We start from the raw sequence: 41,537 nt of genomic DNA on the forward strand, positions 1-41,537 counted from the left end.
TTGGTAATACTCTCTAGCGCATCTGTTAAGATCGCGACAGAAGAGGTGATATACCAAGCGGCAAATTTAATTAGAAAGAGAAGAATAGCGACTAGGAGAATAATTTTTTGAAAATTATAATTCGCGCGATCATCTTGATTCATCATAAGAGAACCTCAGGTTGATGGGAAATTGTATCCATTAATATGGTAATAATTATGCGTTAAAATAAGAAATTAAAGAATAAATAGTTGATAAAATAAGAAGTTGTTATCTACAAAGATAGCTCTATATAAAGATTGCTCCATATAGATCTCCACATTAATATTTTTAGATTACTCTGCTGTAGACAACTTGATCAACAAAGTCTCCGCAAAGGTTTTTCGTGTGACGCAGAACTCCTTCTTTTTCCATACCAATTTTCTCCATTACACGTCCTGAAGCCCCATTTTCCGCTGCATATTTAGCCCAAAGACGCTCAACTTTTAAGGTATTAAAAGCAAAATCTAACAGTTTTTGAGCGGCTTCAGGTGCATAGCCTTTACCCCAATATTTTTTATTAATGGCATACGCAAGCTCAGCTGATTTTTCGCCTTCATTCACACGAAGATCACAGGTACCAATCATTTTGCCATTCTCTTTGAGTTCTATTGCAAAGTTCCCTAAAGGACTACTCATAAATAGATTGGCAATGATCCACTCAGTCTCTTCAATAGTTTTATGTGTAGGAAAGGTGTGTTTTGTATTCTCAGGGTCGCTGGCGTATTCAAAAAGATCGGCAGCATCATCGAGGGTAATAGGGCGAAGAATAAGGCGCTCAGTTTCTAGAACACGATGTTTAGCAAGTTGATAGAACATAAAAAACCTCTTTCAATAGGTGAAATAATAGGGCAAACCATAATTAGAAAATTGATATCCTATTTTAAAAAGCGAAATCCACTTTTAAAGTTAATTCTTTCAAAGCTAATTCATGAAAGCTAATCAATTGAAAATAAATAGGTATCAGTTATTTTTATGATTTTAAAATGATAATTGTGGCGCCTATTCTAGCATCTTTCAGCATTATGGATCTATCTCATTGAGATGTTCTATAAATTTAAACTGTAGTTAATTTCAGTACAGAAATACGACTTAGAAAAGATCGGTGTAAATCTCCATCTCCTGATGAATCTGGGGTAATACTGTCTATAATTTATTCAATTTAAAAATAATTTTAAAACTGTACTGCTTTTTTGATGAAAACTGTACCTGTTAGTTGATATAGGTCATTGTTAGAGTAAGCTCCTCGAATAGTTTTGTCCCATTAGGAGCTCTAAATGTTTGGAATTGAAGCGCTTGATCTTGCGCGTATACAGTTTGCTTTTACGGTCTCTTTTCATATCATCTTCCCGGCAATTACGATTGGACTCGCAGCTTATCTTGCGACCATTCATCTCTGCTGGTATGTAACAGGGAAAGAGAAGTACAGAAATATCTACTATTTCTGGAGTAAAATTTTTGCAGTCAACTTCGGTATGGGGGTTGTCTCTGGTGTTGTAATGGCGTTCCAATTTGGAACACACTGGAGTGAATTCTCTCGCTTTGCCGGCGGTATTACTGGTCCATTATTAACCTATGAAGTGATTACCGCTTTCTTCTTAGAAGCGGGTTTCTTAGGTGTGATGTTATTTGGTGAGAAACGGGTAAGTCGCGGTGTTCACTTGATGTCAAGTTTCCTCGTGGCATTAGGAACATTTTTCTCAATGTTCTGGATTCTCTCATCAAATAGCTGGATGCAAACGCCAGCGGGTTACGAAATTATTGATAATCGCGTAGTTCCAACAGATTGGTGGGCGGTGGTCTTTAACCCTTCATTTATCTATCGATTATTGCATATGGGCTTTGCTGTATTTGTCACAACAGCCTTGATGGTTGGTGCAGTGGGTGCTTGGCATCTTCGCAAGGGAGACCGTGCACCTGAGTTCAAAAAAATGTTCTCTATGTCGATTTGGTTCTTGGTATTAACGATTCCTGTACAGCTCTTTCTAGGAGACTTACATGGTTTAAATACGCTTAAATATCAACCTACAAAGGTTGCGGCAATTGAGGCACATTGGCGTAATGAGGGCGATGAGCCAACACCACTTGTTCTCGTTGCTTGGCCTGATATGGAAGCAGAAGAGAATAAATATGCAATCGAAATTCCAGTTTTAGGAAGCCTAATTTTAACGCATACCTTAACAGAACAAGTGCCGGCATTAACCGATGTACCTAAAGCGGATCGTCCGAATGTACCACTTGTATTCTGGTCATTTAGAATCATGGTGGGGTTAGGTTGTTTAATGTTATTAGCCGGTGTGATTAGCCTTTATCAAAGAGCAAAAGGGACTTTCTATACCAGCAAACCTTGGCTAACTTTTATGGTGTATATGGGGCCAGCGGGATTACTCGCGATTTTAGCAGGATGGTTTGTTACAGAGGCAGGGCGTCAACCTTGGGTTGTAGAAGGATTATTACGCACTGCGGATGCTGTATCGCCGCATACCAATTTACATATGAGCATTAGCTTAGTGAGCTTTGTGGTTGTGTACTGTTTAATCTTTGTGACAGGTTATTACTACATGATTCGCTTGATGCGTAAAGGCATTGATCCGAATGGTGGTCATCACAGCAAAAAATCAGTTACAGAAGGAGATAAATAATGACTTTTGATCTTTCATTTATTTGGGCAGTGATTATCCTCGTTGGTGTAACTGTCTACATTATTGCCGATGGCTTCGATTTAGGTGTTGGGATTTTACTCCCCTTTGTTAAAGATGAAGCATCTAGAGATGAGTTTATCGATACTATTTCTCCGGTTTGGGATGGTAACGAAACTTGGTTAGTGTTGGGTGGTGCGGCATTAATGGGCGCATTCCCGGTTGCTTACTCGGTTATTTTAGATGCTTTTATGTTGCCGATTATCATTATGCTTTTTGCCCTAATTTTACGGGGCGTTGCATTTGAGTTTCGTGTCCATTCTCCAAGTGGTCATAAGGGTCTCTGGACTGTTGCATTTGTCGTAGGTTCTTATGTGACAACCTTTATGCAAGGGATGATGGCCGGTGCTTTCTTGGAAGGCTTTAGCGTAAGTAATGTGGATTCTGTCATTCGCTTTGTCGGTAAGGGTACAGATTGGATCTCTCCATTCTCGATCTTAACAGGTTTGAGTTTAGTAGTGATGTTTGCCTTGTTAGCGAACTTCTGGGGCGCAATGAAAGGGCATGATACGCTTAGATTACAATTAGAGAGCAAATATAAAGGGATTATTTATCTCTTCTTATTGGTACTAGTAGCGATCTTTGTTGCGATGAGTTTCTCAGGTCGTCTTGCGCCGGCATTAGTAGGTACAAGACTTTATCTTGTGGCGGGCAGTATGATTATCATTGCATTAATTGTGATCCTATTACTCTTCAAATCAATGGGAAATGGGGCGCGTTTCTGCTTAACAATGCTCTCTGTTGTCTGTGGGATGATTGGTTATGTATCACTATTCTTCCCCTATATCATTCCACCAAGCATTACGCTTGAAATGGCTGCTTCCGCCGGATCTAGTCAGATGTTCGGTTTAGTAGGTACATTAATTTTCTTGCCTATTATTATTGCTTATCTACTTTGGACGTACTATGTATTCCGAGGAAAAGTATCAGAAGGCGATGGTTATTAATTCATAATGATCATTGAATGATAGATATTAAAGGGGAAGTATTCATAATTGTGAGTATTTCCCCTTCATCTCATTCAGTAAGGTTTATTCAGTTAGGGTAATCAACCCGTAATTACACGATTCAGCATCAAGCGATTAGTCGATGTGTGAATGATAATAAGGAGAACAGATATGCCAGTAGACAATGTCCCCGATAACACAACGCATTCAACCTCTAAATTAAAACAATTTGGTTGGTTGATTCTACTTTGGGGCGGTAGTGTTGTATCATTATTGATCGTTGTGATGATTATTCGTTTCTTTATGACGATGGCTGGGCTCAAAAGCTAAGGGAATTGCCTAGAATTCACTTTTGTAATTCTTTGAAATAATGGGCATTCTAAAGTGGTAAAATCGGATCTAGCGCAAATAGTGCGCAAGTAAAAATATAGTGTTGACAGAAAGTATGATAACCTATAAAATCCTCATCAGTTCTTAGGACATATAGCTCAGTTGGTTAGAGCACAACACTCATAATGTTGGGGTCGCTAGTTCGAATCTAGCTATGTCCACCAAGTAAAATACGAAAGCCCGCTTAATAGCGGGCTTTTTGTTTGTTTGAAACTTGTTTGGCGAAATTTCTGGCGAGATTCATTTATTCTCTTAATCCCTTTTCATAATCCCCACTTTTAATTTCCACATACTATCTTTCTTCTGTGATTGAGAGGAATGTAGCTATGTATTTCAAAATTGAAGAGATCCCGCAAAAAGTGACCATGAGTAAACGTGCCGAGATAAAGGCTGTTTTAAAGTCTTTTGGGGCAAAATTATGGCCTAAAACGGCTCAGCAAGAACGATGGTTTGTGGTCTGTTTAGTGCTCGCTATCCTTATGATGAATTTTGGGTACGATTGGGTAAAAATAGGGATTAATCAACGAATCATCACGCAATCAAAAGAACGGCTTTCTGAACTGCAACAACAGCAGAATGATCTTGATGGAGCCCTTGTTCCTTTCCAGACAGTATTAACTCGAGATTTTATTCAGTCCCATTGGGCGAATATGTTGGCCTTTGATCGGCTATTACAAATGTGGGTAGAGAATCAGATTTCCCTGCAAATTTTAGCGATTAGTAAAACCGAGGATGATGTGTCGTGGCGGATAGAGGGGAGAATAAGGCAATATCAAGATTTGATAAAGCTTGAAATGATTGCCGGTGAGTTAGGTTTTCAGAGTGAAGTGATATGGCAAAATCCTCGTACAACAAAAAGGGATGAAAAGACTCCTAATGGGCAAGATATTACGTTGTGGATTACGCCGATTGGTTCACCCATTAATCTACACATTCTCTCCAATGACACTTTTAACATTACGGCAGGATAGTGATGCGTGCTAGTTGGCAAGCTTTACGGGCTTTTTTACAGCAAGATTTACGAGATTATCGGCTCAAAGATTACGATGCGTTACCGGCAAAAGCCCGTTGGTTGTTGCTAGGGAGTGCTTCTATTCTTTTTTTATTTGTAGTGATTATGGGTTGGCGTGTTGTATGGCTTCATGATTGGCAAAGTGCTCAGTATGCGGAAAAAGCCGATTTATCTCGACAAATTGAATTATTGGACCTAAAAAATGGGCAGTATCAAACGTTTTTAACAGAAGAGAGAATGCAAGAGGTGAATCTTGTGATGGAGCAGATGGTACTAGATGAGGAGGTTAACCGCGATATCCTCAATGAAATTATGGGGGAGATGACATCCTTTACTGGCGAAGTTCGGCAGTTTTCCCCTAAGTTAGAATCTTTAATAAATCGAACAAATTCAGATGAAAGAGGTGGTTATCGGACAGGCATTCAACGGAAATCGCAAGCTAGACAAGCCGCTACTTCTTCAATCCCTTATTACCTCTCATGGTTGTGGGATAATTTAGGGGCTAAATCACAAGCAGAACGGAATTTATTAGACAGCGCATTTGAGCGGTTAAACCTGACATTTGATCTTTGTGGTAATCACGAGGATCTGTATCGTTTACTTTATCAACTGAGCCATATATCCCATTACGTAATGTATGTGGAATCTCTGCAATGGCAGGGCAATGATTATTCTCAGAAATTATGTAGTAGCGCCTATAGCGGACATTTACAAGCAAACTTACATTTTTATGATTTGTTACAACTGTCGGATTATGTACCGGCATTATTGCAAGATTCTACTATTGAGTTACCTAGGGATATTGCTCAGGTGTCGTTAAGTTGGGCAAATAGGGAAAAGATGAGCGAGAAGATTAACGAGAAGATGAAAGAGATTTCTCAATCACTAGCGCAATCTCAAAGTGCTCAGCAGGATTCTTTAACTACAGGTTCTCGTATTCACCACTTATTTCTGACTCCGGCAGTTGCGCTAGGAGCGACTCAGATGGAGGGTCGCGAAACTTTGATTTGGAAAGTGGGCGACAATTACCAAGGGTATCGTTTAATGGGGCTCTTTGTTCGAGGTGGAAAACGTTACGCTATTATTGCGCCGGAACGAAAGTTACACGATTCGCAGATTATTACAGAAGGAATGTTTGGCCTTGTCACGATTGATCTTCCTGCAAGACAAGTCATTCTTAATCCTATAAATAAGGAAGAAAATTGATCGTAACGAATATTGATAGATGAATAGAGGGATAGAGGGAACAGGTGTTCTGAATCAGATTACTCTGCTAAGAAGCGTATCGATACCGTATTGATGATGTGCTGTTGACACATTGATCACAAAAAAATATTACATATCAAAGAGAGAGATAAGAGATGGTGCATTTTATCTTACCCTTATGGGTCATTTTACTTGTATTAGGTTTATCAATAGAGACTGTACGATTAAAGCAGAAACAGTTTATAACAAGATTATTGTCTATCTCTCTCTTAACATTGCCGGTTGTGGTTTGGGCTCAATCTGAGGATCTTCCGGCATTGCAACTAGAGAGTCGATCGCAGAATGAGTCGATAGTAAACCCAGAGCTTAAAATCCCTCAAAATCAATTGCAGACGGATAACGCCGGCAGGATGAGTCTAACATTTCATAATGTCAGTCTTTCCTATCTTCTCAACCTATTAGCGCAAGAGAGTGGGCGAAATATTATGGTGCATCCATCGGCGGAGCAGAATATTACTTTAAGTCTTGATCAGATGACGCTTGATGAGATCTTAGAAGCTATTTTACTCTACGCAAATTTGCGAAAATATCAGAAAGGAGATCTGCTCTTTATTATGAATGAGCCAGAATATGAGCGCCTTGCACAAGGAGGATTACGTACAGAAGTGATTACTTTACATTACGCGGAAGCAGAAGAGCTATTGCCGGTATTGGAAAGTCATCTCTTTGATGGTGGCGTGCCTAAAAGTTACCAAGGATCTATTGGGGCAGATCATCGTTTAAATCAGTTAGTGATTACAGATCAAGCCGGTAAGTTAGAGAAGATGAAGCGAGTCATTCAAGCGCTTGATCGCCCCGCGAAGCAGGTAGAGATTTCCGCTTATATCGTTGCGGCTTTTGATGATTTTGCTAAAGAGCTTGGGGTCAATTGGGGGCTAAATTATGCCAAAGGGGATTATTCGATAGGCGGTAATATTACCAATGGGGGGAATTTTGGCGGAAATGTAGGTTCATTAACCTCATTAGGTGTAAAAGATCCCAATTTCTCAATGGCCTATATGATTTTAGGGAAGGGGTTAAATTTAGGATTAGAATTATCGGCAATGCAATCGGAAGGGCGGGGCGAGATTATTTCTAATCCCATTGTGCTAACGACGAGTCGAAAACCTGCTTATATCAAGCAAGGTGCAGAAGTAGCCTATTCTACAAGCTCTAATGAGGGGACGAATACTGAGTTTAAAGAAGCGGTAATGGAGCTCAACGTCAAACCACATATTACGCCGACAGGGAAAATCTTAATCGATATTTTTATCTCAAAAGATGAGATTATAGGCTATGAAAGTAAAGGAGAGCCGATTATTGGTAAAAAAGAGCTGAAAACACAAGCAACTGTCGGGCATGGAGAAACGGTGGTGTTAGGGGGAATTTATGAATATGAAAATGTGACCGGTGTTGAATCGGTACCTTTTTTAAGTGGATTGCCCTTTATTGGTAATATGTTTAAAAAAGAGACGAGTCGCCGGCGAAAAGCAGAGCTCTTGATATTTATTAGCCCCAAAATTGTTGATACACTGATGCCCTAAAATCAGATCAATCTGATTTTAAATTCATTTATTCATAAATATTCATCAATATACGATCAATTGATGATATAGATTCAACTATATCAATTTTATTGTTGTATATTGTGTAATAATGATAATAGATGATAGTCGATTATAATAATAATGATATTGTGGGGATGACTAGAATAATATGTGTGAGTGTAATATCTACTTAATAGGGCCGATGGGTTCGGGTAAATCAACAATAGGGAAGCTATTAGCACAAACATTAGGATATGAGTTTGTGGATAGTGATCATCATGTTGAAGCGAGTACGGGGGTTAATATCCCTTATATTTTTGAAATGGAAGGGGAAGAGGGGTTTCGCGAGCGAGAAAGTCGGGCAATCGAAGAGCTCTGTAGTAAAGAGAAGATTGTATTAGCAACTGGTGGGGGAGCGGTACTTCGCCTTGAAAATCGTCAGAAACTGAGTGAAAATAGCCTTGTATTCTATCTTAATGTATCCCCTGAAACACAGTTTGAGCGAGTGCGCTTTGATCAACAGCGCCCGCTTTTAAAACAGGAAGACCCACAGTCGGTATTACAACAATTGTATGATCTGCGAGATCCTCTTTACAGAGAGATTGCAGATTATATAATTTATTCGGACAATATCCCCCCGAAGATAGTCGTTGGTGGTATTATAGAGAGCATTCTTGAGAAAAAAACAGCGCACCCAGAATGGTTGATAGGAAATAGCAAATGAAGAGTTTAACCGTTGATTTAGCAGATCGTTCATACAATATCGATATTGATCGTAATCTTTTGGCATCTATTCGTTTTGCAGAAGAATTTCCCTATGAACAACGCCTAGTATTAACTAATACAACCATTTATGCGCTTCATTCAGATCGCATTCTCTCTTTAGTGGATGGTGATCGTGATCGGGTTGTGATTATCGAGGATGGTGAGCGCTATAAAAATCTGCAATCCTTTGCCGAAGTTCATACACGATTATTAGAATTAGAATTTAATCGTAAATCCCTTTTAATTGCCTTTGGTGGCGGTGTTATTGGCGATTTAGCAGGGTTTGTTGCGAGCACTTATCAGCGCGGAATCGATTTTGTACAAATTCCCACAACTTTATTAGCGCAAGTGGATAGTTCAGTAGGCGGTAAAACGGCGGTCAATCATCCGCTTGGTAAGAATATGATTGGAACCTTTTATCAACCTAAAAGAGTGCTGATTGATCTTTCGTTACTCAAAACGTTGCCACAACGGGAGTATATCAGCGGGTTAGCTGAAGTGCTGAAGTATGGTTTTATTCAGGATGCAGATTTCCTAGAATGGATGCGATTACATTATGAAGAGATTTTAGGAAAAGAGAGTGAAACGCTTGCAGAGATGATCCATCGTTCCTGCTCTTACAAAAAAGGGATTGTCGATCAAGATGAACGGGAATCTGGTATTCGAGCAACTTTAAATCTGGGGCATACTTTTGGGCATGCGATTGAAAAATTGATGAAGTATCAAGGGATATTACATGGCGAAGCCGTTGCAATTGGGATTAATATGGCAGGTTATCTCTCTTGTCGCATGGGATTGATTGATAAGAAAGATCAGCTCTATATCACGTCGCTACTTCACCTTTTTGGTCTACCTTGTGAAGCCCCTGTCGCATTTGATACCCAGGCATTTTTAAATGCGATGCGCTTAGATAAGAAAAATACCACAAATAAAATTCGGTTTGTCTTATTTGAATCAGTGGGTAAAGCAGTCATTACGGATGATATTCCGGAAGCTTATATTATTGAAGCAATAGAATTTGGTACACCATAGATGCGTAAATTAGAGCTTTTGCATAATCTTCCTTGGCTTCCATTAGGACCTACTGAAGAGATTTTGCAGAAAATTGAATATCACATTAGTTCCAATAGAGGAGATTTTTACTCTGTCTTTGGCCCTTCAGGTTGTGGTAAAACACGCTTTATGATGGAGCTAGCTGAACGTCTACAGCAACATGACCATATTGTTGCGCGTAGTATTACCGCTTGTGATAAGGGTTTTTATCGACAAATCTCAGATATTCTAGGTTGTAGTGAAGATGAGCAGGAGATCCTTGCGCGGTTAGAGGAAGTGCCGCCAACAGGGTTGAAGATGGTGCTATTAGTGGATGGTGCTGATTGCCTCTCAAATGAGGAGTTGGCTTTTCTCTATCGCACCAAAGAGCGTATTAACCGTATTAATCGACATCCTGATCTTGTACTTGTGCTCTTTATGGATCTCAATAATCAAGATATCTTCTCTAAAGAGATTTTGCGTCATTCTAATAGTTATACGTTAGGGCCTGTGAACTTAATGCAGGTACGAGATCTATTGACGCATGTTTATCAATATTATGGTAAAACCCATGATTACTCTATGGCTAAATTGCGCCAATTGCACGCATTTTCATATGGTTATCCGGGGCGCGTTGTGCGATTGATTGCGCCTGATTTTGAGCCGTATTTTAAGATTAAGCGCCGGCATATTATCACGATTATTGCGCTGATTTTGCTACTTGTTGTGACAATTTTTGGTATCCGTAATCAAAATGAATTGTTAGAAGTACTAGGTTTTGATGATCTATTGCCACCGCCTATTACTATGGCTGAAACAGGGCGTTCGGCACTGACCCCTTATTATGAACAAGTGGCGATCGAAGCTTTCGAGAGAGCTGAAAATCGCGATGATGATCGTTATAGTGGCATCATCATTATCCAGAGTGGATCTATGGAAAATTCTGGTACTTCTAATAGTGATGCCTCTTCGAATGAGATTGTAAAATAGCTCTAATATCCTGAATATTGATAGTGTTTTTAATTGATTACCGTAGTGATCTTAGGGCAATGAGGTTTACTGCAGAATATTAGCGCTATTTATGCTGAAGTTATATATTTTAATCCTTATTCTTAGTAATATTATCCATATTGTTATTATCGCGTTGACGCACCAGGATTTAAAAGATTTAAAAATATTGAGAAACGTGGGCGTTTAGTGTATTTAACCTATAGATAGTGCGTTATCTCACAAATTTATTAAGGAATAGTATGGTTTTACTTCGTTTACAAGATATCTCTCTCTCTTATGGCGCAAGACCTCTACTGAAAGAGGTTAATTTTGCTATTTCTAAAGGAGAGCGCGTCTGTTTAGTCGGACGAAATGGAGAGGGGAAATCATCGCTTCTTCGAGTGGTTGCTAAGGAAGTTGTGCCGGATGATGGTGAGATTATCCATAATAGTGATCTTAAAATTGCGAAATTAAATCAAGAAATTCCTGAAAATTTAAATGAAACTGTTTACGAAGTTGTGACCAGCGGCTTGAGTAATGTCGGTGAGAAATTACAGCAATATCATCAGTTAATTGAAGCAGGTGAAAATGTTGATTTAGATGCTCTAGGGCGTTTACAACAAGAGTTAGATCGTCTGAATGCTTGGACAATTGATCAGCGGATTTCAGAGATTTTGACCCGTTTAGAGTTAGATGGTGAAAAACAGATGTCAGCATTATCGGGCGGTTGGATTCGTCGAGTGCTGCTTGCGAAAGTATTGGTGAGTGATCCTGATCTTATTTTGCTTGATGAGCCGACTAATCACCTTGATATTGAGATGATTGAATGGCTTGAGAAGATGTTGATCGAACTCTATCAAGGTGCGCTTCTCTTTGTATCTCATGATCGTCACTTCTTAGATAAAATTGCCACGAAGATTATTGAGTTAGATCGTGGTCATCTAACAGAATACCCTGGTTCATATAGCGATTATCAGAAGTTTAAAGCGATTGAGCTACATAATGAAGAGATGGAACGTGCACTTTTTGATAAAAAACTCGCTGAGGAAGAAGTGTGGATCCGTCAAGGAATCAAAGCGCGCAGAACGCGTAATGAAGGGCGTGTACGTGCTTTAAAGGCGATGCGTGAAGAGCGAAAAGAGCGCTTAGATCGTCAAGGAAAGGCTACTTTACATCATGAAGAAGCGAAAAAGTCGGGTAAGCGGGTGATATTAGCGGAAGATGTTTATCTCACATTAGGCAAAAAAACGCTCATTAAAAATTTCAACTTTACCTTAATGCGTGGCGATAAAGTCGGGATTATTGGACCAAATGGTGCGGGTAAATCGACGTTAGTGAAGCTTTTGTTAGGCGATATTATTCCTGATAGCGGGCTTGTTGAGCAAGGAACCCAATTAGAGATCGCTTACTTTGATCAATTACGAGCAAAATTGGATCTTGATGCGACAGTGGTTGATAACGTGGGTGAAGGTAGTGATTTTATCGAAATTAATGGTAAAAAACGCCATGTGATCAGTTGGTTACAAGACTTTATGTTTACGCCGGAGCGAGCTCGTAGTCCTGTAAACTCGCTTTCAGGGGGGGAGCGTAATCGTCTATTATTAGCGAAGCTTTTTGCAAAACCATTTAACTTTCTTGTGATGGATGAGCCGACGAATGATCTTGATATTGAGACATTAGAATTACTCGAAGAGTTAGTCGCGAATTATGATGGCACTCTGTTACTTATTTCCCATGATCGTGCATTTTTAGATAGCGTTGTGACTTCTGTTCTGGTGTTTGAGGGCGAAGGACGTATTGAGGAGTATATTGGCGGTTACAGTGACTGGCAAGCGCGTGTTATCGCACAAGAAAAAGCACAACAAGCGAAAGAGAAGGAAGCGAAAGGCAAAGGAAATGATGGAAAGCGTGTTGAGGAGCATAAAAATTCACCTCAATCATCAAAGTCAAATAACGCTAATATAGATAATACAGCGAGCCAGACGAATAATATAAAAGCATCAGCAGGGAAAGCAAAGCGTAAATTAAGTTATAAAGAGACGCGAGAGCTTGAATCTTTACCCAATGAGATTGCAGAGATAGAACAAACTATTGAAGAATTAGAGAAATTAGTGCAATCTAATTCTTTTTATCAAGAAAATCATCAATTTCAGACTGAAAAGCTCACAGAACTAGCAACACAAAATCAGCTTCTTGAGCAAAAGTATGAACGTTGGTTAGAACTTGAAAATAATGAATAGAATTTTTCACGAAAAAGGGTATCATTGACCTCTATTCTTCTAGGAGAAAGATTAAAATGAAAAAAATGAAATATTTCCTGCTGTTAACAATGGTTTCGCTCTTAGCAGTAGGGTGCTCTAAGTTCTCATTACATCGTGTCGATGTATATCAAGGTAACTATATTGAAGCACAACGTCTTGAGAATCTGAAACCTGGAATGAGCAAGGCAGATGTTCAGCTCTTATTAGGTACGCCGTTAGTACGTGATGTGTATGACCCTTCTACTTGGTATTACACGTTTTACCATTCAAATTCAGAGGGCGACATTAAACAGCTACAAAGACTTCGCTTGCATTTTGATCAAAATGGTAAATATCTCTATTATGATGGTGACATCACCCCTGAACAATATTCAGCGGTAGATGCTGACGCTGTTCAAGAAGGTTAATTTGATCCTACATTAGCAATATGATTTATCTGATAAAGTAAGACTATAATGTCGCTTTATGAGATAGATCATTTTTTATGAATAGTGATTGTCGGATATGAGTAGTATTCGACAGGGCTAGATATAACGGAGGATCCCCATAAGTCATGCAACATTTAAAGATATTGTTAGCTTCTCGTTCACCTCGAAGAAGAGAATTATTGACCCAGTTAGGGCTTCATTATCAAGTGATCGATGTTGAAGTCGATGAGTCGATTGTGCAACCGATATTACCAGAAGTCTATGCAAAAGAGATCTCTGAGAAGAAAGCATTGATGGCGCTAGCGAATAGTGAGATTTGTGTCAGTGAGCGGGAGATTCTACTTACCGCAGATACAACATTAAGTGTCGATGGTGAGATTATTGGGAAGCCTAAAGATCTTCAAGATTATTTGCAGATGATGAAAAAACTCTCTAATAGAACTCACCAGGTTTTTACCGCTTTAACATTGGTAGGGAAAGTGGATGGGGAAGAGAAATTTGTCACTATGTTGAGCGAAACAGCGGTACAATTCTCACTATTGCCGGAACAATTTGTGCGAGCGTATTGGCAGAGCGGGGAACCCGCAGATAAGGCAGGTGGCTATGCAATTCAAGGAAAGATGGCAGGCTATATTCAATCGATTAAAGGAAGCTATTCAGGCGTGATGGGATTACCACTCTTTGAACTGAGGGAAGCTTTAGAAGTATTTGATCATTATATTTAGGGCAATAAATTTCTCTCAAATATACTGAATATCCCCTTAATATATGAGATATTTAGTCATTCAGATTGAGTATGTAACGTAAATTATAGAGTACGAATATTGAATTCCATATTGGACGATAAATTGAATAAAATGGATAGTATGAAGCCAGATAGTAAAACAACACTTTCAGATACGCAGGATGCGAATGATTGTGCGCAAATGCTAGATACAACTCTCGGCAATGAGTCGATTATTGCCGATCAATCAGCGCCGACAATCAATTTGAATGAACCGGAAATATCTGACGAATCTATTACAACGGAATCTTTTAACAAGGATGATGCTGAGCATTTAGCCCCTTCTCAAGCTGAGAGTAGAAATACTCGACATCTCTACAACGATGTAACTTTTGAACCTGAACATTTAGATGCATCGAGTGCTTTAGAATTCTCTATCGAAGATGCAACGCAAGAAACATCGCCTGCAGAAAGGACAGCGGAACAATTTACGGTAACGGACGATCAGGAATTGTTGCAAAAGGCTATTGATACCATTCCGGCAATGCATGCGGAGCCTAAGTTAATGACTGAACAAGAGGATGTTCGTAGAGAACCTCAGTTACGGGAGACTCAAAGCTTTTCAGAAGATCATTTTTCAGCAGTGGCAGATCAAGTCGCGGTGCCGGCGGAACCTTTGGCGATGCTCGGAGATTCTGTAGAAAATCCGACTCAAGGTGGAGAAGAAGAGAATGAAGTGACCGCACAGGATAAGCCACCGGTCAAAAAACAGAGAGGGAGTAAATTAGGTATGGGCTGGTTTCAAGGATTTAGTCTATTTGTAGCATTTTTAATATTTAGTGCTTTAGCAGTATTTGCTTATTTTATGTTAGGCGATAAACCGTTGTATGAAGGTGATGTGCCGAAATATGTTGTGATTGGAAACGAAGATTCTGGCGCGATGGCAGCATTAAATCCTGCTATTCCTGAAGAGGTTCGTCAGCAATATATTTATGTACCTAAAGTGACGAGAACAGAAGATCTAGAGATTTTACAAGAGCGCCCAGTATTAGATACAACTCAAGATGCAAAAGTCACTAAAGTCGAGTTAGCGAGTAATACAGATGGCTCGGAAGAAGTTGTAGTGAGTGAAGAGAGTGTTGAGACGAATAGTGGTAGTGTAGGTTTAGAACTTTTATCTGTAGATCATAATGCCGCAGGGCTTTCGGCAGAAGATTTAGCGCTGGTAGATGGTTTTCTACTACAAGGGGATATCGCCTACGAGCAGGGTATTTATGTAGGAGTAAATCAGGATGATGCTTATCACTATTACCAATCGGCTTTAGCGATTGATCCGAATAATGCGCAAGCACAGCAAGGTATTGCGAATATTGCCAATGTTTACTACGCAAGTGCAAGAGATGCCTATAATTATGGCACTTATGATGTTGCGGCACAGTATGTTGCATTGGGCTTAGCAGTACAACCAAACCACTCATCCCTATTGCAATTGCAACAATTAGTTGAACAGATGCAATCTACGCAATCCCCTAATGTAGGAGCACAACCTAATTATGATAGTTTCAATTTTGATTTCTAGATGATGTGTTTTGCTCGCAATATATAGTGAAATCGGTTCAAAATAAGCTTATTAAAATGCCGGTGCATCAGTTGTAAGAAGTGCGAAAGCTGTTCTATCCGGCATCTTGCAAGTGTTGGGGAGTCAGATTTTATGTTTTTTAAAACCCCACTTACTACTTAAAAAACATTTTTCTTAAACCAAATTTACTATATTTTGCTTCACTAGTGAGAATAAGCGATATATTGTTAGCTTAGAAAATCTAAGCAGAAAGGTTATAGAAGAGTTAAATAGAAAAGGGATCGGATATGACAACCGATCCCTTTTTATTGGATTACTTGTTAGCTATTTAAGCATCCGGTTCACCAATCAGTGCATCGACAAACTCTTCGGCATTAAATGGGCGAAGATCATCAATCGTTTCCCCCACACCGATAAAGCGGATAGGAATCTTCAATTCTTCGGCAATAGCGAAAATAATACCACCTTTCGCTGTTCCATCTAATTTTGTAAAGGTAATGCCAGAAAGAGGAATTGTGGCATTAAATTGTCTTGCTTGATTGAGCGCGTTTTGCCCTGTAGATGCATCGACAACAAGCATCACTTCATGAGGAGCGCTCTCATCATGGCGTTTGATTACACGATTAATCTTGGCTAATTCTTGCATCAATCCTGAATCTGTATGTAGTCGACCGGCAGTATCAGCAATTAGAATATCTACTTTTTTCGCTTTGGCCGATTCCATTGCATCAAAGATCACAGAAGCAGGGTCTGCCCCCTCTTTTTGCGAAACAACCGGAATATGGTTCCGTTCACCCCAAATCTCTAATTGTTCCACGGCGGCGGCTCTAAAAGTATCGCCGGCGGCTAACATCACAGATTTGCCCTCATTTTGGAATTTCTTAGCGAGTTTACCGATAGTTGTGGTTTTCCCTACGCCATTTACGCCGATCATCAGTAATACATAGGGTTTATGAGAGGTATCAATTACCAGCGGTTTAGAAACCGGTGCAAGAATCTCTTTCATCTGTACTTTAAGTGCTGCAAAAAGTTCATCCACATTTGATAGTGATTTGCGGGATACAGAATCTCTAATCTGATCTAATAGTTGCGTGGTGACATTGATTCCCACATCGGCCATTAATAGGCGAGTTTCGAGCTCTTCAAGAATCTCTTCATTGATCTCTTTTTTACCCAAAAAGAGATCGGCAAGTCCCTCTGTGAGGCTATTGCGTGTTTTACTGAGCTTTTGACTGAGACGGGCAAAAAATCCGGGTTTCTTCGCGGGACGCTCTGCAGTTTGATGGGATTCAGGAATGGGGGATGTTTCAACCTCGGTTGTCTCAACCTCTATAACCGCAGGTTCTACTAATGCTTCAACTTCTTCCGCTTCATCGGTAACCTTTTGGGTATCAAGTTCAGCATTGTCGTTATCTTGCAAATCTAGATCTACAGGGATAGATGTTTCAGAAGTCTTTTGAACCTCTTTATTGGTTATTGTTTCAGCTATATCATCATTGAGCGCTGTATCATTTACGATGACTTCAGGGTCCGCCACTTCAATGCGATTGTCTATTTCTATTTTTTCAGGAGCATTAACTACATCCGCTTGTGACTCAACAGCTTCATGGACATCGTGCGCTTTTATCTCGGCCTTGGCAGCTTCAGCAATCTCTTCGATAAACCCATGTTGTGCCTTGATTGGTGCATCATCAGAATCGCTTGTTGTATCTTCCTCTGTATGACGATGAGGTTCAAGATTTTCTTTTGCTTCTGTGATAATCCCTTCGGCAACGGTATCAATTACTTCAACAGTCGTTGATGTTTCTGGGTCAACAGTTTCTGTTTCAAGAACGTTTTTTTGATCCTGTTTTTCTGGAGCTCTTTCTGTTGCCTCTTCAATGATGGGTTCATCTGAAGATTGTGTGACCGGTGCGATCTCTTTTTCTACTTCTTTCTGTTTTTTGCCACCAAATAAGCGACTAAAAAAGCCTGGTTTTTTTTCTGCCATATTATTCAAGTCTCTGTTTAAAAGGGAGAATTAAGATAATTCATTGTTATAGGTAATTAATGGCCTCTATTTTAGCAGTTTATTACTAAAATTGCCTTGTTCACGCTATTTAGATCCTTCTTTTTCCGTAATTTTGCAGGAATATGTCTAATTGCTAAACAAAATAAAAAAAGTACTTGTCAAAATATCAAGAATCGGGCAATATACTGATTCTTGATTAGAGGCATATAGCTCAGTTGGTTAGAGCGCCACCTTGACATGGTGGAGGTCGTTGGTTCGAATCCAATTATGCCTACCATATTCAGGGCCTTTAGCTCAGTTGGTTAGAGCTCTCGACTCATAATCGAGCGGTCGCTGGTTCGAGACCAGCAAGGCCCACCAACTAAAGGCCAAAACCCCGCATTATTGCGGGGTTTTTTGTTGTTTAAAATAAAAGTGACGGGAAATTTGACGGGATCTATTCAATGCGCATTTAGTAACACATACAGTTCATGTGCTTTACAGTAAAAATAATCCTAATAATAGTAAATTCTAATATAAATTTGCTTTAAATTAAAAAAGATTACAATATTAACCATATTAGTCTTTAAGTATAATAAGATCATCTTTTATTAGTATTGTTCTAATTTATTATAAGGAATGTAATTATGCGAATGGTTGATATTATCTCTAAGAAAAGAGATGGGCATGCTTTGACAAAAGAAGAGATTGATTTTGTAATTCAAGGCTATACTAATGGGGAGATTCCCGATTATCAGATGAGTGCGCTGGCGATGGCGATCTATTTTCAGGATATGAATGATCAAGAGCGGGCCGATTTGACGATGGCAATGGTGAATTCTGGGGACGTACTCGATTTATCCGCTATTGAAGGAATCAAAGTAGATAAACATTCTACTGGTGGTGTTGGTGATACGACAACTTTAGTATTAGCACCTTTAGTTGCTGCATTAGATGTGCCAGTTGCAAAGATGTCGGGGCGCGGGCTTGGGCATACAGGTGGTACAACGGATAAACTTGATGCGATTGCAGGCTTTCAAACCGAGATTGAAAAGGCTGATTTTATTCGCTTAGTGAATGATGATAAAGTTGCGGTGATTGGACAAACAGGGAATTTAACGCCGGCGGATAAGAAGATTTATGCACTTCGTGATGTGACGGGAACTGTCAATTCTATTCCATTAATTGCAAGCTCCATTATGAGTAAAAAAATTGCTGCCGGAAGTGATGCGATTGTGCTTGATGTCAAAACAGGTGCCGGCGCATTCATGAAGAGCCTAGAAGATGCCGAAGCACTTGCCCATGCAATGGTACAAATTGGCAATAAAGTGAATCGTCAAACAATGGCGATTATCTCAGATATGTCGCAGCCACTTGGATATGCCATTGGCAATGCTCTGGAAGTGAAAGAGGCGATTGATACGCTCAAAGGAGAAGGACCCAAAGATCTGCATGAGTTGGTATTAGTATTAGGTAGCCAAATGGTTGTGCTTGCAGGAAAAGCGGGGAGCTTAGAAGAAGCGCGTGGTATGCTTGAAGAAGTGATGCGTAATGGTCAAGCGATTGAGAAATTTAAGGTCATGCTTCGCAATCAAGGTGGTGATGATTCTGTTGTCGATCATCCTGAGAAATTACCAACAGCGAAATATCAGATTGAATTACCAGCGAAAACATCAGGTTATGTCTCTAATATTGTAGCCGATGAAGTCGGTATTGCCGCGATGATGTTAGGTGCAGGGCGTGCGAAGAAAGAGGATAATGTTGATCCTGCAGTAGGTTTGGTGCTACATAAAAAAGTTGGGGATCGGGTTGAGGCAGGGGAATCATTGCTGACGATTCATGCTAATCAATCAGATGTAGAAGCGATTAAAGAGCGACTTTACAACAATATTACCATTAGCGATCAAGCCACTGAGCCGCAGTTAATCTATACCATTATTACTGAGTAATCGATTCACAATTATCGGGGTTGATTATATTAATTGTATTGATTTTATGGATTTTATTGATCAATAATCAGCCCTCTATTTTTCAAATCCCTCTCATGATGGTTATTGTCCTTGTTTCAATTGCCAAAAATAGAGGCACCCATTAACACCATTAAATTTATAAGTAAGGAGTCTATGATGGCAACCCCACATATTAATGCCCCTGATAATGCTTTTGCTGAAACTGTTTTGATGCCGGGAGACCCTCTACGAGCAAAATATATTGCTGAGAATTTCCTAGATGATGCGATTGAAGTCACTAATGTTCGAGGTATGTTAGGATATACGGGTTTTTATAAAGGAATGAAGATCTCGGTAATGGGGCATGGAATGGGGATACCTTCTTGTTCTATTTACGCGACAGAGTTAATTAAGTTTTATGGTGTAAAAAATATTATTCGTGTGGGATCTTGTGGGGCTGTGAGCCCTGATATCAATGTTCGAGATATTGTTATTGGTATGGGTGCTTGTACAGATTCTAAGGTGAATCGGATTCGCTTTAAGGATCATGATTTTGCAGCAATTGCAGATTATGATTTGGTACATCATGCTGTGATGGCGGCCAAGCAAAATAATGTACCGGTAAAAGTAGGTAATCTCTTTTCTGCTGATCTCTTCTATTCTCCTGATGCGGAGATGTTTGATGTGATGGAAAAGTACAATATTTTAGGTGTTGAGATGGAAGCTGCTGGGATTTATGGCGTTGCAGCTGAATTTGGGGCAAAAGCATTGACGATTTGCACTGTTTCAGATCATATCCGTAAAGGGATTGCATTAAGCTCAGAAGAGCGACAAACAAGTTTTAATGAGATGATTACGGTTGCTTTAGATTCTGTTTTATTAGGTGCCGGAGAATAATGTTATGAGTTTAAGTTTGAAATTAAAAATATTACAGTTCTTACAATTCTTTATTTGGGGCTCATGGCTGATTACAGCAGGCTCTTATATGGGCGCAACCTTAGGATTTAATGGAGTCCAAATTGGGAGTATCTATGCAGCGATGGGGATAGCTTCTATCTTTGCGCCGAGCATTATGGGAATTATTTCAGATAAATGGATTCCGGCAAATTATCTCTTTATTTTGTGCCATTTAGTGGGGGGTGTGACACTCTTCGCTGCAGCTCAAACAGAGAGTTATCTATTGTTCTACATTATTATGTTGATCAATCTTTTTGTCTATATGCCGACAATCGCGCTCTCTTACTCAATTTGTTACGCTTGTTTTGAGCAAGAAAAGCTTGACCCTGTGATCGCATTCCCGCCCATTCGTATCTGGGGAACAATCGGTTTTATCGCTGCTATGTGGGTAATTTCATTATCTAATTTAAGTGTAAGTGTGGGGCAATTTTATATTGCTTCGGCTGCAGCCTTCTTTTTGGCCGTTGTTGTCTTTTTTATTATTCCTAAGATTGCAATTACAAAGAGTGAGAATCAAAACCCTTCATTAGTGGAGCGCCTTGGCCTCAATGCATTTGTGTTATTTAAGAATTATCGTTTAGCGACCTTTTTTATCTTTACAATGTTATTAGGGGCGGTATTGCAGATTAGTAATACTTGGGCTGATCCATTCTTAAAATCATTTGCAGAGTCAGAGCTTTATCAAAATAGCTTCATGGTGACGCAATCGACACTGATTGTATCCTTATCTCAAATTTCTGAAGTCTTTTTCATTCTATCGGTACCCTTTTTCTTAAAACGTTTTGGTATCAAATACATTATGTTGATTAGTATGATGGCTTGGTTCTTCCGCTTCCTTTTCTTAGGATTAGGGGATCCTTCGATGGTAGGAACCATGTTTATTATTCTATCGATGATTGTTTATGGTTGTGCCTTTGACTTCTTCAATATTTCAGGTTCTATCTATATTGAAAAAGCGACAAGTCCTCATATTCGAAATAGTGCTCAAGGCCTATTTATGACGCTAACGAATGGCGTGGGTGGTTTTATCGGTTCTTATGCCGCAGGTTTTGTGGTCGATAAATATAGTGTTTATGCTCAGGTGATGAATGAGCATGGTGAGCTTGTCGAAAAATTGGTAAGTCGTGATTGGTCTACGATCTGGTTTGTCTTTGCGACTTATGCATTGTTATTAGCAATTGTCTTTTTCTTTATGTTTAAAAATAAAAAAGATGAACTATCAATGTTACAAAAGGCAGGTGAATAATGGAACAGAAAATGGATGAGAAAAAGATAAAAGATTTAGCTGTAAGCGCTATGCAAAATGCGTATGTTCCTTACTCAAAATTTAAAGTGGGTGCTGTATTAATCACTGAAGACAACGAAGTGATTCTAGGCTGTAATGTTGAAAATGCCTCTTATGGTTTGACTAACTGTGCTGAAAGAACGGCGATTTTTAAAGCTGTTTCTGAGGGGCATAGACGATTTAAGCATCTTGTGGTGATAGGTGATACCGAGGGGCCGATCTCCCCATGTGGTGCTTGCCGGCAGGTGATCAGTGAGTTCTGTAGTAAAGAGATGCCAGTAACGCTTCTTAATCTAAAAGAGGATCGTTTAGAGACAACGGTAGGGGAGCTACTTCCTTGGTCTTTTTCACCTCAAGATTTAGATTAGTCTTGATAAACTGTTAGATCTATCAATTGATCTCTGAAACTTCAAAAGCCACTAGAAATATTCAAAATCTCTAGTGGCTTTATAGTGTAAAGGTTATGGTTATCTGCTATCTCTATCCAATATATCTATATTGAAGGATTAATAACGACGTACTTTAGGTACAGTAAATCCAGAGATATTATCTTCCCACAATTTTTGGTTATTTTGACCTACACTACCAATACTATCAAGTTCAAATTCGACATAGACTTTCCATTGTTTTTCAGTATCGGTCACATTATCGCGATAGTAACGCGCACCCACTCGAGTGGCGACACAGCAATCTTTATATTCAACACCGACTAAGCTCTCAATCATTTTAGATTCAGTAATCGAGTAGTTATAGCGGCCGGCAACCGCCCATTTTTGGTCTAACTGCCAGAATCCAGAGGTATCGATATAGTCAGATTTATTATTTTTACCCCAGCGGTTATACCGATAGTTGATGTTAAATATTTTTCGACTTTCAGGATTATATTTCAGATTTAATGTTGCATTAGAAATACGTTTATCAGTAGGTGACCACTGAAGGTTACTATCCACTTTTAATCCCGGAATAATGGTTACTTCCGCTCTAGCATTGATAGCAGATTTTTTGAGATCGCTATGCTCTAGATCATCGCCAATTGTTATACGTGGTGGGGTAAAGTAGCGAGTTTGACCTAGTGAAAAGACAAAACGTTCAGCGCCAGTTTTTGAATGGAATAGGCGTGTCGTCAATGCCATAGTCACTTGATTTGCATTCGATTGTCGATCTGCCCCATAAAAAGAGTTATAGCTGAAGAGATTAAAAAAGTTCAGCGAGGTCGGCGAGGTATCAAAAATAGGAATATTGCTCTGTTTACGATAAGGCGCATAGAGATAAAATAACTCAGGTTCTATGGTTTGAATAAAATCACCACCGCCAAAGAGATGTGTGAGTTCTAACTCTTTTTCTAATACTAAACCTGTGCGTGCGCTTAGAATAGGGAGCGATCTTGTGATAGAGGTATCTTTACCTTCGCCCTCATTACCACGATAATTTAAGTTGTAGTGGGTATATCTGAAGCGCGCAGTAGTCTCTAAGAAGCTCCAGGGATTACCTAATCGATAGCTAATGTAAGGCATAATATCGATACGATTCGCACTTTTGATAGGTTTTTGCTTGAGATGATCATTATCTTTAGTAAAAAAATGTGAAAACTCAGCATCAAGCCCAACATCAAAGCCTTTTAGATCCCAATTACCATGGAAGAGTAATTGTGGTGCCCGACCATAAGGGGAATATTGGATAATTTCAGGATCTGTGACGACAAATTCTTGAAAACGAATCTTAGCGACCCAATTTGGTGTTCGATAGTTGAGCACTGCTTCTCGATCTAGTGTGAGCTCTCGCAATAATCCGCTTTGATCATTGACATCTTCTTGGAATTTATCATCAGAAATATCCTGATAGAGTATTTTACCCGTTAAATTTTTATTGAAGTTGAGTTTTTGATCAAATTTATAGGACCAACGATTTTTATTATCATATAGCTTATCGCTGAAGAGCAGTAAGCCAGACAATTCTAACTCTTGCCATTTATTAAGATAGCGGAAATTCCCTTTTACTGCAGCGCCTCGTTTTGCAATTACGCCGGGCGCTAATATCGCATCCATATTCGGGGCTAAGTTGAAATAGTAAGGGACAAAGAGCGTAAATCCATCTGATTTTGAGATAGAGATTTCAGGGGTTAAGAAACCGCTATGACGTTTATTATCAATAGGAAAGGAGATATATGGCGTATAAAGAATGGGTAAGCCTAAAATATCTAAGGTCGCATTTTTAGCAATAGCACGCCCTTCAGCATGGTCAATTTCAAGATCCCGAGATTTTACTTTCCAGATTTCATTATCAACGGCACAAGTAGAATAAGTCGCATCTTGTAATAGGGTGTTTTGTTGTATCTCTTTGTGATCTATCTGTGTTGCGCGGCCTTGAATTCGAGATAATCCTTGAATATAGTAACTTGCATTTTTAAAAACTGTTTCACTTTCATCAATATAGTGAACACCTTCTTTACCCTCTAATACCGCAGTCGGCGTTGCATAGATTACATTTTTACCGGTAGACGTGACAACATTATGAATACGATCTAATTGAAATCCCTCACTCATTAACTCATCATTACCAAGATAGATTTGTGCATTACCACTAATATTGCCCTCTGTCGGTGTGATATAACCACTGTCAGAGGAAGCATATAGAGTATCTTTATTTTTTTGTTGATCTTGAGTGATATATTGCGCAAGAGGGGATATTTGACAAGCAATAGGTGCCGCTAGACTGAGTGATGGCAGTCCTAAAAGCAGTGCAATGGTAATTTTTGAATAGAGATAATTTTTCTGTGGCACAGTCGTTATGCTCATTGCGATAAATGAAGGGAGATCTACAATCATTGTATAATTGTGAAGTAGAATCGCACTTTTTCACAATAATTTCAATTGAAAGGCGCATTAATTTTCCAGTAAAGATGTTATAATTATAGGCGATACGAAGCGTAAGCTCTATTTTTGTTTCACTTGAAATCTCTTATATTAATCGCCATTACAGAGGAAGCTATGTTCGATTATCGAGAGATGCTATAGTTAAACTGATATTTGAATAACCCTTAGGAGTAGTCAATGAATAATTATTATCAAACAAATACCTATAATGGTGTTGAGCGTCAGGGGATGAACAAAGTATTGCGTCAAGCCTATACTTTAGTTGCACTTTCACTGATTCCGACCATTATCGGTGCATATATTTCTGTACAAACGAATGTTATTTTGAATTTAATGGTCACAAGCCCGATTCTATTTTTCGTAGGTTTTATGGTGGCTTTTTACGGCTTATCATTTGCGATCGAAGCGAATAAACGCTCAACGATGGGCTTAATCCTAATGTTTGTATTTACCTTTTTAATGGGAATGATGTTAGGGCCTCTTCTGTCATTAGCCTTTACTAAAAGTAATGCTTGGCAATATATTGGTATTGCAGCGGGTGGCACAGGCGGTCTATTCCTCGTATTAGCCGCAATTGGTGGTGATAAAACTAAAGACTTTTCACCGATTGGCAAATACGTTGGTGCATTAGGTTTAGTGATGATTATCACGATTGCATTGAACTTCTTGTTCCTTAAAATGCCAATGATCAACTTGATTCTCTCAATGTTAATCATTCCATTCTCAGGTGCGATTATCTTATGGCGTATTAACAGTGTTGTACGTGGTGGGGAAGATAACTATATTAGTGTTGCGCTTGATATCTATATTGCGCTCTATAATATCTTCTCAAGCTTACTTCGTTTGATCTTAGCGAGTAATGATTAATGATATCTAAAAGACGATGAACTGTAATATCGTTTTAAGAAATGAATAGAATAGGAGCGCTCTTGTAGCGCTCTTTCTGTTTCTATTCAAACTTGGAAAATAGTATGATTATAAAAAATAGATGAAAAATGAATATAGACTTAACGGGTAAGCCTAGCAGATAAACTGTATAGTGAACGATATTCAAAAATTAACATTAAGGATCAATATTGGGAAATTCTATGATCAATCAGAATGCAAAAAAGCAGCTATTGGATCGATTAGAGCAACACTATATCTCACCACTTACAGAGTTCTATGTGGAGAGTGAGGTATTAAAGCGTAAGCTAGAAGGAAGACCCCCTCGCCGTAGCGTTTCGATGCCGGATAGTTGGCGTGGATTGCGTTATCAAAAAACGATTGGGAATATGAGTGCTGAAGATGCTTATCGTCGTTTAGAGCAGTTCTTGAATTATTTAGATCAGGGTGTCGGATTAGTTTTTGCCCGAGATACGCAATTAGAACCGCATCGGTCGATTCCTTATTTTGAATGGCATCAGGAAGATCACCTTGAGGGGATCAATCAGCTTATTGGGCAGCCCCATCTTCTCTATTTTTATAAAGGGAATGAAGAGGGATTACAACAACTGATTGAGAATATGGCCAGCTACAATATATCGCAATCTTTTTCTGTAATTGGGACTATCCCCGCGCCGTTGCAAATAATTCTGAAAAATCATCAAATTCGTATTATTGATAATATTGAGGTTCCTTTTATTGAGCAGTTATTACGAACGCGAAGCTTGACAGGATTTTTTAATCAAGGGATTGATCTAATTCTATTAGATGCTGATGGAATCTATCGTAAAGGCTTTTCGAGAACGGAGTGGCTCAAAAATAGTGATCAGCTCTACCAAGATTATTTCAAGGTAAATGCTAACGAATCTGCTGATAAAAACCTTGAGCGCTCTGAATAAGCCCCTCAATTTCAAGCATCATTAAGCCTGTTGTGATCTCTGAGGCGGGTTGCTTCAATGTTTCTACGAGTTGATTAATGGATTGTGGTTGAATCAAGAGATCAAAAATCGTTTTATAAGGATGATCATCCTTAACTTTGGGGACAGTTTTCGGCGACATTGGTTGTGTTGAGTGATTAAGGGAAGCATTAGGTGCTGTTTTGGGTGTAATAGATTTTTGTGAGTTTTGTGAATTTGGAGTACTTGTAGAGCGGTTTCGACTAGTAAAATGGCGTGATAATGGGGGGTCTTCTATATCATCAAGTATTAAAGATTGTTGACCCTGTGGTTCATCAATCCAACCGGAGAGCGCTTGTCGGATATCTGCTGTTGATTCTACTAAAGCTGCACCTTCCCGAATCAGTTGATGACAACCTCGTGATTGTGGCGAATGAATAGATCCCGGGATGGCAAAGACATCTCGATTCTCTTCCATACTCATACGGGCAGTAATAAGAGAGCCAGATTGTGTAGTTGCCTCGATAATGAGGGTTGCTAAGGAGAGGCCGGCAATGATTCGATTTCGCCTAGGGAAATTCTGCGCAACTGGTGCTGTATTGAGAGGATACTCACTGATAATCGCGCCCCCTTTCTCAATAATCTCGTGGCTTAATCCCCGATGGGATTTGGGATAGATATTATTTAAGCCCGTTCCTAAGACCGCTATTGTGGGTTTCTTTTGCTGAATAGTGGCCCGATGTGCAGCCTGATCAACGCCGAGTGCAAGTCCACTTGTAATAATGAGTCCAAGGTCAGCAAGCTCGGCCGCGAAAAGCTGGCTATTATAGAGACCTTCTTGAGTGGGTTTTCGCGCACCAACAATAGCGATTTGCGGTTTTGAGAGAATCTCTACTGAACCTCGAACAAAAAGAAGCATCGGCGGATTATAGGTTTCCCGTAAAAGCGGTGGATAATCATTATGATCAATCGGGAGAATGGCATTTCCCTCTATTTGTGAAAAATGCAGTGATTCCTCGATGATGCTCTGATTAATATGTTCCCGATGGCTAATCACATTTTCCGGCATACCAGCTTCTCGCCACGCGTGATCATTCGCAGCGATAATCTCTTCAATAGAGTGGAAGAATTGTAAGAGTTGCTGTAAGCGTTTAGTGCCGAGATAGGGGGTTGCATAGAGGGTTAACCACGCCGGTAACATTCAAAATCCTTTGATTGAACTATGTTATAGTAAAAGGCAATCGAGCGATATGGATAGGTCGTATCCATTACGAATTGCATCATCTGAGAGCACCAGCGAATTGAATGAATGATATTGGATAAAAGATTGCTGTAATATCGAAACATCTTCAAGTCGTGGTTAATCTCTCAATAATATCAATCATAACTATAGGCTAAGGAGTTCAAAGATGGCACAAGTGGATCAAACAATTTGGAATCAAACATTCGCAACACAAAATAGTGAATTAGCATTGTCTGCACTAGATTCTGATTTTATTGTTCTCTATTTCTATCCAAAAGATAATACGCCGGGTTGCAGTAATGAGGCGCAAGACTTTAATCAGCTATTGTCACAATTTACTGCAAAAGGCGCTTCAGTCGTGGGTGCTTCTCGAGATAGCGTTGCGTCACATCAGCGCTTTGTAGAGAAATTTGATCTACAATTTCCGCTTATCTCTGACCCAGATGAAACACTTTGCCGAGCACTTGATGTGATTAAAGAGAAAAATATGTTTGGCAAAAAAGGCTTCGGTATTGAGCGCAGTACCTTTATTCTTGATCGTAAGGGTAATATTCTCAAAGAGTGGCGTAAGGTAAAAGTCGCAGGGCATGCAGCGGAAGTTTTAGAAGCATTATCAACACTTAAATAAGGTAATCAGTTAATGAGTCTATTAGATGATCAGACGATTAAATGATTAGAAAAGCCATCAACAGACCGTTGATGGCTTTCAGTGAAGTAGATATTCTTTGAAAGATGTTACTTTGCAATAGTGAGCGTTGTCTGAATCGCTGATTCTAAAGTCATCTCTAATTGATCGCCGGGCGCAAGTTGACCGACACCTTCCGGCGTGCCGGTATAGATTAGATCCCCTTCTGTCAGTCCATAAGTCTCTACAAGATACACAATAATATCCGCAATAGAGTAGAGCATCAGCGCACTCTCCCCTTGTTGTTTGAGTATTCCATTTTGTTTGAAACTAAAGTGGATATTATCGACATTTGAAATGGCCGATGGCGTTACAAAATCCGAGACAATTGCGGCATTTCTAAAGCCTTTACACTTCGTCCAAGGCTCACCTTTGGCTTTAATTTGGCTCTGAATATCCCGGGCCGTAAGATCTAAACCGATGCCATAACCGCCAATAATGGAGAGCGCTTCCTCTTTGGAGATTTGATCACAATTCTCTTTAATATAGAGCACTATTTCAGTTTCATAGTGAATGTCCTCAGAAAAGGTCGGGAGCTGAATGGGTTGATCGCAGTGGGCGAGTGATGATGTTGGTTTTAAGAAAACAAGTGGTTCACTCGGCGTGGCATTATTGAGTTCAGCAATATGTTTGGCATAATTGCGACCAATACAGAAGATATTTTGTACCGGTTTAATCGCTTGATTGAGTAGAATATGGGGCGTTGTCATAGAAAACCTCTGGGAATCTGTAATAAAAATAGGGACATTTAATAATAATGATTGCTCTCATTGTAGAGGAACACCCGCTTTTCGCAAAGTCTCAATGAACCTTATTGATAAGTTTGATTAAACCTTAAAAGTAACTGAGAATCATTCTCTATTTTTATAATATATTTCCACTAGTTAAGATAATTATTATGTTATTATAATGACCGTTAATTTAGCATTTTTACATCAATGTTCAGGGAACAGTTGGGATCAGATAAGATCAAGACGGAGATATTACAATGGCACAAGAGAATGACAAAGTTCAACATACGGCAGAGAAGACTAAAAAGAAGAGTGGCGATATTGAGAACCGATTGAATGTCTTACGTGCCGGTGTTTTAGGGGCGAATGATGGGATTATTTCTACTGCTGGATTAGTCATTGGGGTTGCAAGTGCCACCACGAATATGATGACGGTGTTGATTGCCGGGCTTGCGGGATTATTAGCCGGAGCATTTTCTATGGCGGGTGGCGAATACTCTTCGGTCAGCACTCAAAAAGATGTGGAAAAATCCGAAGTAGAGAAAGAGAAGAAGCGTTTAAAAGAAGATTTTGCCGGAGCTGAGGCGGAATTGGCTGAATATTATCAAAATGGGGGGCTCTCGCCGGAGTTATCGCAACAAGTGGCGAATGAATTGATGAAAGAGGATGCACTCGCCGCTCGTGTTAAAGCGAAACTCAATATTACATTAGGAGAATATGTAAATCCTTGGAGCGCTGCCTTTTCATCTATTATCTCTTTCTCTTGTGGTGCTATTATCCCATTACTGTTTATTCTCTTTTTGCCTGAACTCTATAAAATTTGGGGTACTTTCGCGGCCGTATCCTTGGCATTAGCATTAACGGGCTTTATTAGCGCAGCGTTAGGCGGTGCACCTCGATTAAAAGCGGTGGTCCGAAATGTGATTGTCGGGATGTTAACGATGGCTGTGACTTATGGTTTAGGGCAGTTTGTGCATATATAGGTTTTGTATATAGAAATAACAATAGTAATCGATAAGTAATGAAATTTGATTGAATGATTTTCTTGCCGACAAGAATTGATCGACCGCTCTAATAAGTAAGAATTAGAGCGGTTTTTTGTAAAGAGTCTCTATACTAACAATTGATGTAATTGGAAATTTTATGGGGAAAAATGATCTTAATCGGGTAATTATGTGCCACTGTAGTATAGTGCTATGAAAGATGTGGCATAATAGTTTCTGATATTAGAACGAGGTCATTATGATTAAAAGTAAGCTGTTAAATAGTGATATTCATCGCATACTTGCCCAATTAGGGCACACAGATCGTATTGTGATTGGTGATGCTGGGCTTCCTATTCCTAGTCAAACAGAGCGCATCGATTTGGCATTAGTTGCAGGTGTCCCAAGCTTTATGGAGACGCTAGAAGCCGTAGGGCCATTGATGCAAATTGAGACGATATTGTTAGCAGATGAGATTAAGGTTAAAAATCCTGATCTGCATAATGCAATTTTAGCGTGGGTGGAAACACAAAGTAGTGAAGAGAAGCCGATTATGGTGGATTATATTACTCACGAAGCACTCAAAGCGCAAAGTGGCGAGCCTGCTTGTAAAACGATTATTCGTACCGGCGAATGTTCCCCTTATGCCAATATTATTTTAGAAGCCGGTGTGGTGTTCTAATGAGCAGTGTTTTAATGAACAAGGTCACTGAGAAAGATCGGATTGAAGTCGGGACGACATTATTGAGTATTGATGGTGTGAGTAAGGCATTTCCCGGCGTTAAAGCACTAGATGGTGTAAGTCTTAATGTCTATGCCGGAAAGGTGATGGCATTATTAGGGGAGAATGGTGCAGGTAAATCCACTTTGATGAAAGTATTAACCGGGATCTATAGTAAAGATGCCGGTGAAATTCGTTATCTGGGTCAACCAGTTGCCTTTAAAAATCCTCGCGATTCCCAAATTGCCGGCATTGGTATTATTCATCAAGAGTTAAATCTCATTCCAGAACTCTCTATCGCCGAGAATATCTTCTTAGGCCGGGAGTTCACCAATGCTTTAGGGTGTATCAATTGGAAAAAGATGCACAAAGAGGCCGATAAATTGCTTAAACGCCTCAGTATCCCCTATAGCACTGATACTTTAGTGGGTGAATTATCAATTGGCGGACAGCAAATGGTGGAGATCGCTAAAGTCCTTAGTTTTGAGACGCGCGTGATCATTATGGATGAGCCTACAGATGCCTTGACGGATACAGAAACTGAAGCCCTTTTTCGGGTTATTCGAGAGCTGAAAGCCACTGGTTGTGGGATTGTCTATATCTCGCATCGTCTTAAAGAGATTTTTGAAATTTGTGATGATGTAACGGTGATTCGAGATGGTCAATTTGTTGCTGAAAAACCGGTGGCAGAACTCAATGAAGATCGATTGATAGAGCTAATGGTGGGCCGTAAATTAGAGGATCAATATCCCCGTATTGAAACGCCGATTGGAGAGACTGTTTTATCGGTTTCTCATCTACAAGGTGCTGGCATTAATGATGTGAGCTTTACGCTTAAACGAGGGGAAATCCTCGGTGTATCAGGATTAATGGGGTCAGGGAGAACTGAGCTAATGCGCGCAATCTATGGTGCGCATTCAAAAAGTACCGGTATTGTTGAGCTAGAAGGAAAAGCTGTGCGTATTCGTTCAGCCGCGGATGCCTTAAAAGCGGGGATCGTCTATATTTCCGAAGATCGTAAACGAGATGGCTTAGTGCTCTCAATGAGTGTTAAAGAGAATATGACCTTAAGTTCCCTGAATCTTTTTCAAGGAAAAGCGAATAATTTACGGCTCAAAGAAGAGCTGTTAGCGGTCAAAACCTATATTGATACCTTTAATATTAAAACGCCCCATATAGAGCAGAATATTGGGCTTCTATCGGGGGGGAATCAGCAGAAGATTGCCATTGCAAAAGGCTTAATGACTAATCCGAAAGTCTTAATTTTAGATGAACCGACACGTGGCGTGGATGTAGGGGCTAAAAAAGAGATCTATCAACTGATTAATGAGTTCAAAAGCCGCGGTTTAAGCTTGATTTTAGTCTCATCAGAGATGCCGGAAGTGTTAGGGATGAGTGATCGAATTATGGTAATGCACGAAGGACGTGTGACGGCCGAATTTGCAAGAAGTGAAGCAACTCAAGAGAAAATTATGGCCGCAGCAGTAGGTAAAGTAGAAGGAATTGCATAATGCAAGGAAATAGTATGCAAACAAATCGTATTAAGAAGTTTTTAATTGATCAGAAATCATTGGTGGCACTGATTGTTCTGATTCTCGGCGTCTCAATGTTAAATGAAAATTTTTTCACATTGAATAATATCTTTAATATCCTACAACAGACTTCGATTAATGCCATTATCGCAGTAGGAATGACATTGGTGATTCTCACCAGTGGTATTGATCTGTCGGTGGGCTCAGTCTTTGCATTGACCGGGGCTGTAGCTGCTTCTATCATTGGGCAAGATATTAATCCTTTCTTTGCCATTCTTGCGGCGCTCTTATTGGGTTCTGCATTAGGTTTAGTGTCCGGCGTGATTATCGCAAAAGGGAAGTTACAAGCCTTCATCGCTACACTTGTGATGATGCTGATTATTCGTGGTGCAACACAAGTCTATACACAAGGAAGCCCTATTGGGCTTGGTATGAGCGATTATGCTTATATGTTTGAATGGATTGGCTTTGGTCGTGTATTAGGGATTCCTGTACCGATTATCATTATGGCGGTAGTCTTTATGATTGCCGGTTATATCTTAAAATTTACTAAACTAGGTCGTCATATCTATGCCGTTGGGGGTAATGAAGCCGCTACTCGATTGTCGGGCATTAATGTTGATCGTGTCAAAATCATTGTTTATATGATGAGTGGTTTTCTCTGTGCGGTTGCGGCAATGATCGAAGTCTCACGACTCTCATCGGCACAACCGACTGCCGGGATGGGATATGAGATGGATGCTATTGCAGCGGTTGTGCTTGGCGGTACAAGTATGGCGGGCGGTCGCGGTAAGATTATCGGCACATTAATTGGGGCATTGATTTTAGGCTTCCTCAATAATGGTCTAAATCTATTAGGTGTCGATGCGTACTATCAGATGATTGTGAAAGGTGCAGTGATTTTATTGGCGGTCTTAGTGGATAATAAGACTGTTCGTTCTTAAGTAGAAGGAGTTGTGCGATGAAAAAGAGAGTATTAAAAACAGCAATGGTAGCCGCATTAGGCTTAGGATTAATGGGGAGTGCGTTGGCGCAAGAGAAGATTGCATTGGTAGTATCAACCCTCAATAATCCATTCTTTGTCACACTGAAAGATGGTGCCGCGGAGAAAGCGAAAGAGCTTGGGTATGAGTTGGTGATTTTAGATTCACAAAATAACCCGGCGAAAGAACTTGCGAATGTGGAAGATATCCTTGTAAAAGGAACGCGCGTTCTACTCATCAACCCTACAGATTCAGATGCTGTGGGCAATGCCGTATTAGCGGCTAATAAGGCGGGTATTCCAGTCATCACGCTTGATAGAGCGAGTGCAAAAGGGGATGTTGTAACGCATATCGCTTCTGATAACGTTGCAGGGGGTAAGGCTGCCGGTGACTTTATCGTTGAAAAATTGGGTAAAGATGCCAAGGTCATTCAACTACAAGGGATTGTAGGAACTTCTGCTTCAAGAGAGCGTGGTGAAGGATTTAAACAATCACAAGAAGCCAATGGTTTTGAGATCATTGCTGCGCAACCTGCAGATTTTGATCGTGCTAAAGGGATGAATGTAATGCAAAATCTCTTAACGGCAAATCCCAATGTCGAAGCGGTATTTGCGGAAAATGACGAAATGGCATTAGGCGCATTAAGAGCGATTCGTTCAGCGGGACAAAATAATATCGTCATCGTCGGATTCGATGGTACAGATGATGCAATTAAAGCGGTAGAACGCGGTCAAATGGCGGCAACCATTGCCCAACAGCCTGAACTTATTGGTGCAAAAGGCGTTGAAGCGGCAGATGTGATTATCAAAGGTGAAACACCGGATAGCCATATTCCTGTTGAGCTTAAAGTAATTACGAAATAATCATTTCAAAATAGTCATTCTGAAATATAGTAAATTTGGTTTAAGAAAAATAGTTTTTTAAACAGCTATTGCGGGATTTTAAAAAACATCAAACCGTTCTAGACAACACTTGCAAGATGCCGGATAGAACAGCTTTCGCACTTCTTACAACTGATGCGCCGGCATTTTAATAAGCTTATTTTGAACCGATTTCACTATAATGATCAGTGAAAGTCTTTTACGTAAAGTCTATTAATTAGATAGACTAAAATTAAACCCTAGTATCGAGCATTTCTTGATACTAGGGTTTGTTTTTTAATGATGCCGAGAAATATTGATAGACTAATCGTGACTAGAACATCTACTCTCTCTTCTCTACGCAATTCTTGGTGATCTATTAAATCAAATAGGGATTTAATCCAAAGGTTTGATACTCATCATCTGATAATCGAAGAGAGAGGGGCAGTGTTAAGATATCTTCAATAAATGGATCGGCGATGAGCGTTTTGGTGCGATCAACTGTTTTGAGGTAGGTATGACACTCATCACACACTTCTGCATAGAGTGGGCGATCGAGTTCTTCAATTTTACTCTGATAGAGCGATTTATTGCTGTGACACTCCGTACATTGTCCACGCACAACGTGCCATTTGGTCTCACAGAAACTACAGTAGAGATAACGTAGGCCATTATCACTATTGTCGAGCACGCTACTGATTGCTGGCATATTACAGCAAGGGCAGAGCTCTTTGTTGCGAAGTAGATAATCCTCATCTACTTGAAGCCGGCTCGCTTCAAAATGAAGTAACACTTGCAAGGCAGTGACGAGGAAAAGTCGTTGATGTTGAGGAAGATTATTAAACTCTAGAGCGATGAGCTTTTGATAATACTCAGTAATAAGAGGTTGGCCTTGTTGATTGATCTCTGTTTGTAGGGCGATAAGATGGGTTTTAATCTCATCATTTATTTCGAGGTCCGCCAATAGCGTCTCAAGCATAGTGAGTAAAGCTTGTTGATAGAGCGGTGCGAGCGATTGATCTACTGATAAAAATGGCGTCTTCGCATTATTGTGATTATTTACAACGATGGTGGATAATGGGTGATCCTTTTTGAGTGCCTGATAAGCTGCTTCTTGGGCTTTTACAACTGATTGAATAAAAGGTAAGAAGTGCGCTTCGGGCTGTTTAGTGATCGCTTTTTCGATCGCTTTAAGACGATAAGGGTAGTAGGAATCTTTAGGAGGTTGGACGGGGATAATTTTTTCAATACCGCCGGTGGGTGTCATAGTCATAATTCTGCTCTTTTAAGAAATATTTGAATTCATATAGCAACGCACCAATAAATGGTGCGTTCTGAAGTAAGAATAAGATGATAAAACTAGGGTCTAACATCTACTCTTTTTAGTAAGCATTGTTCATCAACATTGTTGACCAATATTGATACAGAAGTTGCAGAGGGTAATCTGCATATCTATCACAATATGCAGTTCCCCATTTTACTATGGATTATTTGCTTTGTTCTGTATCGTGAGAGGCGGAAGCTTGTTGAGCTGCAGTATGTGCTGATGCTTTGCGCTTAATGGCGCCTGCACTTTCGGCTTTATCGTAATTATCCATCACTTCTTTGTACCAAAGTGGATGATGGCTCTCTGCCCATTTTTCAGTAACAACACCCTCAGTCATCGCACGAATGGTGCCTTTTACCCAGATCGCTGCATACACATGGACAATAATAGAAGCGATAAGGATCAGCGCACACCAAGCATGTAACAAGATTGCTACCCGGCGAAGCGGAATGCTAAATGAGTTTGCAAAATAAGGCTGCCACATGATGATACCGGTTGTGACCAATACAATCATTGAGAGCGTCATAATCCAGAACATGATCTTTTGACCGGCATTATATTTACCGACGTTAGGAAGATGTTCTCCTTTGATCACTTCTTTAACAGACATTGCCCACTTAACATCATATTTGTTTACGAAGTTACGTTTGTAATAGCGGAAAAACTGAACAAAGAAGCCCACAAACATAATCACACCCACGAAAGGATGGACGATACGAGCCATTTGTGGTGTACCAAAAATTTGACTAAACCAGAAAAAGCTTGGGTAGAAGAATGCTAATCCTGAAAATGCTAAGAGAATAAAGCAGGCTGCTACGATCCAGTGATTGATACGTTCGGAGGCCGAATAACGTTGAATTAATTTATCTTTAGCCATGGTCTATTTTCCTTCTTTTTCCACTTTTTTAGGATCAATGACTTCTTTACCTTCTTCAGGATCATCTGCGCGGCTTGGGCCTACAGTGACATAATGTAAGAATCCAGTGAAGACAGCAGCAGCAATACCCACTGTTGAAAGTGGTTTGAGTAACCCTTTCCAGAGGCTTGTTACGGGGCTGATATGTGGATCTTTCGGTAAGTTGCTATAGAGCTCAGGTTGATCAGCATGGTGAAGAACATACATGACATGTGTACCACCCACGCCAGCAGGATCGTAAAGACCTGCATTTTCAAATCCACGAGCATTCAAATCTTTAATACGTGTTGCGGCATACTCTTTCATATCTTCTTTTGAGCCGAATTGAATCGCGCCAGTTGGGCAAGATTTGACACAAGCAGGTTCTTGACCTACAGATACTCTGTCTGAACAGAGTGAGCATTTATAGGCTTTGTTATCTTTTTTGCTAAGACGGGGAATATTGAATGGGCAACCTGTAATACAGTACCCACAACCAATACAATTTTCTTGGTTAAAATCTACAATCCCGTTGTTATACTGCACGATAGCACCAGGTGAAGGGCAGGCTTTTAAGCAGCCGGGGTCTTCACAGTGCATACAGCCATCTTTACGAATGAGCCACTCTAATTTGCCATTTTCAGTGGTTTCATTAAAGCGCATAACGGTCCATGATTCATTGGTTAAATCAGGTGGGTTATTGTAGGTACCATCACAAGTTCCAACTTCATCACGAAGATCATTCCATTCAGAACAAGCAACTTGACAGGCTTTACAGCCAATACAAGTGGTGACATCGATCAATTTAGCCACTTCAACACCTTGTCTCGCATCGGGTGATTTTGTAGAAGTCGCTGAACGACGTTTAATATCTAAAGATTCTAAAATCATTTTTGCTTCCTTTTAGGCGTTGAGGGGTTCAATATTCACAAGGAATGTTTTATATTCCGGTGTTTGTGTATTCGCATCACCTACGGCTGAAGGGAGGAAGTTGGTCAAGAAACCTTTTCTTGCAACGCCTTCAAAGCCCCAGTGAAGTGGAACGCCGATTTGATGAACCACTTTGCCCTCAATCATTAATGGGATAATTCGTTTTGTAACAACAGCAACCGCTTCGATATATCCACGATTAGATGAGACTTTCACTTTATCGCCGATCTTAATGCCTTTCTCTTTTGCCAATACTTCACTGATTTCCACAAATTGTTGTGGTTGAGTGATTGCAGCTAAGCGAGCATTTTTAGTCCAAAATTGGAAATGTTCTGTAAGGCGGTAGGTTGTTCCAACGTAAGGGAACTCTTCATGTGAACCGAGCATTTTTCGGTCGTCTGCAAACATTCGTACAGCCGGGTTATTCACCGGTGTGTAGAGTGGGTTATAGCCTAGCGGTGTTTCCATTGCCTCAAAGTGAGTAGGGAAAGGTCCATCTACTAATTTTCGGGCAGAGAAGAGTCGACCGACCCCTTCTTCGTTCATGATGAATGGATCCATCTCACTACCGGGACCTGCTTTAGCGTCAAAGTCAGGTGTGTCCCAACCAACCCAACGCTCACCATTCCAATCAAATAGACGGCGTTTAGGATCCCAAGGATTTCCCATTCTATCTGCAGATGCACGATTATAGAGAATACGGCGGTTTGCAGGCCAAGCCCAAGCCCAACCTAAAGTTAATCCTAAGCCTGAAGGGTCGCTATTATCACGATTAGCCATTTGGTTCCCTTCTTCAGTCCATGAACCTGCATAGATCCAACAACCTGAAGCAGTAGAGCCATCAGCACGTAATTCTCCAAATCCACTAAGAAGTTCGCCTTTTTTACGAATCAACTTACCTGTTTCATCATAGAGATCTTCAAGTGCATAGCCATTTTGCTCTTTAGTGATCTCTTCTGGCGTAGGATAGAGCGGTTGTGCATAATTCCATTGGATATGATGAATAGGATCAGGGAATGCGCCGCCTTCAGCTTTATAGAGCTCCCGAAGTTTAAAGAGTAGCAATGATAAGATTTCTGCATCCCCTTTTGCTTCTCCCGGGGCATCAGCCGCCTGATAGTGCCATTGTAACCATCGTGCTGAGTTTACAATCGAACCACTTCCTTCTGCAAAGCAGTGTGCAGGTAAGCGGTAGACGGTTGTCATAATCTCTTCAGGTTTACTATCATTGTATTTACCATGATCTTGCCAGAAGAGTCCTGTTTCTGTCGTTTGAGGATCAATAATCACAAGATATTTCAATTTGGCTAATGCTTTACGGTTTTTGTTCGCATTAGGAATTGCTGCAAGCGGGTTAAATCCTTGGCAGATAAAACCATGCATCTCACCATTCGTCATCATTTCAAATGAGTTCATAATGTCATACATTTTGTCCCATTTAGGCAGATAGTCGAATGCAAAGTTATTTTCACGCGTTGCATAAGGACCATAGAACGTTTTCATCAAACTATTGAAGAATTTTGGAGTATTTTTCCAATAGTTCATTTGGCCCGGACGGACAGCCTTCGGTGTTGTCTCAGTAATATATTTCTCATAAGTGCTTTGTGAGTCACTAGGAAGATTGAGATATGCCGGTAATTGCGTTGAGAGCAATCCTAAATCTGTTAAACCTTGAATATTAGAGTGACCCCGAAGTGCATTCACGCCACCACCAGGAACCCCCATATTACCGAGGAGTAATTGAACTACAGCCATTGTACGAATCATCTGTGTTCCCACAGTATGCTGTGTCCAGCCTAGTGCATAAAGAATGGTTGATGCCTTGTCATTTGCAGCGCAATCACCAAGTGTTTCAGCAATATAGAGGAAATCTTTTAGCGGTGTTCCCGTAACACGTGTAACCATTTCTGGCGTATATTTATCATAATGCTGGCGCATAAGATTAAAAATACAACGAGGATGTTGTAAGGTTTCATCTACTTTTGCATAGCCATTTTCATCTAAATCATAATGCCATGATTCACGATCATATTTTTGTGTCTCTTCATTCCAACCTGAGAAGAAACCATCTTCAAAATCATAGTCAGGGTGGACGATGAATTTCGCATTAGTATATTCTTTAACATATTCAAGGTTGATCTTATTATTGTCGATTAACCAACGAATAAGCCCACCTAAAAAGACGATATCTGAGCCTGAACGAATCGGCGCATAGAAATCAGCAACAGAAGCGGTACGATTAAAACGGGGGTCAACACAAAGTAATTTTGCGCCCCGTTTTTTAGCTTCGATTGCCCATTTAAAGCCAACAGGATGTGCTTCAGCGGCATTTCCACCCATTACAAGTACAACATCAGCATTGCGGATATCGACCCAATGGTTAGTCATTGCGCCACGACCAAAGGTAGCGGCTAAACTTGCAACAGTTGAACCATGACAAACACGTGCTTGGTTATCAATAGAGAGCATGCCGAGTGCTCGGACAAATTTACCTGTTACGAATCCATTTTCATTTGTTCCCGCAGAAGTTGCTAAGAAGCCTGTTGAAGTCCAACGGTTAACGGTGACACCATCAGCATTTTTAGTTTGGAAATTAGCATCACGATCATCTTTCATATGACGTGCAATTTCTGCAATCGCATCTTCCCAAGAAATGCGCTCCCATTTATTAGAGCCAGGGCGACGCACTTCAGGATATTTAAGGCGATTAGGGCTATGGATATAGTCGATAACACCAGCACCTTTAGGACAGAGTGAACCACGACTAACGGGATGATCAGGATCCCCCTCAATATGCATAATTTCTGCTTGAGAGTTTTTAGGTTTACCCCCCATTGAGTAGACAAGCATCCCACAACCTACAGAGCAGTAGGTGCAGACTGTACGAGTCTCTTTGGCTTTCAAAATCTTATATTCCCGAACTGCCGCCTCGGAAACCGCTGGCATCATCCCTAAAGCTGCAAGGCTGGTTCCACCGATTGTTCCGGCCGACACTTTGAAGAATTGTCTTCTTGATAATTGCATTGTCGCATCCTTTTATGATGTTGAATCACTAATCCACAGGTAACCCGCCACAACCTCTTAATATTTGATATAGATCAGAAGAAGTGGATTGCCTGTGTATTAGTGTGAAAAGTATTTTAAACGTTAAATTATACCTATTTTAACGAATTTTTTCTCAAATAAATGTAAATCATCAATTAGTCAATCAGCCAATATAGCTATAGGCTAGTTGTTGAGAAATATTTACAACTACTCGTTTTATTCAGAAAAATATTACCAATTTTGCGTAGGTAAAATATGAGTAGGTTTTTTTGAGGGGTAGATTTTCTCTGTTAAATCATGTTAAAAATGGGGATTGATTTCGTGAAAGATTGGCGATAAACGATATATTTATCAATAAATTGAAGTAAGCTAAAGGGAAATTGCTCATAATGTTGATGTGGAATTATTTCAGTATCGCATAGCAAGTAACTCGAACAATTATCAATAAGAAGATTATCAAAATCGTAAAACATGATTGTAGTTGTTGCTTTTTTGAGGGAAAAATTATCCCAATTTTATGAGTTAAGCGCTTCAGATATCGCCACTAATTTAACCTGAGTTCGGGATAAGCAGGTCAAAAAAGGCAAAAAAAAGAAGTCCAAAATTGTTAAAGTTAATGTACTAATAAAAACTCAACAAAAAGGACTTCTTACATGGACAACCTAACCGAATTATACTGCCACATTGACGACTTTTACCAAGCATTCAAACCACAATTTGAACGTCAGCTGATCGAAAATGGGACAAAGCGATTAAGAGCATGCAAGATAAGTGTACCAGAGATAATGACTATATTGGTACTGTTTCATCAATTACGTTACCGTCAATTTAAAGGGTTTTACTATCATCATATGCTAGGCATGATGAAAAAAGATTTTCCGGACTTACCAAGCTACTCACGTTTTATTGAATTAGTACCCCGTGCTCTTGTGCCTTTGTGTGCTTATCTTAAAAGCTTGATGGGAAGTTGCACAGGTATTAGCTTTGTGGATGCCACCAAACTATCTGTATGCCATAACCGGCGGATTAAGCGTCATAAGGTCTTTGAGGGGATTGCTCAAAGAGGTAAGACAAGTATGGGTTGGTTTTAC

The 41,537-nt window shown here is 39.9% G+C and carries 35 protein-coding genes, 3 tRNA genes and 1 pseudogene (1 of these 39 running past the window's edge); 29 read left to right on the plus strand and 10 right to left on the minus strand.

Features of this window, described 5'->3' with window-relative positions:
- Both DC083_RS03805 and DC083_RS03810 read right to left on the minus strand, forming a co-directional pair.
- Positions 1 to 146 carry the 5' portion of a cation diffusion facilitator family transporter gene (locus tag DC083_RS03805; RefSeq protein WP_275667275.1) on the minus strand. It extends 877 nt beyond the left edge of the window, so only the first 146 of its 1,023 coding nucleotides appear in the window; its start codon is at positions 144 to 146; the stop codon falls past the left edge of the window.
- Positions 147 to 309: 163 nt separating this feature from the next.
- Complete coding sequence (locus tag DC083_RS03810; RefSeq protein WP_109188924.1) at positions 310 to 837, minus strand: GNAT family N-acetyltransferase; 528 nt, start codon at positions 835 to 837, stop codon at positions 310 to 312.
- A 458-nt stretch (positions 838 to 1,295) separates the two neighbouring features.
- On the opposite strand from DC083_RS03810, the gene DC083_RS03815 reads away from it, so the two are divergent.
- The 14 genes from DC083_RS03815 (at position 1,296) to DC083_RS03880 (ending at position 15,637) form a co-directional block, all read left to right on the plus strand.
- Entirely contained in the window at positions 1,296 to 2,660 is a 1,365-nt protein-coding gene (locus DC083_RS03815; RefSeq protein ID WP_109188925.1) for a cytochrome ubiquinol oxidase subunit I, read from the plus strand.
- On the plus strand, positions 2,660 to 3,664 hold the full coding sequence (cydB, locus tag DC083_RS03820; protein ID WP_109188926.1) for a cytochrome d ubiquinol oxidase subunit II: 1,005 nt from the start codon (positions 2,660 to 2,662) through the stop codon (positions 3,662 to 3,664). The genes DC083_RS03815 and cydB overlap by 1 nt, the downstream gene beginning before the upstream one ends.
- Positions 3,665 to 3,835: 171 nt before the next feature.
- The gene (locus DC083_RS03825) at positions 3,836 to 3,994 is read left to right on the plus strand and encodes a DUF2474 domain-containing protein (RefSeq protein WP_109188927.1); all 159 of its coding nucleotides are present in this window, start codon (positions 3,836 to 3,838) and stop codon (positions 3,992 to 3,994) included.
- 147 nt (positions 3,995 to 4,141) lie between these two features.
- Positions 4,142 to 4,218: transfer RNA gene (locus tag DC083_RS03830), tRNA-Met, on the plus strand.
- 162 nt (positions 4,219 to 4,380) lie between these two features.
- Entirely contained in the window at positions 4,381 to 5,025 is a 645-nt protein-coding gene (locus tag DC083_RS03835; protein ID WP_109188928.1) for a hypothetical protein, read from the plus strand.
- Between the two features lie 2 nt (positions 5,026 to 5,027).
- Positions 5,028 to 6,272, plus strand: a complete 1,245-nt coding sequence (locus DC083_RS03840; RefSeq protein ID WP_109188929.1) for a hypothetical protein — start codon at positions 5,028 to 5,030, stop codon at positions 6,270 to 6,272.
- A 155-nt stretch (positions 6,273 to 6,427) separates the two neighbouring features.
- Entirely contained in the window at positions 6,428 to 7,855 is a 1,428-nt protein-coding gene (pilQ, locus tag DC083_RS03845; protein WP_109188930.1) for a type IV pilus secretin PilQ, read from the plus strand.
- A 172-nt stretch (positions 7,856 to 8,027) separates the two neighbouring features.
- Positions 8,028 to 8,582, plus strand: coding sequence for a shikimate kinase AroK (gene aroK, locus DC083_RS03850; RefSeq protein ID WP_109188931.1), 555 nt, complete (start codon positions 8,028 to 8,030; stop codon positions 8,580 to 8,582).
- Positions 8,579 to 9,655, plus strand: a complete 1,077-nt coding sequence (gene aroB / locus DC083_RS03855; RefSeq protein ID WP_109188932.1) for a 3-dehydroquinate synthase — start codon at positions 8,579 to 8,581, stop codon at positions 9,653 to 9,655. The genes aroK and aroB overlap by 4 nt, the downstream gene beginning before the upstream one ends.
- Positions 9,656 to 10,645, plus strand: a complete 990-nt coding sequence (locus DC083_RS03860; protein ID WP_109188933.1) for an AAA family ATPase — start codon at positions 9,656 to 9,658, stop codon at positions 10,643 to 10,645.
- Between the two features lie 260 nt (positions 10,646 to 10,905).
- Positions 10,906 to 12,885: an ATP-binding cassette domain-containing protein gene (locus DC083_RS03865; RefSeq protein ID WP_109188934.1), complete on the plus strand. Its 1,980-nt coding sequence runs from the start codon at positions 10,906 to 10,908 to the stop codon at positions 12,883 to 12,885.
- A gap of 56 nt (positions 12,886 to 12,941) precedes the next feature.
- Entirely contained in the window at positions 12,942 to 13,313 is a 372-nt protein-coding gene (locus DC083_RS03870; RefSeq protein WP_109188935.1) for an outer membrane protein assembly factor BamE, read from the plus strand.
- Positions 13,314 to 13,459: 146 nt separating this feature from the next.
- Positions 13,460 to 14,059 (plus strand): Maf family protein, encoded by a 600-nt coding sequence (locus DC083_RS03875; RefSeq protein WP_109188936.1) that lies wholly within the window; start codon positions 13,460 to 13,462, stop codon positions 14,057 to 14,059.
- Positions 14,060 to 14,200: 141 nt separating this feature from the next.
- Positions 14,201 to 15,637: a tetratricopeptide repeat protein gene (locus tag DC083_RS03880; RefSeq protein WP_109188937.1), complete on the plus strand. Its 1,437-nt coding sequence runs from the start codon at positions 14,201 to 14,203 to the stop codon at positions 15,635 to 15,637.
- A 328-nt stretch (positions 15,638 to 15,965) separates the two neighbouring features.
- Here the strand turns inward: DC083_RS03880 and ftsY are convergent, their stop codons facing one another.
- On the minus strand, positions 15,966 to 17,627 hold the full coding sequence (gene ftsY, locus DC083_RS03885) for a signal recognition particle-docking protein FtsY (protein ID WP_109188938.1): 1,662 nt from the start codon (positions 17,625 to 17,627) through the stop codon (positions 15,966 to 15,968).
- A gap of 221 nt (positions 17,628 to 17,848) precedes the next feature.
- On the opposite strand from ftsY, the gene DC083_RS03890 reads away from it, so the two are divergent.
- From DC083_RS03890 to DC083_RS03915, 6 genes are all read left to right on the plus strand, one after another.
- Positions 17,849 to 17,925 (plus strand) — tRNA-Val (locus tag DC083_RS03890).
- A 6-nt stretch (positions 17,926 to 17,931) separates the two neighbouring features.
- Positions 17,932 to 18,008: transfer RNA gene (locus DC083_RS03895), tRNA-Ile, on the plus strand.
- A gap of 266 nt (positions 18,009 to 18,274) precedes the next feature.
- Positions 18,275 to 19,576 (plus strand): pyrimidine-nucleoside phosphorylase, encoded by a 1,302-nt coding sequence (locus tag DC083_RS03900; protein ID WP_109188939.1) that lies wholly within the window; start codon positions 18,275 to 18,277, stop codon positions 19,574 to 19,576.
- A gap of 177 nt (positions 19,577 to 19,753) precedes the next feature.
- The gene (gene deoD / locus DC083_RS03905) at positions 19,754 to 20,473 is read left to right on the plus strand and encodes a purine-nucleoside phosphorylase (RefSeq protein WP_109188940.1); all 720 of its coding nucleotides are present in this window, start codon (positions 19,754 to 19,756) and stop codon (positions 20,471 to 20,473) included.
- 4 nt (positions 20,474 to 20,477) lie between these two features.
- Complete coding sequence (locus DC083_RS03910) at positions 20,478 to 21,779, plus strand: nucleoside permease (RefSeq protein WP_109188976.1); 1,302 nt, start codon at positions 20,478 to 20,480, stop codon at positions 21,777 to 21,779.
- A gap of 11 nt (positions 21,780 to 21,790) precedes the next feature.
- On the plus strand, positions 21,791 to 22,186 hold the full coding sequence (locus DC083_RS03915; protein ID WP_109188977.1) for a cytidine deaminase: 396 nt from the start codon (positions 21,791 to 21,793) through the stop codon (positions 22,184 to 22,186).
- Positions 22,187 to 22,324: 138 nt separating this feature from the next.
- Here the strand turns inward: DC083_RS03915 and DC083_RS03920 are convergent, their stop codons facing one another.
- Positions 22,325 to 24,598, minus strand: a complete 2,274-nt coding sequence (locus DC083_RS03920) for an LPS-assembly protein LptD (protein ID WP_157954885.1) — start codon at positions 24,596 to 24,598, stop codon at positions 22,325 to 22,327.
- Positions 24,599 to 24,868: 270 nt separating this feature from the next.
- Here DC083_RS03920 and DC083_RS03925 point away from each other — a divergent pair, with 270 nt between their 5' ends.
- On the plus strand, positions 24,869 to 25,558 hold the full coding sequence (locus tag DC083_RS03925) for a Bax inhibitor-1 family protein (RefSeq protein WP_109188942.1): 690 nt from the start codon (positions 24,869 to 24,871) through the stop codon (positions 25,556 to 25,558).
- A gap of 221 nt (positions 25,559 to 25,779) precedes the next feature.
- Entirely contained in the window at positions 25,780 to 26,514 is a 735-nt protein-coding gene (locus DC083_RS03930; protein WP_109188943.1) for a hypothetical protein, read from the plus strand.
- On the opposite strand, the gene dprA is transcribed toward DC083_RS03930, so the two are convergent.
- Positions 26,474 to 27,712, minus strand: coding sequence for a DNA-processing protein DprA (dprA, locus tag DC083_RS03935; RefSeq protein WP_109188944.1), 1,239 nt, complete (start codon positions 27,710 to 27,712; stop codon positions 26,474 to 26,476). The two genes, DC083_RS03930 and dprA, sit on opposite strands and share 41 nt — an antisense overlap.
- A gap of 208 nt (positions 27,713 to 27,920) precedes the next feature.
- Here dprA and DC083_RS03940 point away from each other — a divergent pair, with 208 nt between their 5' ends.
- The gene (locus DC083_RS03940) at positions 27,921 to 28,382 is read left to right on the plus strand and encodes a peroxiredoxin (protein ID WP_109188945.1); all 462 of its coding nucleotides are present in this window, start codon (positions 27,921 to 27,923) and stop codon (positions 28,380 to 28,382) included.
- 107 nt (positions 28,383 to 28,489) lie between these two features.
- Here the strand turns inward: DC083_RS03940 and DC083_RS03945 are convergent, their stop codons facing one another.
- Positions 28,490 to 29,149, minus strand: coding sequence for a fumarylacetoacetate hydrolase family protein (locus tag DC083_RS03945; protein ID WP_109188946.1), 660 nt, complete (start codon positions 29,147 to 29,149; stop codon positions 28,490 to 28,492).
- A 278-nt stretch (positions 29,150 to 29,427) separates the two neighbouring features.
- Between DC083_RS03945 and DC083_RS03950 the strand changes: the two genes are divergently transcribed.
- From DC083_RS03950 to rbsB, 5 genes are all read left to right on the plus strand, one after another.
- Positions 29,428 to 30,153 (plus strand): VIT1/CCC1 transporter family protein, encoded by a 726-nt coding sequence (locus DC083_RS03950; protein WP_109188947.1) that lies wholly within the window; start codon positions 29,428 to 29,430, stop codon positions 30,151 to 30,153.
- A 259-nt stretch (positions 30,154 to 30,412) separates the two neighbouring features.
- Positions 30,413 to 30,835, plus strand: a complete 423-nt coding sequence (gene rbsD / locus DC083_RS03955; RefSeq protein WP_109188948.1) for a D-ribose pyranase — start codon at positions 30,413 to 30,415, stop codon at positions 30,833 to 30,835.
- Between the two features lie 14 nt (positions 30,836 to 30,849).
- The gene (gene rbsA / locus DC083_RS03960) at positions 30,850 to 32,385 is read left to right on the plus strand and encodes a ribose ABC transporter ATP-binding protein RbsA (RefSeq protein WP_109188949.1); all 1,536 of its coding nucleotides are present in this window, start codon (positions 30,850 to 30,852) and stop codon (positions 32,383 to 32,385) included.
- A 14-nt stretch (positions 32,386 to 32,399) separates the two neighbouring features.
- A complete protein-coding gene (gene rbsC / locus DC083_RS03965; protein ID WP_308430459.1) occupies positions 32,400 to 33,350 on the plus strand; it encodes a ribose ABC transporter permease in 951 nt (316 codons plus the stop codon).
- 17 nt (positions 33,351 to 33,367) lie between these two features.
- The gene (rbsB, locus tag DC083_RS03970) at positions 33,368 to 34,252 is read left to right on the plus strand and encodes a ribose ABC transporter substrate-binding protein RbsB (protein ID WP_109188951.1); all 885 of its coding nucleotides are present in this window, start codon (positions 33,368 to 33,370) and stop codon (positions 34,250 to 34,252) included.
- Between the two features lie 376 nt (positions 34,253 to 34,628).
- On the opposite strand, the gene fdhE is transcribed toward rbsB, so the two are convergent.
- The 4 genes from fdhE to fdnG form a co-directional block, all read right to left on the minus strand.
- Entirely contained in the window at positions 34,629 to 35,522 is an 894-nt protein-coding gene (gene fdhE, locus DC083_RS03975; RefSeq protein ID WP_109188952.1) for a formate dehydrogenase accessory protein FdhE, read from the minus strand.
- Positions 35,523 to 35,736: 214 nt separating this feature from the next.
- Positions 35,737 to 36,453, minus strand: coding sequence for a formate dehydrogenase subunit gamma (locus tag DC083_RS03980; protein WP_109188953.1), 717 nt, complete (start codon positions 36,451 to 36,453; stop codon positions 35,737 to 35,739).
- Positions 36,454 to 36,456: 3 nt separating this feature from the next.
- Entirely contained in the window at positions 36,457 to 37,362 is a 906-nt protein-coding gene (gene fdxH / locus DC083_RS03985) for a formate dehydrogenase subunit beta (protein WP_109188954.1), read from the minus strand.
- A 12-nt stretch (positions 37,363 to 37,374) separates the two neighbouring features.
- The gene (fdnG, locus tag DC083_RS03990; RefSeq protein WP_109188955.1) at positions 37,375 to 40,425 is read right to left on the minus strand and encodes a formate dehydrogenase-N subunit alpha; all 3,051 of its coding nucleotides are present in this window, start codon (positions 40,423 to 40,425) and stop codon (positions 37,375 to 37,377) included.
- Positions 40,426 to 41,099: 674 nt separating this feature from the next.
- Here fdnG and DC083_RS03995 point away from each other — a divergent pair.
- Positions 41,100 to 41,537, plus strand: a pseudogene (locus tag DC083_RS03995) (IS982-like element IS1592 family transposase); the annotation flags it as partial.

Origin of the sequence: Ignatzschineria ureiclastica, assembly GCF_003121845.1 — a bacterium.
GTDB lineage: Bacteria > Pseudomonadota > Gammaproteobacteria > Cardiobacteriales > Wohlfahrtiimonadaceae > Ignatzschineria > Ignatzschineria ureiclastica.

Bases quoted from the DNA above. Each gene is read 5' to 3' on its own strand.
- DC083_RS03870 (WP_109188935.1), top strand. From the start codon at position 12,942: ATGAAAAAAATGAAATATTTCCTGCTGTTAACAATGGTTTCGCTCTTA.
- fdnG (WP_109188955.1), bottom strand. From the start codon at position 40,425: ATGCAATTATCAAGAAGACAATTCTTCAAAGTGTCGGCCGGAACAATC.
- rbsA (WP_109188949.1), top strand. From the start codon at position 30,850: ATGAACAAGGTCACTGAGAAAGATCGGATTGAAGTCGGGACGACATTA.
- deoD (WP_109188940.1), top strand. From the start codon at position 19,754: ATGGCAACCCCACATATTAATGCCCCTGATAATGCTTTTGCTGAAACT.
- DC083_RS03825 (WP_109188927.1), top strand. From the start codon at position 3,836: ATGCCAGTAGACAATGTCCCCGATAACACAACGCATTCAACCTCTAAA.
- aroB (WP_109188932.1), top strand. From the start codon at position 8,579: ATGAAGAGTTTAACCGTTGATTTAGCAGATCGTTCATACAATATCGAT.
- rbsB (WP_109188951.1), top strand. From the start codon at position 33,368: ATGAAAAAGAGAGTATTAAAAACAGCAATGGTAGCCGCATTAGGCTTA.
- DC083_RS03945 (WP_109188946.1), bottom strand. From the start codon at position 29,149: ATGACAACGCCCCATATTCTACTCAATCAAGCGATTAAACCGGTACAA.
- DC083_RS03900 (WP_109188939.1), top strand. From the start codon at position 18,275: ATGCGAATGGTTGATATTATCTCTAAGAAAAGAGATGGGCATGCTTTG.
- DC083_RS03950 (WP_109188947.1), top strand. From the start codon at position 29,428: ATGGCACAAGAGAATGACAAAGTTCAACATACGGCAGAGAAGACTAAA.
- DC083_RS03835 (WP_109188928.1), top strand. From the start codon at position 4,381: ATGTATTTCAAAATTGAAGAGATCCCGCAAAAAGTGACCATGAGTAAA.
- DC083_RS03840 (WP_109188929.1), top strand. From the start codon at position 5,028: ATGCGTGCTAGTTGGCAAGCTTTACGGGCTTTTTTACAGCAAGATTTA.
- DC083_RS03940 (WP_109188945.1), top strand. From the start codon at position 27,921: ATGGCACAAGTGGATCAAACAATTTGGAATCAAACATTCGCAACACAA.
- fdhE (WP_109188952.1), bottom strand. From the start codon at position 35,522: ATGACTATGACACCCACCGGCGGTATTGAAAAAATTATCCCCGTCCAA.
- DC083_RS03860 (WP_109188933.1), top strand. From the start codon at position 9,656: ATGCGTAAATTAGAGCTTTTGCATAATCTTCCTTGGCTTCCATTAGGA.
- DC083_RS03875 (WP_109188936.1), top strand. From the start codon at position 13,460: ATGCAACATTTAAAGATATTGTTAGCTTCTCGTTCACCTCGAAGAAGA.
- dprA (WP_109188944.1), bottom strand. From the start codon at position 27,712: ATGTTACCGGCGTGGTTAACCCTCTATGCAACCCCCTATCTCGGCACT.
- ftsY (WP_109188938.1), bottom strand. From the start codon at position 17,627: ATGGCAGAAAAAAAACCAGGCTTTTTTAGTCGCTTATTTGGTGGCAAA.
- DC083_RS03880 (WP_109188937.1), top strand. From the start codon at position 14,201: ATGAAGCCAGATAGTAAAACAACACTTTCAGATACGCAGGATGCGAAT.
- pilQ (WP_109188930.1), top strand. From the start codon at position 6,428: ATGGTGCATTTTATCTTACCCTTATGGGTCATTTTACTTGTATTAGGT.
- DC083_RS03915 (WP_109188977.1), top strand. From the start codon at position 21,791: ATGGATGAGAAAAAGATAAAAGATTTAGCTGTAAGCGCTATGCAAAAT.
- fdxH (WP_109188954.1), bottom strand. From the start codon at position 37,362: ATGATTTTAGAATCTTTAGATATTAAACGTCGTTCAGCGACTTCTACA.
- DC083_RS03815 (WP_109188925.1), top strand. From the start codon at position 1,296: ATGTTTGGAATTGAAGCGCTTGATCTTGCGCGTATACAGTTTGCTTTT.
- rbsC (WP_308430459.1), top strand. From the start codon at position 32,400: ATGCAAACAAATCGTATTAAGAAGTTTTTAATTGATCAGAAATCATTG.
- DC083_RS03980 (WP_109188953.1), bottom strand. From the start codon at position 36,453: ATGGCTAAAGATAAATTAATTCAACGTTATTCGGCCTCCGAACGTATC.
- DC083_RS03910 (WP_109188976.1), top strand. From the start codon at position 20,478: ATGAGTTTAAGTTTGAAATTAAAAATATTACAGTTCTTACAATTCTTT.
- aroK (WP_109188931.1), top strand. From the start codon at position 8,028: ATGTGTGAGTGTAATATCTACTTAATAGGGCCGATGGGTTCGGGTAAA.
- DC083_RS03810 (WP_109188924.1), bottom strand. From the start codon at position 837: ATGTTCTATCAACTTGCTAAACATCGTGTTCTAGAAACTGAGCGCCTT.
- DC083_RS03925 (WP_109188942.1), top strand. From the start codon at position 24,869: ATGAATAATTATTATCAAACAAATACCTATAATGGTGTTGAGCGTCAG.
- DC083_RS03865 (WP_109188934.1), top strand. From the start codon at position 10,906: ATGGTTTTACTTCGTTTACAAGATATCTCTCTCTCTTATGGCGCAAGA.
- cydB (WP_109188926.1), top strand. From the start codon at position 2,660: ATGACTTTTGATCTTTCATTTATTTGGGCAGTGATTATCCTCGTTGGT.
- DC083_RS03930 (WP_109188943.1), top strand. From the start codon at position 25,780: ATGATCAATCAGAATGCAAAAAAGCAGCTATTGGATCGATTAGAGCAA.
- rbsD (WP_109188948.1), top strand. From the start codon at position 30,413: ATGATTAAAAGTAAGCTGTTAAATAGTGATATTCATCGCATACTTGCC.